33 protein-coding genes are annotated in these 48,214 nt (G+C 32.5%); 8 read left to right on the forward strand and 25 right to left on the reverse strand.

Annotated features, from left to right (window positions below):
• From ABW636_RS19495 to ABW636_RS19505, 3 genes are all read left to right on the forward strand, one after another.
• Window positions 1-2,204 (forward strand): T9SS type B sorting domain-containing protein (locus ABW636_RS19495; protein ID WP_367591756.1); only part of this gene is annotated, 2,204 nt, incomplete at its 5' end.
• A 56-nt stretch (window positions 2,205-2,260) separates the two neighbouring features.
• Entirely contained in the window at window positions 2,261-3,223 is a 963-nt protein-coding gene (locus tag ABW636_RS19500; RefSeq protein ID WP_367591758.1) for a PorP/SprF family type IX secretion system membrane protein, read from the forward strand.
• Window positions 3,224-3,256: 33 nt separating this feature from the next.
• Window positions 3,257-5,215 (forward strand): OmpA family protein, encoded by a 1,959-nt coding sequence (locus ABW636_RS19505; protein ID WP_367591759.1) that lies wholly within the window; start codon window positions 3,257-3,259, stop codon window positions 5,213-5,215.
• A 227-nt stretch (window positions 5,216-5,442) separates the two neighbouring features.
• Here the strand turns inward: ABW636_RS19505 and ABW636_RS19510 are convergent, their stop codons facing one another.
• Together ABW636_RS19510 and htpG are read right to left on the reverse strand one after the other, a co-directional pair.
• On the reverse strand, window positions 5,443-5,904 hold the full coding sequence (locus ABW636_RS19510) for a hypothetical protein (RefSeq protein ID WP_367591760.1): 462 nt from the start codon (window positions 5,902-5,904) through the stop codon (window positions 5,443-5,445).
• A gap of 280 nt (window positions 5,905-6,184) precedes the next feature.
• Window positions 6,185-8,071, reverse strand: a complete 1,887-nt coding sequence (gene htpG, locus ABW636_RS19515) for a molecular chaperone HtpG (protein ID WP_367591761.1) — start codon at window positions 8,069-8,071, stop codon at window positions 6,185-6,187.
• A 326-nt stretch (window positions 8,072-8,397) separates the two neighbouring features.
• Here htpG and ABW636_RS19520 point away from each other — a divergent pair, with 326 nt between their 5' ends.
• Window positions 8,398-9,405 (forward strand): 3-oxoacyl-ACP synthase III family protein, encoded by a 1,008-nt coding sequence (locus ABW636_RS19520; RefSeq protein WP_367591762.1) that lies wholly within the window; start codon window positions 8,398-8,400, stop codon window positions 9,403-9,405.
• A gap of 267 nt (window positions 9,406-9,672) precedes the next feature.
• Here the strand turns inward: ABW636_RS19520 and ABW636_RS19525 are convergent, their stop codons facing one another.
• Window positions 9,673-12,036 (reverse strand): TonB-dependent receptor, encoded by a 2,364-nt coding sequence (locus tag ABW636_RS19525; RefSeq protein ID WP_367591763.1) that lies wholly within the window; start codon window positions 12,034-12,036, stop codon window positions 9,673-9,675.
• A 563-nt stretch (window positions 12,037-12,599) separates the two neighbouring features.
• Here ABW636_RS19525 and ABW636_RS19530 point away from each other — a divergent pair.
• Both ABW636_RS19530 and ABW636_RS19535 read left to right on the forward strand, forming a co-directional pair.
• Window positions 12,600-14,792 carry a tetratricopeptide repeat-containing hybrid sensor histidine kinase/response regulator gene (locus tag ABW636_RS19530; RefSeq protein WP_367591764.1) on the forward strand — a complete coding sequence of 731 codons (2,193 nt, stop codon included), beginning with the start codon at window positions 12,600-12,602 and terminating at the stop codon, window positions 14,790-14,792.
• A 314-nt stretch (window positions 14,793-15,106) separates the two neighbouring features.
• Window positions 15,107-15,469: a CoA-binding protein gene (locus tag ABW636_RS19535; RefSeq protein WP_367591765.1), complete on the forward strand. Its 363-nt coding sequence runs from the start codon at window positions 15,107-15,109 to the stop codon at window positions 15,467-15,469.
• Here the strand turns inward: ABW636_RS19535 and ABW636_RS19540 are convergent.
• The 11 genes from ABW636_RS19540 to ABW636_RS19590 form a co-directional block, all read right to left on the reverse strand.
• Complete coding sequence (locus ABW636_RS19540) at window positions 15,446-16,885, reverse strand: sodium:solute symporter (RefSeq protein ID WP_367591767.1); 1,440 nt, start codon at window positions 16,883-16,885, stop codon at window positions 15,446-15,448. The two genes, ABW636_RS19535 and ABW636_RS19540, sit on opposite strands and share 24 nt — an antisense overlap.
• An 85-nt stretch (window positions 16,886-16,970) precedes the next feature.
• Window positions 16,971-17,939, reverse strand: a complete 969-nt coding sequence (locus ABW636_RS19545; protein ID WP_367591790.1) for an ISAs1 family transposase — start codon at window positions 17,937-17,939, stop codon at window positions 16,971-16,973.
• A gap of 237 nt (window positions 17,940-18,176) precedes the next feature.
• A complete protein-coding gene (locus ABW636_RS19550; RefSeq protein ID WP_367591768.1) occupies window positions 18,177-18,482 on the reverse strand; it encodes a methyltransferase domain-containing protein in 306 nt (101 codons plus the stop codon).
• Window positions 18,373-18,636, reverse strand: coding sequence for a hypothetical protein (locus ABW636_RS19555; RefSeq protein WP_367591792.1), 264 nt, complete (start codon window positions 18,634-18,636; stop codon window positions 18,373-18,375). Before ABW636_RS19555 ends, ABW636_RS19550 begins: the two co-directional genes overlap by 110 nt.
• Before the next feature lie 144 nt (window positions 18,637-18,780).
• Entirely contained in the window at window positions 18,781-21,012 is a 2,232-nt protein-coding gene (locus tag ABW636_RS19560; protein WP_367591769.1) for a DUF349 domain-containing protein, read from the reverse strand.
• Between the two features lie 292 nt (window positions 21,013-21,304).
• Window positions 21,305-22,036: a shikimate dehydrogenase family protein gene (locus ABW636_RS19565; protein WP_367591770.1), complete on the reverse strand. Its 732-nt coding sequence runs from the start codon at window positions 22,034-22,036 to the stop codon at window positions 21,305-21,307.
• Window positions 22,033-23,058 carry a DUF368 domain-containing protein gene (locus ABW636_RS19570; protein ID WP_367591771.1) on the reverse strand — a complete coding sequence of 342 codons (1,026 nt, stop codon included), beginning with the start codon at window positions 23,056-23,058 and terminating at the stop codon, window positions 22,033-22,035. The genes ABW636_RS19565 and ABW636_RS19570 overlap by 4 nt, the downstream gene beginning before the upstream one ends.
• 3 nt (window positions 23,059-23,061) lie before the next feature.
• Window positions 23,062-24,027, reverse strand: coding sequence for a DUF368 domain-containing protein (locus ABW636_RS19575; RefSeq protein WP_367591772.1), 966 nt, complete (start codon window positions 24,025-24,027; stop codon window positions 23,062-23,064).
• Window positions 24,028-24,108: 81 nt separating this feature from the next.
• Entirely contained in the window at window positions 24,109-25,509 is a 1,401-nt protein-coding gene (locus tag ABW636_RS19580; protein ID WP_367591773.1) for a tetratricopeptide repeat protein, read from the reverse strand.
• A 330-nt stretch (window positions 25,510-25,839) separates the two neighbouring features.
• Window positions 25,840-27,030 (reverse strand): aspartate aminotransferase family protein, encoded by a 1,191-nt coding sequence (locus tag ABW636_RS19585; RefSeq protein ID WP_367591774.1) that lies wholly within the window; start codon window positions 27,028-27,030, stop codon window positions 25,840-25,842.
• Window positions 27,031-27,098: 68 nt separating this feature from the next.
• Complete coding sequence (locus ABW636_RS19590; protein WP_367591776.1) at window positions 27,099-28,961, reverse strand: OstA-like protein; 1,863 nt, start codon at window positions 28,959-28,961, stop codon at window positions 27,099-27,101.
• Between the two features lie 1,292 nt (window positions 28,962-30,253).
• On the opposite strand from ABW636_RS19590, the gene ABW636_RS19595 reads away from it, so the two are divergent.
• Together ABW636_RS19595 and ABW636_RS19600 are read left to right on the forward strand one after the other, a co-directional pair.
• The gene (locus ABW636_RS19595) at window positions 30,254-32,866 is read left to right on the forward strand and encodes an Ig-like domain-containing protein (RefSeq protein WP_367591777.1); all 2,613 of its coding nucleotides are present in this window, start codon (window positions 30,254-30,256) and stop codon (window positions 32,864-32,866) included.
• 670 nt (window positions 32,867-33,536) lie between these two features.
• On the forward strand, window positions 33,537-33,932 hold the full coding sequence (locus ABW636_RS19600) for a DUF6326 family protein (protein WP_367591778.1): 396 nt from the start codon (window positions 33,537-33,539) through the stop codon (window positions 33,930-33,932).
• 133 nt (window positions 33,933-34,065) lie between these two features.
• On the opposite strand, the gene ABW636_RS19605 is transcribed toward ABW636_RS19600, so the two are convergent.
• The 11 genes from ABW636_RS19605 to thrS form a co-directional block, all read right to left on the reverse strand.
• Entirely contained in the window at window positions 34,066-35,340 is a 1,275-nt protein-coding gene (locus ABW636_RS19605; RefSeq protein WP_367591779.1) for an adenylosuccinate synthase, read from the reverse strand.
• Window positions 35,340-35,807: a Fur family transcriptional regulator gene (locus ABW636_RS19610; RefSeq protein ID WP_367591780.1), complete on the reverse strand. Its 468-nt coding sequence runs from the start codon at window positions 35,805-35,807 to the stop codon at window positions 35,340-35,342. The genes ABW636_RS19605 and ABW636_RS19610 overlap by 1 nt, the downstream gene beginning before the upstream one ends.
• A gap of 130 nt (window positions 35,808-35,937) precedes the next feature.
• Entirely contained in the window at window positions 35,938-38,142 is a 2,205-nt protein-coding gene (locus tag ABW636_RS19615; protein WP_367591781.1) for a RelA/SpoT family protein, read from the reverse strand.
• Between the two features lie 174 nt (window positions 38,143-38,316).
• Window positions 38,317-39,549 carry a M48 family metallopeptidase gene (locus ABW636_RS19620; RefSeq protein ID WP_367591782.1) on the reverse strand — a complete coding sequence of 411 codons (1,233 nt, stop codon included), beginning with the start codon at window positions 39,547-39,549 and terminating at the stop codon, window positions 38,317-38,319.
• A gap of 86 nt (window positions 39,550-39,635) precedes the next feature.
• Complete coding sequence (locus ABW636_RS19625; protein WP_367591783.1) at window positions 39,636-40,445, reverse strand: TrmH family RNA methyltransferase; 810 nt, start codon at window positions 40,443-40,445, stop codon at window positions 39,636-39,638.
• A gap of 52 nt (window positions 40,446-40,497) precedes the next feature.
• Window positions 40,498-43,263: a PAS domain-containing hybrid sensor histidine kinase/response regulator gene (locus tag ABW636_RS19630; RefSeq protein ID WP_367591784.1), complete on the reverse strand. Its 2,766-nt coding sequence runs from the start codon at window positions 43,261-43,263 to the stop codon at window positions 40,498-40,500.
• Window positions 43,264-43,268: 5 nt separating this feature from the next.
• Window positions 43,269-43,676, reverse strand: coding sequence for a hypothetical protein (locus ABW636_RS19635; RefSeq protein WP_367591786.1), 408 nt, complete (start codon window positions 43,674-43,676; stop codon window positions 43,269-43,271).
• A 284-nt stretch (window positions 43,677-43,960) separates the two neighbouring features.
• On the reverse strand, window positions 43,961-44,305 hold the full coding sequence (gene rplT / locus ABW636_RS19640; protein WP_367591787.1) for a 50S ribosomal protein L20: 345 nt from the start codon (window positions 44,303-44,305) through the stop codon (window positions 43,961-43,963).
• 120 nt (window positions 44,306-44,425) lie between these two features.
• Window positions 44,426-44,623 carry a 50S ribosomal protein L35 gene (rpmI, locus tag ABW636_RS19645; RefSeq protein ID WP_367591788.1) on the reverse strand — a complete coding sequence of 66 codons (198 nt, stop codon included), beginning with the start codon at window positions 44,621-44,623 and terminating at the stop codon, window positions 44,426-44,428.
• A 72-nt stretch (window positions 44,624-44,695) separates the two neighbouring features.
• Window positions 44,696-45,205: a translation initiation factor IF-3 gene (infC, locus tag ABW636_RS19650; protein WP_367591791.1), complete on the reverse strand. Its 510-nt coding sequence runs from the start codon at window positions 45,203-45,205 to the stop codon at window positions 44,696-44,698.
• Window positions 45,206-45,285: 80 nt separating this feature from the next.
• Window positions 45,286-47,232 carry a threonine--tRNA ligase gene (gene thrS, locus ABW636_RS19655; RefSeq protein WP_367591789.1) on the reverse strand — a complete coding sequence of 649 codons (1,947 nt, stop codon included), beginning with the start codon at window positions 47,230-47,232 and terminating at the stop codon, window positions 45,286-45,288.
• Between the last annotated feature and the right edge of the window lie 982 nt (window positions 47,233-48,214).

Raw genomic sequence — 48,214 nt, forward strand, 5'->3', positions numbered from 1 at the left:
GACATTTATGTCGTATAGGAACAATCGATGATGATGATCCAGTGCCTACTGTTAGTATCAATGATGTTACGGTTGATGAGGGAGACAATGCTGTATTTACAGTAAGTTTATCAAATCCAAGTAGTGAAGCAATCACGGTTACTTTTACGGTTGATGATGCTACTGCCGTTGAGACTGATGATTATACAGAACCAACTTTAACAGTTATCATCCCGGCAGGAGATAGTAGTGCAAGTATTACTGTTGCCACAGTTGAAGATACAACCAATGAGCCACAAGAGACTTTTGAAGTGAATATCACTGATGCCGAAACCAATACAACAAACACTACCTTAACAGTAACCGATGCTCAGGGTATAGGAACAATCAATGATGATGATCCAGTGCCTACTGTTAGTATCAATGATGTTACGGTTGATGAAGGAGACAATGCTGTATTTACAGTAAGTTTATCAAATCCAAGTAGTGAAGCGATCACGGTTACTTTTACTGTTGATGATGCTACTGCCGTTGAGACTGATGATTATACAGAACCAACTTTAACAGTTATCATCCCGGCAGGAGATAGTAGCGCAAGTATTACTGTTGCCACAGTTGAAGATACAACCAATGAGCCACAAGAGACTTTTGAAGTAAATATCACTGATGCCGAAACCAATACAACAAACACTACCTTAACAGTTACCAATGCTCAGGGTATAGGAACAATCGATGATGATGATCCAGTGCCTACTGTTAGTATCAATGATGTTACGGTTGATGAGGGAGACAATGCTGTATTTACAGTAAGTTTATCAAATCCAAGTAGTGAAGCGATCACGGTTACTTTTACTGTTGATGATGCTACTGCCGTTGAGACTGATGATTATACAGAACCAACTTTAACAGTTATCATCCCGGCAGGAGATAGTAGCGCAAGTATTACTGTTGCCACAGTTGAAGACTTATTTCATGAATCAACAGAAACTTTTGAGGTGAATATCACTGATGCCGAAACCAATACAACGAACACCACGTTAACAGTAACTGATGCTCAGGGTATAGGAACAATCGATGATAATGATCCAGCTAACCCATCCATGCAACTTGTAAAGACAGTTAGTGCAGAAGGAAACTTTTTGAATGAAATTATCGAGTATGAAATGGTTATAACAAATACGGGGAATACTGTTTTAGAAAATATTGAAGTAATAGATGACAATGCAGATGTAGGAAGTATTACGTACCCTGGCGGACTTAGTAATATCCCTATCTTATTACAAGGAAATAGTGTTGTTGTTACGGCAGAACATACTATTACCCAAGATGATATTGATCTTGGTTATGTAGAGAATAGTGCTAATACTATAGCTGATAGCCCTAGTGGTATAAAAGGAGATGTTAATGATGTTTCTGATGCAGGAGATGAAAACGTAGAGACACCAAATGGTGATGGTACAACCGATGGTGACCCATCTAATGACCCAACAATTACGTTTTTAGAAACAAGTCGAAACTTAGAATTGACCAAAACAGGAGTTTATATTGATGTGAATAAAGATGGATTGCCAAATGTAGGTGATGAGATTCATTATACGTTTACAGTAGAGAATACAGGTAATGTAAATGTTACAGATATTATTATTGAAGACCCACTGCCAGGAATTCAAATTACTGGAGATCCAATAGATCTTGAAATCGGAGAGATAAATGCTACTAATTTTACAGCAACCTATGTGCTAACAAGAGAAGATGTACTTTTAGGTAGTGTGTCGAATCAAGCAACGGCAATAGGCTTAGATCCAATAGGAGATGATGTTGTCGATATTTCTGATGATCCTTTAAATACAGACGATGTGGATCTGGATGATGATGGGGATGCAGAGGATGTTACCATTACGGTGATTGATATGGATGATGAGATTGCAGTATATACTGGGATAAGCCCTAATGGAGACAACGTCAATGACGAGTTTTTAATAGTTGGGCTAGATAAGTTTCCTAAAAATACATTAAGTATCTTTAACAGATGGGGTGTGAAAATCTTTGAACAAGCTGGATACATGCAAGATGAAGCAAAGTTGTTTAGAGGAATTAGTGATGGGCGTTCAACAATAAAAGAAAGTGATAAATTGCCAGTAGGAACCTATTACTATGTACTAGAATATGAAAATGAAATAGGGTTACAGAAATCTAAAGCTGGGTATATATATATTAATAGATAGCGTTTTATTTGGAATACTATATATTTGTTATTCCCTAAATCAAATAAAGAAGACTTATGAATAGACTACTAATACTACTTTTGTTAACGGTTTTTGGTTTGATTACCACTCAGAATTATGCACAACAAGATGCACAATATACTCAATATATGTACAACACGGTTAGTGTAAATCCTGCCTATGCAGGAAGTAGAGGAGTATTAAGTATCATGGGATTACATCGTAGCCAATGGGTAGGACTCGAAGGCGCGCCACGTACTCAAACCTTAACACTAAACACTCCAATCGGTGAAAGTGAAAGACTAGGTTTGGGATTGTCGATTGTCAATGATCAAATTGGACCAACCGATGAAACGTATTTTGATATTGACTTTTCTTATACAATTCCTACATCTGATACCGGAAAATTAAGTTTGGGACTTAAAGCTGGAGGTCATTTATTGAATGTCAATTTTGACGAATTAACAAGGTTTGTTTCTAATGATGTAGTTTTTAGTAATGGAGGGATAGATAACAAGTTTAGCCCAAATGTAGGTATAGGTATCTATTATCATACAGATCGTTTTTATATGGGGTTAAGTGCTCCTAATTTGTTAGAAACAGATCATTTTGATGAAAGCTCTACGACAAATACCGATGGTAACACTATAAGTTTTTTGGCAGAAGAACGAATCAATTATTATTTAATAGGAGGATACGTATTTAATTTGAGTGAAGAAGTAAAATTTAAACCAGCAGTACTAAGTAAATTGGTTTTTGGAGCTCCTTTACAAGTTGATTTATCTGCTAATTTTTTACTATATGATCGTTTAACACTTGGTGCGGCTTATCGTTGGAGTGCAGCTGTAAGTGGAATGGTAGGGTTTCAGGTGTCTGATGCCTTGATGATTGGCTTCGCTTACGATAGAGAGACTACAGAATTAGGACAAACTCAGTTTAATGATGGAAGTTATGAGGTAATGCTTCGGTTCGAGTTATTCAAGAAATATAATAGAATGCTAACACCGCGTTTCTTCTAAATTATACTCATTTTTTAAAAACAATAAAAACACATGAAGGGGTATTTGCTAAAAACAGTATGGGCTATAGTTATAGTATTAATTACTAGTTCTACACTTTTTTCTCAGGAAAAGAAATTGCAAAGAGGTAAAAGTCAGTTTGATAGATATCAATATATTGATGCACAAAAAACGTATCTTAAAGTTGTTAAAAAAGGATATAAGAGTGCAGATTTATTTATGAATTTAGGTGACAGCTATTATTTTAATAGTCAGTATAAAGAAGCTTTAAAATGGTATAAAGAATTAGTAGATTCTTATCCAAGCGAGGTTTTGCCAGAGTACTATTTCAGATATGCACAGACTTTAAAAGCTATAGAAAAGTACGATGAGGCCAATAGTTACATGCAAAAATTTGCAGAAGTTAATGGAGATGATCAAAGAGCAAAACTATTTCAAAATACTTCTGATTACTTAAAGCGTATAGATTTTCAATCAGGAAGATTCGAAATAAAAAATGCTAGTGTTAATACATTGTTTGCAGATTTTGGAGCGGCTTTTTATGGAGAGAATATTGTTTTTACTTCATCAAGAGATACATTAATCACCAGAAAAAATGTACACCAGTGGAATGATGCAGCGTTTCTAAATCTTTTTGAAGCGAAGTATAACGATTCAGATAAAAGTTTATCAACAGTTACGAGGTTTGATAAAAAGATTAATTCTAAATTTCACGAATCAACTCCAGTTTTTACTAAGGATCAAAGAACTGTTTACTTTACAAGAAACAACTATGAAAATAGAAAGTTAAAACGAGATCAAAAAGGGACTAATAAACTGAAAATATATCGCTCCTATAAGAATGCACAAGGAGGGTGGACCACACCACAAAATTTGGCATTTAATAGTGATGAATATTCAATAGCGCACCCTGCGTTAAGTAAAGATGAAAAAACATTGTATTTCTCTTCTGATATGCCTGGAGGAAAAGGTGCCTCAGATATATATTCGGTTGCAATTAATGATGATGGTAGTTTTGGAGAACCAAAAAACCTTGGAGAACGAATAAACACAGAAGGAAAAGAAACATTTCCTTTTATAGGAGAAAATAACGAATTGTATTTTTCATCAGAAGGACATCTAGGTTTAGGTGGATTAGATGTGTTTGTTACTAGCTTAAGCCCACAAACGAAGGATGAAAAACTAGTGATAAATGTTGGAAAACCAATTAATGGCCCTAAAGATGATTTTGCATTTGTGATTAATGATTCTAAAAGAGGGTATTTTTCTTCGAATCGAGATGGAGGAAAAGGAAGCGATGATATCTATGGTTTTGTTCAAATAGAGGATTTAAAAAGCTTCTGTGAAGCTACAATTGCTGGATTAGTAACAGATAAAGATACTAATGAGTTATTGCCTGGAGCCAAAGTCTCTATTTTCGATAGTAATAATGAACTTATACAAAGCTATGTTGTAGGAGATGACGCTACCTATACACAATTAGTTAAATGCGAATCAAGTTATTTTGTGAGAGCAGAAAAAGATGAGTACGTAACTTTAGAAAAATTAGTGAATACTTCTGATGAAACGCAAACGTTGGATACCCTTTTGGCAATGGAAAAGAAAATAAAGACAGCCAATATTGGAGACGATTTAGCCAAAATTCTATCACTTAAACCTATTTATTTTGATTTTGGAGGTGCTTACATTCGTTCAGATGCAAAGGTTGAGTTAGCGAGAGTTATTGAAGTGCTAAATGAATATACCGACATGAAAATTGAAGTAAAATCGCATACAGATAGCCATGGTGATGATGCATATAATATGTGGTTGTCAGAAAAGAGAGCAAAAGCTACTGTAAAATATATGGTGGATAAAGGAATATCTAAAGACCGATTAACAGGAAAAGGTTATGGAGAAACAGAACACGTTAATGATTGTGGTAATGAATCTCACTGTACTAAAGAACAACATCAGCTAAACAGACGAAGTGAATTTATTATTGTTAAATAAACTTTAGTCATATTTTTGGACAAATAAATAGGTTGTTTGAAAGTGATCATAATAAAAAAGCCGTACAATCAAGATCGTACGGCTTTTTTATTATAGCTTTAATTTTGTATTAGATATTAATTAAAAAAAGTAATTTGTCTTTTGTATTGTAAAGCATACACACAATTGAACGCAGATACATCTAATTTATACCAATATTATAGCGTGAAAATTGTTGTAAAAAGATGTTATATACCGGTAGTTTTTTCTTTCCCTTCCTTGCTTAAAGCAAAACTTTTACTTCGGGTCATTTTCCTTATAAAACTAACTTTTCTAAATCGCAGTGCGGTCCAATCTTCATCAATAGATACTTGAGTGACGGGCTCTAAATTATAATCTCCCAGAACACCCCAGCCATGATCTCGGGTAATTACCGTAGTGTATTTTTTAGAGCTCTTTTTAGGAAATGCAAACCATAATACTGCATCACCAACAAGTTTGGGATATACCGTTTCAATTCGATTTTCTATTTGTTTCTTTTCCGTAACAAAAACAAGGGCAAAATCAACTTCAGATACCTGAATTAATGATTCTTTAATCTGCACATCTTTTAAACAATCTAATTCTTTGCAAAAACCTTCGGGTTCATTAAGAATCAGAATTTCATCTAATGAAGGGGGAAGTTGTAATTTTTTAAAAAGAGGAGTCATAAGAATATGTTTTGCGGTCTCTTAAAGATACAAAAAAATCTGATTAAATTCAATTTTTAAGGATGGTAACTTAATCAGATTGTATTCATATTTAATATGTTTTTACAATGTCAGTTAGGAGTATGATTGGTTTATACTAGGTATTCTATTGTTTTTTCCAGGTTTTAACTTTAAAAAATAACTTATTGTTATTCGGGTGGTAGTCAGCAAAAATCATAAAACAAAAGCCGCTTCATATACTAATGAAGCGGCTTTTAAATAGTTGTTTTATTGATCTGATTTACTTGATCATTTCGTAGCTACGTTTAATAAAGGATGTTAACTCTTCTCCTTTCAATAAGTTTTGAGAAAGTCTGGCTAAATCCAAAGATTGCTTAATCAAACGTTCTTTTTTCTTATCTGTTTTAGAATTAAAGATTTCTCCAATCAGTTCATGATTGGTGTTAACAATAAGATTGTACATCTCTGGCATATTACCAAACATATTCATTCCGCCTCCACCGGTTTGTTGCATTTCTTTCATTCTTCGCATAAACTCGGGTTGTGTAATAATAAAAGGAGATGCCCCACTATCCATAGCTTCTAATTGAACCGTATACTTATCAGTTGGGATCACTTTCTCTAGATCGGTTTTTAGAGTTTCTTTTTCCTCATCAGAAAGTTTAGAGATTGTTTCTTCGTCCTTTTTGATTAGATTGTCAATATGATCGCCATCTACACGTACAAAAGATATATTTTCTTTAGTAGTTTCTAGTTTTTGGATTAAATGCGAAACAATAGGAGAATCTAATAGTAATACTTCGTATCCTTTATCTTTTGCAGTGGTAATATATGAATGTTGCTCATCTTTATTAGAAGCATAAAGAACGATTAATTTACCATCCTTATCAGTTTGAGAATCTTTAATTTTTTCTTGTAATTCTTCAAACGTAAAATAAGTGTCATCTACAGTTGGGTACAATGTGAATTTGTCAGCTTTTTCGTAGAATTTATCTTCAGATAACATTCCATACTCAATAACTACTTTAATATCGTTCCATTTCTTTTCAAAATCCTCTCGGTCATTTTTGAATATAGAATTTAGTTTGTCAGCTACCTTTCTAGTAATATAACTAGAGATTTTTTTAACAGCGCCATCGGCTTGTAAATAAGAACGAGAAACATTTAGTGGGATATCAGGAGAATCTATAACACCACGTAACATGGTTAAAAATTCGGGTACGATACCTTCGACATTATCAGTTACAAATACTTGATTTTGATATAATTGTATTTTGTCTTTTTGGATATTCATATCCTGACCTAATTTAGGAAAATACAATATCCCGGTAAGATTAAAAGGATAATCTACATTAAGATGAATGTTGAAAAGAGGTTCTTCAAATTGCATTGGATATAACTCCCTGTAGAAACCTTTATAATCTTCATCTTTTAGATCGGTTGGTTGTTTTGTCCAGGCAGGAGTAGGGTTATTGATAATATTATCTACTTCTTGCGTTGGTGCAGGATCTTCTTCCTTAGCTCCTTCTGGTTTTGGTAAAGTTTCTGTCTTTGTTCCGAATTTAATCGAAACAGGCATAAACTTATTATATTTTACTAAAAGCTCACTAATCCTGTTTTCTTCCAAAAATTCTGCATCATCATCGCCAATATGTAAAATGATTTCTGTTCCTCTCTCTGTTTTGTCATGCGCTTCGAGCGTATAGGTAGGAGACCCATCGCAAACCCAATGTGCAGCAGGTTCATCTTTATATGATTTTGTAATTATTTCTACTTTATCTGCTACCATAAATGCAGAGTAAAAACCTAATCCAAAATGCCCGATAATACCAGAATCTTTAGCGCTATCCTTATATTTTTCAAGAAATTCTTCTGCACCAGAAAAAGCAACTTGATTAATATATTTCTCAACCTCTTCGGCGGTCATTCCTAAACCTTGGTCGATAATATGTAATTGCTTTTTCTCTTTATCTATTTTTACTTCAATAGTTGGGTTACCATATGTAACATTGGTTTCGCCAATACTTGTTAAATGTTTTAGTTTTAAGGTTGCATCTGTTGCGTTAGAGATTAATTCTCTTAGAAAGATCTCATGATCAGAATACAAGAATTTTTTAATTAACGGAAAAATGTTTTCTACAGATACATTGATATTTCCTGTTGCCATTTGGATACTATTTTATTAAATTATTTTATTGTCATGTTTATGATAGCATCTTTATTCAAAAAAAATACCAATAACTATAATCTGCCAAACTGGCATTATTGATTAGTAAAAAAGTCAATTTTATAGTTAATCAGTAAAGTAATGAGATATTCTTACACAATATTTTGGAGTTTATAGGCAGTATCTTTTTGATTTTTTTATAATTATCAGACTAACTGGTTGTTATGTGTGCATAGAATATAATACAACTTTCTTTTTTCAAACAGTGTAGAATATATATATTGTAGGAAATTTTTATTACAAAAAAATACACAATAATTAACCATATGTATACTTCAAAAATATCAGGATTAGGATATTATGTTCCTGAAAATATTGTAACGAATGATGACCTTTCTAAAGTAATGGATACTAATGATGAATGGATTCAAGAACGAACAGGAATAAAACAGCGACGTCATATTAAAAAGGGAGATGGAAACAGTACTTCTGTTATGGGAGCGAAAGCGGCCAAAATAGCAATAGAAAGAGCTTCCTTAGCCACCGATGATATAGAACTTATAATTTTTGCAACACTTAGCCCAGACATGTATTTTCCTGGTGGGGGAGTTCAAGTGCAAGAAATATTACAGATGAAAACAGTACCAGCTTTAGATGTTCGTAATCAATGTAGTGGGTTTGTATATGCTATATCTGTTGCAGATCAGTTTATCAAAACAGGTATGTATAAAAATATTCTGGTAATTGGAAGCGAAAACCATAGTGGTGGACTTGATATGACAACTCGCGGAAGAGGGGTTTCTGTTATTTTTGGTGATGGAGCGGGCGCAGCAGTATTAACAAGAAGTGAAAAAGAAGGATCTGGAATTTTATCAACACATTTACATAGCGAAGGAGCCCACGCAAGAGAACTGTCACTAGAAGGACCTAGTACAGGGCATTGGGTCCCAGAAATTATAGAAGAAAATCCACAAGAAAATATTCCTTATTATCCATACATGAATGGGCAGTTTGTTTTTAAAAATGCAGTAGTGAGATTCTCTGAGGTTATCAATGAAGGATTACAGGCTAATAATTTGACAGCTCAGGATATTGACATGTTGATACCTCATCAGGCAAACTTAAGAATATCACAGTTTATTCAGAAAAAGTTTAAGCTATCAGATGATCAGGTGTTTAATAATATCCAGAAATATGGAAATACTACAGCAGCTTCGATCCCAATAGCACTTACAGAAGCATGGGAACAAGGAAATATCAAGGAAGGTGATCTTGTCGTTTTGGCGGCTTTTGGGAGTGGATTTACTTGGGGGAGTGCAATTATTAAGTGGTAGTATAAAAAAGCAAATACATTTATCGTTGGTATATAAAAAGTAAAACGCGAAGCAGAAGCTTCGCGTTTTGTATTGCATAATTCGGTCATCAATTTTTTTAAAGGCTAATTCAAATAAATCACAACCATAACTATAACAATAAACGATTCAAATTGTGAAGTGTTACAGAATTTTATTGTTTTTCACAATTTTTTAACTTTAACGGGATTCCAAATTAATTTTTCATACTTTTTTGTCATAAAAATACTTTTGTTGTTAGTACTGTTTTTATAATAATCCTCCTCCAGACTTTTCATTTTTATCTCTACGTTTTCTAGATATCTTTCTATTTTTTCCACTTCCAAATCGATACGACAAACCTAAGAACATAGTTTGTGTTTCTCCTTGAAACTGACCATGTTGTACAAAAGGTGTATCCCCCGAAAATCTAAATCGCATGGTGTTAAAAATATCATTAAAATTAATACTAGCAGTTCCTTTTCCTTTCATGAAGTTGTAACGTGCCCCAGTATTAACAAAATAAAAAGGCTTAATATTAAACTGTATCCCATCTTGCTGCCCTCTATAAAATCCGAATACCTGAAAAGTTAGGTTTTTAGTAGCTTTTAGACTGTTGTTAATTCTAAAATTATAGACAACAGCATCTACTTCTTTATTAATATTTTCTACAACACCTTTTTGAGTTTGACCATAAAGATCAAAACTTGCATTTATACTCCACCATTTAGCAACTTTATAATTGCTGGATAATTCGATTCCGTAAGCGGAGTTATTTTTAAAATTATCAAAAGTTAATATTTGCCCTTCTTCTACATCTGGATTTTCGAGAAGTACTCGACTTATCTCATCAGTAATAATTCTATAGAAAACACCACCTGTTATAGACCCTTTTTTTAATTTACGAGTATAATTTGCTTCAATAGAACTGGTAAATTGAGGATCTAAACTTGGGTTACCAATAGAAATAATTCTAGGGGTACTCCATTCTCTAATAGGGTTTACCTGTCCTAATCCAGGCCGATCTATTCTTCTACTATAACTAAGCTGATAACTATTCTTTTCACTAGGGTTATAGGTTAAATAACCAGAGGGGTATATTGTAAAAATATCATCTTCGAATACTTTTTTTCCATTAAAAATGGCTTCCACTTCATAGTTTTCGAAACGTGCGCCCAATTGATACGACCACTTTTCAAAATTTTGACCATAGGTACCATAGAATGAATGAATATTCCTGTCATAACTATAAACAGAGTTAGAGAATAAAGTAGATTGGTAATCATTATCTGTTCTTCTTAAACGTGTTTCATATCCAAGTTCTAATTTGGTTTTTTCTGATAATGGGTTGACATAATCTAGGTTGATAGTAGTATTTTTACGTTCATTGTTGATAAGGTCAGTATAGTTTGATAAAGTTCCGTTTATAAATGAAAAATCGTCATTACTATCACTTTCAAAAATGTTATAATCTACTTCTAATTCTATATTATGTCCCTCTTTTTTGAAATCGTGTTTAAAATCAAAATTGTATGTATTACCTATATTGTCACCATCACTTATTAGGTTTTGGGTTAGATTATCCTGAGAGTTGTTAAGGAAAATGATATCTGTAGTTCCATTGGTAATACCGTCAAATAAGTTTTGATTAGTATATACAGAAATAGTGTTTTTATCATCTATATAATAATCAAGACCTACTTTAAAAAGATGTGACTTGTTATTGTCTAAAAAACTAAAATTCTGTCTGGAATTTTCATCATCTCTTTGTACATAACCTCCATTTAATCTTTTATTAATATTAGTACCATAATTACCATAAAAATTGATTTTTCCGGCTCGGTAATTAAGATCTATAGAACTATTAAATCTTGCGTTTTTATCAAAATTAAGTCCTAAGTTAATATTTCCATTAAAACCAATATTACTATTCTTGTGAAGAATAATATTAATGATACCGCTCATCCCTTCTGGATTATACTTGGCCGAAGGATTCGTGATTAATTCAATTTTTTTTATGGAAGTTGAAGGAATTTGCTTGAGCAATTGAGTAGCATCGATATTGGTTGGTTTGCCATCAATAAGAATGCGTACATTTTGATTACCTCTTAAGGCAATATTACCATCCTGATCCACATTTACAGATGGGATATTGTTCATTATTTCTGAAGCACTACCTCCTGTGGTTGTTAAATCTTTACCAACATTAATAACTTTACGATCGATTTTTTGCTCTATCGTTGTACGTTCGGCAATAACAGTTACATCATCAAGGGCTTCTGCCGTTTCTTCTAATGAAATAATACCGATATTGATATCTTTTGTCTTTCTTGAAATTTCTATAGGTTGCGAATAAGTTTTGTATCCTATAAATTGTATTTGTAAAGTATAGCTTCCTTTAGGAACATCAGAGATAATAAAATCTCCTTTTTCGGTACTAATGCCCCCACTCACAATTTTATCAGCACCATCATGAATTGAAATGGTTGCATAGGGGATGGGTTCTTCTAAGTTTTTGTCGATAATTTTTCCTTGTATGCTACCGACGACAATATTACTACTAGGTTGTGCAAAAATAAAAGAGCACCTAAATAATAATAAGGATAACATAACTCTACATAAGATAGTCCTCATTTGATCGTTTATTTGATTGATGTTTGATGTGTACTACAAAGGCAGTACATTAAAAATGTTAAACATGTTGATTAGGCATGTTAGGAAATATGACGAGTAGTCGTTTATAATGTTACAAACTATAGCACTTTTAACATTTAATTAAGAAAAATCAATAATGAAATCAAATAATGTATGTAAATTTATGTTAATAGTTGTACATTAAACTACACAAAGGAACTATCCAAATATATTTCGGCTTAAATATATACTAAACTTTGTTTAGTAGTTCTTAAAAAGATCAAAAAAAAGTATTTTTTTTGGATGATTTTAAAAAGAAGCTGATAATTGAGGATATTTTTTGTTGAGATACTTTTTAAATTTACTTTTCCTTAGAGAATCGTGTTGAAAATAGAAGTTAATTCACTATTTTTAAAAATAACATAGACCATCTTAATACAAAAAGGGAGAAGATTAAAACATTTTATCGTGTTTAAAGCCAGCTTTATAAAATAGTAATTAGTACTTGTTTGAACAATGGTATTGTATCAAGTATTATACTAAAAGTTGGTTAAAAATTGGCTATGAGAAGAAAAAGAATAGTAGTTGTTTTAATATACTTTATTGGATATATATCAAGTGTTGCTCAATCCTATGAAATAAGTAAGGATAGTGTAAATAATATAATTGTAGAATCCTTTAAAATTATTAGTGATGGTGAATATAGTAAGGCTCATGAGCAACTTAGTTTTGCTTTAGAATACGGAAAAAGACATCGCAATGATTCTATAGTAGGAGATGTTTATAATTGTCTAGGAAGTTTGTTTAGAAGTATGGGAGATTTTGACAATGCGAGTAAGTATTATGCATTGTCTAAGAAAGCATTGATAAAGGCAAACTATAAATCTTATCTAATTTACCACTATAATAATGTTGGTAATTTATACAATGATAAAAAAGATTATGTAAATGCAGAGAAGAATTTGAAACAAGCTCGAAACCTTGCATTAGAGCTTAATGATTCTTTTAAAGCAATATGGCCAACTTCTAATATTGCAGAAATTAAGTATAATTTAGGAGATTATGAGAATGCATATTTCTATTTATTAGAGACGATAAAACTGTATGAACCAGATACCATACAGCAACCAGATATTATTATAAGTACTTATAGATATTTAGGTAATATTTATTCAAAGTTTGGAGAGCCAGAAAAAGCCATCCAGAATTTTGCGAAAGCAAAAGAAATTGCTTTAGCGCATGATTCATACTCAAAACTGATTTTGATAGAAAAAGATAAAGCTATTTTGTTTGATGAACTTAATCAACCAGAGAATGCGAAAAAAGCGATGACCGATCAGATAAAGTTTCTAGAAAAGAACTTTGAAAATCAACAAAGCTTAATTAAAGAGCAAAATCAATTAGAACGAGATTTGTTTGAAAAAGAAAGTAGTTTGGTGCTAACCAGAGCATTAAATAAAAGTCAGGAAGAATCTTTACAAAAAATAAAATATTTTGCATTAGCGTTACTAGCCTTGTTTTTTATAACCATTAGTGTGGTAGTATTATTATATAAGTCTAATAAAAACCGTTTAAATTTAAACAATAGCCTAAAAGTAAAAAATAAGGAGCTACTAGATGCCAAAGAAAAGACAGAATATGCCGCTCAATTAAAAACTAATTTCTTTTCTACAATCAGTCATGAGTTGCGTACCCCTCTTTATGCTGTTACCGGCATAACCGATATATTGATTGATGAAAACCCTAAAAAGAACCAAGTCCATTACCTAAATGCATTAAAGTCATCTGGTGAACATTTACTCTCTTTGATTAATAATATTCTTCAAATTAACAGGTATGATGCCAATAAAATAGAGCTAAATGTTATAGAATTTAATATTGAAGAAATCATTAATAATTTAAAAAATGCGTTGAGTTATTTGAAAAAAGAAAATAACAATCGCATTCATATAAGTGTTGACAATGATATTCCCAAAAAGTTAAAAGGCGATTCTATAAAGTTATCTCAGGTCATAATAAACCTTTTAGGAAATGCTTTAAAATTTACTGAAAACGGAAATATATGGCTAACTGTAAACCGTGTTGGTGTTGAACAAAATCGAGAAAATGAAGTTACTCTTAAGATTAATATTAAAGACGACGGTATTGGTATTTCTAAGCAAATGCAAAGTAGAATTTTTGAAGATTTTTACCAGGAATCAATTCAGCTTAACCGCAATTATGAAGGTGCCGGACTGGGATTAGCAATTGTAAAACGTTTGCTAAACGCTATGGGAAGCGAAATTATGGTTGATAGTAATCCAAATGAAGGTGCAAGTTTTTCTTTTGTTATTAAGTTCGAGTGTGAGCCAGAAATTACACAAGCTCAAATAATTGATGAGGACCTCATTAACCTTAAAGATAAAACGGTATTGGTAGTAGATGATAATGCAATTAATCAAATGATAACAAGGCGCATCTTAGAAACTAAAAATGCAGATGTGGTTGTTATTGATAATGGATTTGATGCAATTGAGTTGGTTGAAAATCAGAATTTTGATATTATACTTATGGATATTCATATGCCCAAAATGAATGGGTATGAGACGACAAAAAAAATACGAGATTTTAATACCGAGACACCTATCATTGCTCTAACTGCTGTTGACCTTAGTGAAAACAGAGAAAAAATTAGTGCCTCTGGAATGAATGGGGTTATATCGAAGCCTTTTCAACTGGATCACTTTTATATAGAACTTAATAGATTTATTAGTTAAGTACCGCTATTTTTTTAAAGCCTTTTGAAATAAGGACATAAAAGTAAAATCAAAAACCGCCTTTGTGTACAAAGGCGGTTTTTTGTAATAATCAAATAATAACACTAACCATCAATTTTGAAAAATTTGATTATTACTCAAGTAACTAACTAAATCTATGAAAAATTATATCTTTTTCTATTTATAAGACGTCATCTTTAAAACTGTGTTACATTAGTATTTTCTTTTTAACACTTTTAAAGCTATTTTTAACGTTTTAGAAATGATGATATCATTATAACTTTATAATTTGTCATTCATAATTTGTAAATGATATGAGTAAAAAAACCGTAGTTGTTGGTGCCTCTACCAAAACAGATAGATATTCGAACAGAGCTATTCACAGATTAGTAAGTTATAATCATCCAGTCGTGGCGATAGGAGTAATGAAAGGAGAAGTTGCAGGGGTTCCGATTCAAAAAGGATATGAGGTCGATGATCAAATAGATACTGTTACCATGTATATACATCCTTTAAGACAACCACCCGTTTATAATGATATTATCAATTTAAAGCCTAAAAGAGTTATTTTTAATCCAGGCACAGAAAACCCAGAGTTTTTTCAAAAGCTTAAAGATGTTGGTATCGAAGTAGAAATAGCATGTACACTAGTTTTACTTTCTACTGATCAATATTAGTCCTAAAAAGGTCAAAAAACCGTTAAGAATAAGAATAAAAAATCCAAAATCGAAATTAAACCATTTTATACTGCATATGCTTATGATATAAGATATTATAGGTGATAAAATGGCAATTAAGGGAACCAGTTTGTCTTTAACCATTAGTTTGGTAAATAAGCCAAAAGCGTATAGCCCAAGTAAAGGGCCATAGGTATATCCGGCAAATACAAATAATTTTGCAATAACACTTTCATCCCTTATGATATACTTAAATGCTATTATAACTATTACCAAAATAATAGAGAAAAGAACATGAATTTTTTTTCTAACTTTTTCTTGATCTCCTGGAGTGTACTTTTTTTCAATATCAAGAATATCGATACTAAAAGATGTTGTCAAAGAGGTTAAGGCACTATCTGCACTACTGTATGCTGCTGCAATCAACCCTAAAATAAAAAAGATAGCAATTCCATATCCCAAACCACTTTGAGTAGCAATAGTTGAGAAAAGCTGATCTTTGTGAGCATCGATACCGTGTTGAGAAGCATATAGCGTTAATAGAAGGCCAAGACTTAAAAAAATAAAATTTACAATGGTAAGCACTATGGTAAATGAAAATATATTTTTTTGAGCATCCTTTAAGTTCCTGCAAGTAAGGTTTTTTTGCATCATATCCTGATCTAATCCTGTCATAACAATGGCAATAAACGCTCCCGAGAAAAATTGTTTCCAAAAGTAGTTAGCACTTTTAAAATCCTCAAAAAAGAACATTTTAGAAAGGTCGCTGTCCAAAACATAACCAAGTAAATTAGACCCTGTAACACCTAAATCATTAGAAACATAATACACGGCTACACCAACAGCAATAAGCATGAATAAGGTCTGTAACGTATCAGTCCAAACAATAGTTTTAATTCCCGATTTGAAAGTGTATAACCAGATTAACAAGATAGTAATAATAACAGTAACCCAAAAAGGTACACTAAGAGCATCAAATAGAATCGTCTGTAATACATTGGCAACAAGAAATAGCCTAAAACTAGCTCCAATGACCCTAGATAATATGAAAAAAGAAGCGCCTGTTTTATAAGAGTACGTACCAAAACGTTTTTCTAAATACGTATATATAGAGGTAAGGTTAAGCTTATAATATAAAGGCAATAATATGGTGCCTATTACTATATAACCTATAATATAACCCAAAACCACTTGCATATAACTAAATTGTGAGGCTTCTACCCATCCAGGTACCGATATAAAAGTTACGCCACTTAAAGAAGCTCCTATCATACCAAAGGCTACTACATACCAAGGAGATTGTCTGTTGGCCTTAAAAAATGCATCATTGTTAGCATTTTTACCTGTAAAATATGAGATTAAAAGAAGAACCCCGAAATATGCTGCAATAAGAAGCAGGATGTGTAATGGTTGCATGAATTTTGGTTAAAATGAATTACCAAAGTACAATTTTTTGATAAAAATTGAATCAAATTGTTTTATAACCTCAGAGCAAAAGCATTTAAAAACATAGTACCTTTTCTCTATATTCTTTATCAATCAATGCTTTAAACCTCTTATTATTCTTACTTTTTTTAAGAGTAGTTTCTTTGTTTATAAGGTTTAAAGCTGCTTTTAAGATGATATTGAAGTTTTCTGCAGAGTTCTGTACTCTCTTTCTAGCTGTATCCTGATTAAATACCACATCAAGTAACCTGTGTAATTGATTCTCTATTGACCAATGCTTTCTGATAGCATTATTTATAACAGTAGCATCTGTTGTCAAATTTGAGATATAGAAATGAGTTTCATTAGTTGTTTTGTGTGTTGATTTATGATAAACCTCTTTTTCAATCACTATAAATGACTTCAAATCTTTCCACTCTTGAGCGTTTTCAAGATGGCTTAAATTTGTATAAATTTTGCAGGTTCGCTTTTCTACCCTTCGATGACCACAATCATTTTGCTCAACAATTTCTGTAGGCTTTTCTAGTTGTAGGGTGTCTTTTATTGCTAAATGAAGAGTGCCTTGATTTGCTATAGCAGCAATAATATAATTGGTGTTTTTTGATTTTATTTGCCCTACAATTGCTTTTTGACAACCTATTGCGTCAATGGTAACAATACTTTTTTCAATAAATAAGATATCCAATAATTCTGTAATAGCACTAATCTCGTTACTCTTGTCTATGACTTTAGATTGACCCAAAGACAAACCTTGGTCTGTTGCCATAGCATTTACAATATGAGGTGTAATACTTTGTGGAACTGATAAATTCTTTGCACTATGAACTGTTTTTCCATCTAAAGCTATAATCTCTAAAGTATTGGTATCTCGCAGTGAATCAACCAGTTTTGAAAACAATGTTGAAAACTCGATGGGCCTAATGCCATAAAAAAATCTACGAAGAGTATCTTTTGATGGAAATCCATTACAAAAGGAACCGTGTTTTTTTAGCCAGTCTATTTCGTATTCACCAAAGATTAGTATACGATCTTATTCTTGACAACCACAACGTACAGCACTAAAAGTAAGTAACAGAATGTTTGACATGGAATGTCTAATATTTCCTTTGTTGGTACAACGTGGATCTTGCAAGTTTGAAAAGCAATAATTAATAAAATTCCTGTTAAATTTTGAATCTGAAGATAATGACATTTTTTTAATTCCCCTATTGGAGAATTACGTCCTAGTGATTGAGACAAAGTTATACCAATTAGAAATATTTTAAAAAGTTAAATGCTTTTGCCATGGGTTTTTTATCCACAGTAGCGTGCTGTTAGAATAAAAGAATACATGAGTAGGGTCATTTTTATACCACCAGGTAGTAAAATTGATCATAGAGTTGTATAATTTGGTTTTACAATATAATGTTCCGTTTGGTAAGAGTAGAGATTTTAATAAACCAAATTCTTTGGCGGGATTATAAAAATGTTCCATAACCTCGAAGCAAACAATATAAACATATCTTTTTTTCAAGAAGGTTTTTGTCTGAACGAAAATAGGGGGCATATGCAACAATATCATACCCATTATTAACTAGTAAATGAGTAATTACAAGGCCGCTTCCCGCACCAAAATCCAATCCTTTATGAGTAGAAGAATATGTTTCTAAAACACCATTAATCCTATGGGATACGAAATTTTGATATGCATGATCATTAATGTCGTTTTTGATGCAAGTCATAGTGTTCTTTCTCTTTTCCTTGAGAAAGAAAATGTGAAGGATCTAGCATGATACCTTCACATTTTGTGTATTTATAATATGTTTTCTCCTGTATTTCAGAACACAATATAGTTTCTGAATTACACAGAAGACGACATAACGTTACTAAAGTTGTTTGATCTTTTTAAGTTTTTCTTTCCAGACTTCTAAATTTTCTCGATGCTTTGCTATATTTTTTTGAACATCAAGAACCATCGGGTTATCATCTTTTGCATGTTTAAAGAATTGAAGGTTATTTTCTAATTGACGAATTTCACCATTCACTTCTTCAATTTTTTTCCTAATGAAATTTTGTTCATTTCTTAAAGCGCGATCATCGGTTTGATTGGATAATGAACTTAGCTTATTTTCATACTTAATAAGTTCAGTTTCTTTACGGCTTAAGTTAAGCTGTTGGAATAGAACGTCTAGAGCTTTATTGTAATCATTGTCAATGCCCTTACTTTTATAAGGTACTCGTCCAAGAGTTTTCCATAAAGCAATATTCTCTTTTATTGTTTTAAGATCTATTTCAGGGTTTCCTGAAAGTTTAACTTCTTTAAGTTCTTCTAGATGTGCCTGTTTCTTTTCTAAAGAAACTAATTCTTCTTTATTAGTCTCATTTCTTTCTGCATGTAATCTGTCAAAATAAAAATTACAGGCTTCCTTAAATCTTTTCCAGATCTTATCGCTGTCTTTTCTAGGAACGTGCCCAATCTTTTTCCAATCAGATTGGATTTTTTTCATAAGAGGTGTTACCACATTAAAATCATCACTGTCCTTATTGTTTTCTGCAATTTGTATCAGCTCCATCTTTTTGTTTAGATTCTCAAACTGATCTTTTTTAAGGCTTTTGTAGAAATCGTTTTTATTGTGATTAAAACTTCTAACGGCAGTTTTAAACTCACCCCATATGTGTTCATTAATATTTGATGGTACTTTTCCTGCTTTAAAAAAGTCTTCTCGCAATGCTTCAATCTCTTTTATTTTCTGTTGCCATCCACTGTGATTCTTTGGCCGATCCTCACTGACAGTAATTATTTTAGAAATAATTACTCTTTTTACTTCCAGATTTTTCTCATAAACCTTATCCAAATCTTTAAAATAATTCTGACGATTTTCGTGAATTTGCTTGGTAAGAACACTAAACTTTTGCCAAATAGGTTCTCGATATTCTTTCTCTACAGGACCTAAATCTTCTTTCCACATTTTATGAAGCTGCTGTAACTCTCTAAATGCTCTGTTTACATCAGTTTCTTGTGCTAATTCTGTAGCACGCTCAATAATTTTAAGTTTTTGCTCAAGATTATGTTTAAAATCAAGATCTCTAAACTCTCTATTTAAATGTAAAAAATCATAAAAGTTTTCAGAATGATGATGATAGGTGTTCCAGACTGTATTGTATTTGTCTCTTGGGATTGCGCCAGCATTGCGCCATCTCTCTTGTATGCTTTTAAAGTGATTGTATGTAGTGTTAATATTCTCGTCTACATTTAGTAAACCTTTTAACTCTTCTATCAATTCAAGTCTTCTGTTCAAATTTGCCTGAAGATCTTTTTTTAGATTTTGATGATAAGCATTTCTCTTTTCTTTATAATCAAAATATGCCGAATTAAATTCTTTTTTCAAGGGAGTAGAATAATAGAAATCAATCAAGTCTCCTCCATCTGCCAAAAATTCTTCCTTTTTTTGCTCTTCTTCTTCGTTAAATTTTTGGTTAAATTCTGTTTTGATCTCTTCTATATGTTCTCGAATTGCCTGAACCTTTTCATTTTTTACCAAAGTTTGCAATTCTTTAACTAACTCTTCTTTGCTCATTGCATGATAGTCTTTTTTCTCGATGCTATGGCTTTCGATGGTAGTTTCGTCTTCACTATGCTCTGCAACGGCTTCATCCATCTGATCTTGTATTTGATCATTCTTTTCTGGAGTTCCGGTTTCTGTCGTAGGTACTTGAGATTCTTTTTCGCTTTCTTTTTGATGAGACACGGCATCTGTTACCTGAGGATTAACAGTAGTTGTTTCTTCATCAGCCTGATCTCTGGTGTCATCCTTTTTTTCTGAAACACTTTCAGAATTTGAGATTTCTTCGGTTGAAGGTTCTTCTGATTTCTTTGTTACTTCCTGCTGTTCTCCAACTGCATCGGTAATTTGCGGATTGACAATATCTACAGCTTCTTCTTTGAGATCCTCGGGAGTTGATGTAGAATTGGTTTCCGAAGAGGTTTGATCAATTGTATCTGGAATAATGTTTGATACACTTGCGTTTATGTTTTCTACCTCCGAATTTACATCCAAAGTTTCTGTCTTATTCTCTTTATTTCCATCTGCCTTTGGCAGGTTATCATGTGTTGACATTGTGTGAGCTTTTTGTTAGTGTCTTACATTTACCAGTCGAATCTCAAAATAGAGGCATATAAGCCTAATATCTTACTTTAAAAAAATAATTATAATACCTGTTTTAGTTATATTTTATTATGAATTAGAACAAAAAATAACTCAAGTCATTATAGCCTTATTTAAAAATACAATTAGTATTATTCTTTGACTAAGATACTAACATATTAGAAAAACTCAAAGTTATTAGAAAGTTTTAGCCTCTTCTTTAAAGAATTAGGTGTTATTTTGTAGAATGTTTAATAGTTGTTAATTAACTATTCCATATTTCCCAAGCCTTTTCTGCTTGTAGTGTTAGCATTTGTAATCCGTTAGAAACGATAGCTCCATTTTCTTTCCCTTTTTTCATAAAAGTGGTTTCAGAAGGGTTGTATATTAAATCATACAAAACATGATTTTTTGAAATATATTCATATGGTATGTTTGGATAATTATGAATATTAGGGTGAGTTCCCAGAGGAGTGCAATTGATCAATAGTGGGTATGAACGCATAATATCCTCATCAAGATCATTATAACTAAGCTCGTTAAAATCGGGATTTCTGGATACAAAAACAGATTCGATTTGTAATTGTTGTAAAGCATATGCAATAGCTTTTGATGCTCCTCCCGTACCTAAAATTAATGCTTTTTTGATACTTTTATTTAAAAGTGGTTTAAGGGATTCGGTAAAACCAAAATAATCACTATTGTAGCCGGTTAACTTTTGAGTATGATCTATTTTGATAACATTAACAGCACCTATTTCTTTGGCAATAGGATCTAGCTCATCCAAATGTGCAATTATTTCTTCTTTATAAGGTATCGTAACATTAAGTCCAAGTACTTGTTGATCCTTAATAACCTCTTTTATATTGTCAATATGCTCTAGATCAAAGTTGTTGTACTCACAGTTTAATTTTTCTTTTTCGAATTTATCAGTAAAATAACCTTTAGAAAAAGAATAACCGATATTTCTGCCTAATAGACCATATGCTTTTTTCATTTTGAAGTTTTTATAGTTCGTTTACCATACCATTCTAACCATAAGACCAAAGCAATCCCTAAAAGGATGTAAAAAAGTGCGATGTATGTCTGTAGTATAGTTGGATCTGGAAAATAACGATCATAATTATCAAGAATAGGGCTTTTGAGAGCATCTAATTGTATGTTTCCTGATGTGTCGGTTTTGTATATCTTATGTTTCCATGGCCATACAACACCTAAGGAACCTGTGATAAAACCAATGATGACCGCAAAAGTTGTACTCTTATAGCGTTTTAATACGTATCCTAAAAAATGAGATAAGGTGATTAATCCGATCAAAGACCCAATGCTAAAAACAATGAGTACCTGTAGTAATCTAATTCTGCGTGGGTTGTCTATAAATGAAAAATCCCACTGTATGATATCTGCCATTGTATCGTATAGTGCATTTACAGAATCTACAAGTAACAATACATAATTGCCAAGTAGTATTAGAATGAAAGATCCTGACAGTCCAGGTAATGTCATGCCAGATACACCAATGATTCCGCAAATGAAAACAAACAATAGGTTGTCATTCTCTTTGGCTGGGCTTAAAAGGCTGATGCTTACTCCAACAATGATTCCGAGTAAAATAAATATAATATTTCTTCTGCTCCAATCGTCAAAATCTTTTACGATATAATAAATAGATCCTATGATCATTCCAAAAAATGCGGCCCAAACATACAATTCATAGTGAACAATAAAGTAGTCCAATATTTTTGAAACACTAAAATAGCTAATAAGCATTCCCGAAATTAACAACCCCAAAAAACGAGCATTGATATATCGCCAGAAACTTTTAAATCTAAAGTTTATAAATAATTTAAATGCTTTAAGATTTATTTTTTGAAGAGAATAAATAAACTCTTCATAAAAACCCGCAACAAATGCTACAACACCACCAGATACTCCAGGAACTTTATTAGCAGCTCCCATGGCAAGACCTTTGATAACAAGGAAAAATTTATCACTAAAGGTTCGGGTGCTTTGTTGCATGAATTAGTTTGCTTTTTTTGAAGAAATACGTTCTAAAATGAGAATTAATAAAAACCCTATTAATATAAAAAATAATACCCAAAGGATTCTAGGGTCTCCTTCAAATTGATTCGGAAGAATACTTTTTTCTATAAAAGGTACCTGAATGCTTTCTGAGTTGGTTCTCCAGGACAAGACTTTTTTCCAGGGCCAAAGTTTATTTAAGGAGCCGATCATAAATCCCGTAAGTATTGCCAAAGTCAGGTTTTTATGTTTTTTAAACATCCAGTTTAATACTTTAGAGAATAGTTTTAAACCTGCGATCGCTCCAATTGCAATAATTGAAATTTTTGAAATGGCCTGCCATAAAATGTTGAAATCCATTGTTATCAAACCTTCTCGTAGTTGGTTTAAGATGTCGATAAAAGTTTGATATGCACCTAGAATCAATAATATGAAAGCTCCTGATACCCCCGGTAGTATCATCGCAATGATTGCTACAAATCCACAAAACAAAAGATACCAATTGCTATCTGGTGATGCAAGTGGTTCTGCAATAGTTATACTATATGATAAAACGGTTGTTAGAATTACACCAAGAATAATTTTGGGACTCCATTTTGTGATTTGTTTTCCGATGTAAAATATACTGGCAAGTACAAGTCCAAAGAAAAATGACCATAATAATAATGGTTCATTATGAAGGAGCCATTTTATAAGTTTGGAAAGTGAGAGTATACTAATTACAATTCCAGAAAAAAGAGCAACAAGAAAAGAGAGGTTGTATTTCTTCCAGGAAACTTTAAGTCCTTCTTTTTTCCAGATTTTGAAAAAACCAACATCGAGAGTATTGATGGTGTCTATAAGCTCTTCGTAAATACCAGATATAAAGGCAATTGTTCCTCCTGAGACTCCAGGAACTACATCTGCAGCTCCCATGGCTAAACCTTTAATAGAGATAACAAGATAATCTCTAAGATTTCTTTGCATTCTTATTTGTTTTTGATATTTGTAATCAAAACAAATGTATGGATTTTGTACTGTATTTTGTTATAAAAAAAACAGTCTTTATTAATTTTTTTTATACTGGGATATAATGTTTTTTATGAGTGATAGATTGTAGACGTTTTCAAAAAGTTCTTCTAATATAATGATAAACTCATAATCCAATTCTAAAGCTTTTCTAAGCTGTATCTCTCCGTTTTCATAATCTTGTTTCTCATAATACATTCCCGCCAATCTAAAGTGGATTTCAGGATTTTCTGGATAAAACTCGATTGCTTGATATAGGTTTTGCATTGCAGCATCAGCTTCTCCCAGATAACGTAAGATATCTGTACGCGATAGCCAGGTCTCTAACTCATAATTACCTAGTTCGATTGCTTTTTGATATCCTCGTTCTGCTTCTTCAAAAAACTCTAATTTATTATTTATTCTTGCATAGCGTTTCCAGTATAAGACATTTTCACTATCTATATTGATTGCTTTGTTGGTATAATACAATGCTTTTTGAAAGTCACGCTTACGTATATAATAATCAGTAATTGCTATCCAACCTTTGTCGAGTAAAGGATCTTCATGTACTGTTTTAGAATAATGTTGAATTGCTAAATCACTATTGCCTAGTTTTTCATGACATTTACCAATTCTCAATAATGCAAAAGAAGTAGGGTCATCTAATTCTAATGTAATTCTGTAGTTTTCTATGGCTTCATTATATCTTTTTAACTTTTCAAGAACTTTTCCTTTTTCGAGATAAGCACCGATAAAGTATTCATCACTAATAATAGCAAAATCAAAGGCGGCAAGAGCTTTATTATAATCATTTAGGTCATAGTATTGTTTGCCAATCTGATGCCATGCTACTTCACAGTATGGATTTTTATCTAAAAACATGTTTAGATATTCTATGGCTTCTTCATGCTGCTCTAAAAAATCAAAGCAATAAATGATATTGTACAAAGCCGAGTAATCTTGATCATCGGCTTCAAGACATCTCATAAAATTAATTTTGGCATTATCGAAGTCATCCATAAAGAGATATTCCATACCAATAAGAGAATAGATATCTGCAATATCACTGGTATACTCAAGAGCCATAGATAATAGTTCTATCGCTTTGGTGTGATTGTTTTGTTTAGATAAAATATTTGCTTTTTGAATATAAATCTCTTCATTTTCAGGCTCTATAGCATGTAACTGAGCCAATAGTTGATCTGCTTTATCAAATCGATTTTCAAAAACAAGTACTTCGACTTGCAAGAGTTTAAGGTTAACAGAGGATGGGTGTTGAGAAAGCCCTAATGATATTGCTTTCTTTGCTTTTGCAATTTTTCCGTTTTCCAAATAATGATGAATAATAGATTCAAATTCGTCTGAATCAAAAAATTTAACATCATTAGATCTCAGCATAGACTCGTATCGAGTGATTGAGAAATTACTATTTTCTTCTTCTTCGTGGTTAAATTTCATACACGTTGATTAAAGATGTTCAATAAATCAAGAATAGTTAAATAGTAGCTCTTGTTGTTTTCCCCAACACTTGGTTACTATATTTAATTCTTAATCTATTTTTGCATTATATTGATTTTCTCAGTATTAAAATTACAAATGAAATTGAACGATTATACTTTAAAAATCAATTGTTTTTAACAAACTAATTAACAAAACACGTACCATTGTAACTTGCAATGGTTTATGGTATTAATTTTTAAAGCCTTAATTAAGAAATTTTGATAAGTGTAAAGAGGTGATTGTATCTTAAATTTACGGGTTTTCCTCACCATCTCCTAATTTTATTTCTTAAAATTTGGTGTTTTGTATTTCGTTTAGAGCCTCTAGAATAATTTTACACCCCTTTTTTATTTCTGATATTGAAATTGTAAGAGGTGGTGTAACCCTTACTGCAGTTGGCTCGAAGAGCAACCAGAATAAAACTAAACCTTTGTCTTTGCATTTTAGAATTACTTGATTGGTAATTTCTGGTGAGGGTGTAATAAAAGCTAACATTAATCCCAATCCTCGTATTTCTTTTATGAGAGGATGAACTAATAGTGATCTAAATAGTTTTTCTTTTAGAAGAGTTTCTGCCATAACGTCACTCTGAGTGATCTCTTGCAAAGTTGCCAAAGCGGCAGATGCGATTACAGGATGCCCTCCAAAAGTTGTAATATGACCTAATTTAGGTTCTTCCTGAAGCAAATCCATAATAGAAGATGAGGTAGTAAATGCTCCAATCGGCATACCACCTCCCATGCCTTTACCCATGACAACAATATCGGGTGTCATGTTGTAGTTCTCAAAACCAAACAATTTTCCTGTTCTTCCAAAACCGGGTTGTATTTCGTCAAGTATTACCAATGCACCAACTTCTTCACATCTCTTTTTGACTCTTTGTAGATACTCGTTTTTCGGAACAATAAACCCAGCCCCACCTTGTATAGTTTCTAATATAACCGCTGCTGTTTTATCGGTGATATGTATCAGCTCTTTTTCGTTATTAAACTCAATATAAAAAACATCTGGTATAAGAGGTCTGAAAGCTTGTTTACGCTCTTCATATCCCATTACACTCATGGCTCCCATGGTATTCCCATGATATGCATATTTTGCAGCAATAATTTGACTTCTTTTGGTAGCTCTTTTTGCTAATTTAATAGCTCCTTCTATAGCTTCGGTTCCAGAATTAGTTAAGTACGTTTTTTCAAGAGGTGCAGGTAAATGTGTTGCCAGCATTTTTGCGAGAGATACGGCGGGTTGTTGTATATATTCGCCATATACCATTACGTGTAGGTATTTGTCTAACTGATTTTTGATAGCGTCAACTACTCTAGGATGTTGATGACCTAAACTACATGCAGAAACACCTGCAACAAAATCAAGGTGTTCTTTACCATCTGTTGTGTATATATAAGACCCTTTGGCATGCGAAATCTCCATAGCCAATGGATGTGGAGACGTTTGTGCCTGATATTTAAAAAAATCTTCTTTCAACGCTAGTATGCTTTTAATTCATCGTGTTGTTGAGGGTGTTTTTATTGTCCAGCTTTATTGATGACCTGTTATTCTATACTATCCTTAGATTTTTTTTCGGGATATTGTAAAGTGGTTACAGTAACGCTATCTCTTTGTTTAGGAGTAAGACTTAGATAAGAGTCTATATCAGAGGTTTTTTTTTCTTTCTTCTTTATTTGCTTATCGAGATCTTCTTTGATTTCCTTATTTGCTGGAATAGAGTCTAATGATTGCTCAGTTTCTTTAAGTTCAGCATCTTTAAGTTCTTGTTCTAGTAATCGAGAGCCTTCGGATTTATTTTCTTCAAGACGTTTGATGGTTTCTTCGTCAAAGAAATCAGCTTCGTCCTTTGGTAAAGGAATCCCTTTTATTTTTATGAGTTTTGGTGGAGTTTCTCCTCTAAAAAGATCTGCCTTGGTATTAATACGTTCATCACCACGCCAATTAAGACCTGATAACTCCCTCGCATTTTCTGGTAGATCAATTTCACGATATAGCGTACCATCTATGTTTTGATAATAGTATACATCTTCAATTTCTCTATCATTTAGGAGCATTCGTATAGAACTGGAAAGTACTTTATTGATTCCTATTAATTTTAGTTCTCCTTCACTTTCTCTTTGAAAAAAAATAGTTTCTGTGTTTTTGTCGATATCGACCTGATGGATTTCATTATCTTTAAACAGCCCGTATAGAATTTGCCCTTTTACCTGGTTGTAACCAGCTTTTAATGTATCTTCCTGGACAAGAAAAGCATTTTGATATACAACAAGAGAGTCTAATTTTTCTGTCTTTGTATTAGAAATGATTTTTATGGTATCTCCTGTCATTTGATTTCTTTGAGCCCATAAAATGGGTCTGCCAATCATCTTAGTATATCCTGTGGTTTGATCAACGTTTATAGAATCACTTTTGCCACTCATATTACTCTTATAAATTCTTACATCATAAAAACCATTCATGATTCTGCGATTAGGTTTCCCAGTAACCATTAATGTATCGCTATGAATAAATATAGAATCTTTTTCTTGTAGAGTAGCAGCAAGAGCTCTTTTGGTTATAAATAAAGAATCTTTGGCCTTAAAAACCTCTGCATAGTGACCTGTTATTATAGAGTTGTTAGCAGTGTCTAATACTTTAATATTATTGGTCGCAGATGCAAATTGAATAGCGCTATTGTAAAAAATACTATCTCCAAAAACAGTACGTTTATCATAATCGATACGCGCATTTTTTATAGCATAACCAGTTTTGACTTTGGTGTCATAGAATCCACGTTCGCAATACAATGTACTTTCTTTTCCTTTTACTGTAGAAGGTCCGTATAAATAGGCATGACCATTTTCTGTATAATAATCGAGTCTATCAGAATCTACAGTGTTTTCGGGATTTACAATCTTAACATTGGTGTTAAAAGAATACTGTTTTCTATCCATAAAATAACGCCCGATCTTACTTGTAAGCGTATTAGATGAATCTTTTACAGTTCCACCACTACGATAATAGGCTTGTTGTCGCAACCGATCAAAGAATAAAGTGTCTGATCTTAAGGTGTTAGAAGGAGTTTCCATATATACATTATCACTGGCATATGCAAATTGAGTAACACCATTATACTCTGCGTATTTACTCGTCATAGTAAGTGTGTCTCCTTGTTTTATAATAACATTTCCCAGGGCTTTGACAAATCTGTCTTCACCATAATGAATGGCCTGATCACACCATATTTCGATACCTTCATGTTGCATGTAAACCTGTTTGTCTACTTTGGCAAGTATGGTTGCACCAGGAAATCTATTTTGATCTTTAATAGTACGATCTGATTGTACTTTAATTTGTTTTCCTTCCTGGGCCTGTAATGTCGCCGAAAATAAAAGCGAAACTAGTATGTAAAAGAATTTCTTTTTCAAGAGATTTGAATTTGAATGCAAAATAACGAAAATTGTTGCTAATGATTAGGTAAATAAAGATGAAATCAAAGATCATACAGATATATTAAATACGAGTGTATTTGTAAATTGTTGCGATTCTGTATGTATTGTAGTAATCTCTACTTCTTTTACATGTTGCTATATACAATGCAAACAGTTTTTGATTTGGGATATCTGGATGATAAGACAGGTAGTTGTAGTCTTTTGTTACATAACTTATCTAGAAGTTAAACGTTGTTTGAACTATAAGGGTAATCGTTTATTTAGTTGTTATACTATAGTGTTTTACTTTTTGAATAAATACAATATATAAACCCTTATATTATGTTAGGGTTTACCTTGATAGTAATCCTTAAACTGAAGCTCACCCTTAATGCCGCCGGTGTTCTTCAGTTATCGGATTGTCGTAATTATGAAATTAAAGAACTATTTTATGAAAAAGTATTGTCTATATGTTTCTTTTTAGAGGTAAGTACCACTTACTTACTTTATGTTTCATATTAAAAATACTGTGTTGTAAAAACTATGTTATAAAAGTATATCTATTAGACTAATTCTATCGAATTGATCAGTTCAAAGTTGTGTATCTGTAGACGAATCATATACATTCTGTCGACGAATGGAAGTGTTAATCTTGAATCATAGAAACTAAAAATAAAAGTAACCCTACTATTTATTTTATGAACAATATAATTTTGTGATTGAAAGCGTTATTCATACATTTTTAAAATGAATTTGAAGTGCATACTACTTACCTGTAAACTCACTTTGTTGAGGTTAACCTTCTGAAAAGCTTTAAATTATAGTCGTTTATCTAATTAATTTTTCAAGAGCGATACTTATTGATATCTTAAAAAAGAAAGCGTTTTGATACTCTTTCTCTTAAAATACATAAACTCATTTATAACGTATCACAGCTATGAAAAATCTAAAATTCACTTTAAAAACTCGTAAACATCCAAAGTGCTTTTTTTCGGTATAGCGCTTTTTTATTAGAAGTAACATTTGATGTAATAACTTCCCCCTTTTGCATAAATAGCATGAGATTCTGAATTGTCTGAAATTCATGCGTTGATTTATCTCTTATAGTCAGATGATTACAACTATTCTCTCTTCGTGATTGAATAAGTTAACGAAGCAACGTATTCTAAAATAGCATGTAAAAATCAAATACTACATTTTTAAATACCAACACTATGAAAATTTTTAACACACATTTCATCAAAAATCAAAAAATAGGGGTTCGGATACTCCTCACAGTACTCTGTTGTATGATGTACTCTTCACATCTTATTGCTTTAGATACAAAGAATTTATTCGTCGAGCAAGCTACGGCCTGTGTATCTCCGCCATGGGATGCAGCACAAATCTATACTCAAGGAGACAGAGTATCTTATCAAAATATCGAATACGAAGCTTATCATTGGACTCAGAATCAAAATCCAGAAAGCAATAATTCTCAGTGGGGGCCATGGTTGGTAATTGGGTCATGTAGTGGGCCTAATGAAGCGCCTACAGTAGCAGTTACTTCTCCTATTTCAGGAACTACCTTTTTGATTGGAGATACGGTAACTATTACTGCAGATGCATCTGATATTGACGGCGCGGTTACCAAAGTAGAGTTTCTTATAGATGGTACTGTAATAGGAGAAGATACTACGGCGCCATATGCAATAAATTGGATAGCAGAAATAGGAGATCGTACGATTACGGCTCGTGCTACCGATAATGGCAATGCAGAAACGCTTTCTTCTCAAATATCAATTCTTGTAGAGACAGATGGTCCACCACCACCTACTGTATCAATCACCAGCCCAACAAATGGGTCTACTCATATAGCTGGGCAAAGTATATCGATAACTGCAATTGCTAGTGATGCCAATGGTACTGTAACAAAAGTAGCTTTTTATGTAGATGCTAGTTTAATAGGTGAAGATACAAATGCACCCTATACTATTGATTGGATTGCCACCGAAGGTGTTCACAGTCTTACCGCTATAGCTACCGATAATGATGGGGCTACAACAACTTCATCTGCTATAAGTGTTACGGTAGAAAATGATGGTGGCGGAGGAAATTGTGATGCACCACAGTATACAGAAGGCGGAGGATATGTTGAAGGGAGTCAGGTGCAAAATGACGGGAATCTATATGAGTGTAAGCCATGGCCATTTACCGGATGGTGTAATGGTAGTGCTGCAGCCTATGCTCCTGGTACTGGTACCGATTGGGCAGATGCATGGGAGTTGGTCGGAGAATGTACCGGTGGGGGAGAGGATCCAAATGTAGCCATTACTTCACCTTCTAATTTACAATCATTTATAGAAGGTACTAGTATTACGATAAATGCCGATGCTACAGATGGCAATGGTACAATCGCCAAGGTAGAATTTTTTAGTAATGGAACCAAATTAGGAGAAGATACTTCAAGCCCATATAGCTTTATTTGGAGTAACCTTGCTTTGGGTAATTATGCACTTACCGCTGTGGCTACAGATAATGATAATATTTCAACTACATCTAGTGTAGTAAATATTCGTGTAACTACTCCGGGAGGAGGAGGAGGGCCTCTTCCGGCAAGAATCTTAAACGGGTATTGGCATAATTTTGATAACGGAACAGGGATTATCGCATTAAAAGACGTTTCGCCTAATTGGGATATTATCAATGTATCTTTTGCGGTAGCTAAGGTATCACCTACCGATGGAGAAATTGGGTTCGAATTGGCTCCAGAGTTTAGTACTATAAATTATGATGTAAATGATTTTAAGGCAGATATTCAACTATTGAAAAGTCAGAACAAAAAAGTGATTATTTCTATTGGAGGAGCAGAAGGACAAGTTCGATTAAATACAATATCAGCTCGGGATAAGTTTATTAATTCTATGATTGCAATCGTAGAAGAATATGATTTTGATGGTATAGATATTGATTTTGAAGGGCAGTCGTTATCTTTTGATTTTGGAGATACTGATTTTGCAAATCCGACCACTCCAGTTATTGTTAATACGATAAATGGTATTCAGAGTATTTGTGACCATTTTGGAAATGATTTTATACTTACCATGGCACCCGAAACCTTCTTTGTACAATTAGGATATTCGTTTTATGGAGGAATATCCCAAGGAGCCGATAGAAGAGCAGGTGCTTATTTACCGATAATTCATGCCTTACGCGATAAACTTACGTTTTTACAAGTACAGTATTATAACTCTGGGCAAATTACGGCATTAGATGATAGAGCTTACAATATGGGAAATTCTGATTTTTATGTGTCTCTGGTAGATATGTTGTTAAAAGGTTTTCCTATCACCAAAGATCAAAGTAAATTCTTCCCGGCACTTCGTCCCGATCAGATATTGATTGGGGTTCCCGCTGCATTTAATGCAGGAGGAGGACATACAGGATCAGAAGGTGTAATAACTGCATTAGATTATCTTATAAAAGGGACCTCATTCGGAGGACAGTATTCATTAACACAAACCTACCCAGACCTTAGAGGTGTAATGAGCTGGTCTATTAATTGGGATGAGTTTGATGGATTGATTTTCTCTGATGCGGTAAGAGCCTATCTAGATGGATTGGATGGTGCTACCGCCAGTGCCAAAACAATAACTAAGAGTGATAACAAGATTAGAATTTTTCCTAACCCAATTATAGGAAATCAAATAAATGTTAGCATAGAAAATGAAATATCAGATACTGATTTTAGATTGCAAGTATTTAGTACCAGTGGAGCCAAAGTTTTGGACTTTAAAAATAATAACATACAAAAAGGAAGAAACCAAAAAAGCTTTGATATAAGTGCTTTAAAAGGAGGAATGTATTTTTATACCGTATCGTATGGTAAAGAGAAAATCAATGGTAAGTTAATTAAACAATAATTTGATTTTAATAATATATAATAAATTGTATTAAAAGACCATTAACCACTTTAAACTGTTTTAAGTAAATCAACTAACCAAATTTTAATCAAGCCTGGTAAATTCTAGAAGTTTATCAGGCTTTTTATTGTTAATCTTTAGCTGAAAACTACCCGTATAAATACCGCCAGCACCTTTTAGCTTTTAGATTCGTTATGATGTTATGAAAAAGTAATAGTAGTATGTTTCTTTTTAGAGGCAAGCCATTGCTTACTTACTTTATGTTTCATATTACAATACATTGTTATAGTAACTATGTTGTAAAAGTACATGCTATATGACATTTCTATAGTGAACCATAGATCAAAGTTAAATAGCTTTCGACGAAACAAATATATTCTGTCGATCAACTGAAATACTAATAGATGTCATAATATAAATAATTGATAATAGGATTTTTATGATCTTGGGCAACCATATACAAAATAAGAACGTCTATTTAGGTACCCCGTTGTTTTTAACCCACTTTATGTAGTAGAACTTTATAATGAAGTTTGAAAATGTATTAAATCAAGAAACGAAGCAAAGCAAAGCGTCTGTATTTGTAGTAGCTATATGGTGTAATAGGTTTTCTAATGCATAAAATAGGTTTAAGTAAAGAAGATTCTATAATTTATTAAAGAAGAATGTAATGATAGCTAAAAGTATAATTGGCCCAAATACAGATATTAGAGTGGTACTCTCTACACTATGGATATTTGTGTTGCTTAATATGTTGTATGCAGATATGATTTCTTTGCTAGATCATAATGCACCTATCCATATATTACTTATGGATAAAATAGAGGTGCCTCCTGCATTTTTGGTAGGGGCAGCGCTTCTTATGGAAACTGTGATTATTATGATTTTACTATCTAGAGTGTTAAAATATAAAACAAATCGTCTGGCAAATATTAGTATAGCAATTATTAATATTTTGGCTGTAATCCTAGGCGGATGGAGCTCTGCTTATTATTTGCTTTTTGCTAGTGTTGAGATCGCCGCTATGTTATTAATTATTTGGTTGGCCTGGAGTTGGAAAGAATAATTTGTTAGTCAAAATCGTAAAAATGATTATGACTTTAGGTCAAATTAGAAGTTGAGTTTTGTGAATAAAAAATCCCCAAGTAGTTTTTACTATTTGGGGATTTTTGGTGTTGTGTTATGTAGTAACGATATGTTTATCTGTGGATTGTTTGTTTTCTATCAGGTCCTACAGAAACAATTGTAATAGGTGTTTCTAGTTCTTTTTCCAAAAATGAAATGTACTCATTCAATTCTTTTGGTAACTCAGAAGCGTTAGTCATGCCAGTTAGATTTTCAGACCAACCTTGCATTTCTGTATAGATAGGAGTTACATTTTCTGGCTCTATATTATAAGGTAAGTGTGTTATCGTTTCTCCTTTATAAGAGTATGCAGTACACACTTTTAATGTTTGGAATCCACTTAAAACATCACCTTTCATCATCATTAGTTTTGTTACTCCATTTACTTGTACAGCATATTTAAGAGCAACAAGATCTAACCACCCACATCGTCTTGCTCGCCCTGTAGTAGCTCCAAATTCATTACCTACACTAGCCATGATTTCGCCATCTTTGTCAAACAATTCTGTAGGAAAAGGTCCGCTACCCACACGAGTGGTATACGCTTTAAAAATTCCGAAAACATCTTTGATTTTATTTGGGGCAATTCCCAAACCTGTACAGGCACCTGCTGCAGTAGTGTTAGATGAAGTTACAAAAGGGTAGGTTCCAAAATCAATATCTAACAAAGATCCTTGTGCACCTTCTGCCAAAATAGTTTTTCCTTCTTTTTGAGCTTGATGTAAGTACTCTTCACTATCTATAAAAGTAAGTGTTTTTAGCACTTCTATTGCTTCAAAAAATTTCTCTTCCATTTCATCTAGATCATATTCGATTTTTGCATCGTAGAAATCGATCATGGCTTCATGTTTATTAGCAAGAGAGCGATAACGTTTTTTCCAGTCGTCAAGTTCTAAGTCTCCGATTCGAATACCATTTCTACCCGTTTTATCCATATAGGTGGGGCCAATTCCTTTTAAGGTAGAGCCTATTTTAGCTTTTCCTTTAGAAACTTCAGAAGCTTGATCTAGAATTTTATGAGTAGGAAGTATTAAATGTGCTTTTCTTGAAATAAGCAGTTTTGGTTTGTAATCTAAATTAAATTTATTGTCTAACTTATCTAATTCTTCTTTAAAAATCACGGGGTCAATCACAACACCATTTCCGATAAGGTTGATGGCTTTGTCATGAAAAATACCACTAGGGATTGTATGTAATACATGTTTTATTCCGTCAAATTCTAGGGTGTGTCCTGCATTTGGACCTCCCTGAAAACGGGCAATAATATCATAATCTTTTGTAAGAACGTCTACTATTTTTCCTTTACCTTCGTCTCCCCATTGAAGACCTAGCAATAAGTTTACCGCCATTATTTATCTTGATTTGTTGATTTTTTTTTTGTTCCGTAGAAATATAAAGAGTGATTTGTAATATCTACATTAAAAATTTCTTCGATTGTTTTTTTAATAGATTGGATCCTTGGATCACAAAATTCGAGAACATCACCCGTATCTGTAAGAATTAGATGGTCGTGCTGTCTATCGAAATAAGATTTTTCATACTGAGCCTGATTTTGCCCAAATTGATGTTTCCTAACCAACTTACACTCTAACAATAGTTCTATAGTGTTATATAAAGTGGCTCTGCTAACCCGGTAGTTTTTATTTTTCATTTTGATGTATAGAGATTCTATATCAAAATGATCATCGCTTTCATATATCTCCTGAAGTATAGCGTATCTTTCGGGTGTTTTCCTATGACCTTTTTCTTCTAAGAAGCCGGTAAACACATTTTTAACGATAACCTGGTCGTTTTGTGTAGTTGCTTTAGTACTCATACGTATAAAAAAGCAAAGTTACATTATTTTTTATTAGCTCCCTAACCCAAAAGAAGGAATTAAAATAAGTTTGTTTTCAGTAACAGTGATAAGTGCATAAAGTATCGATTTTTACAGTGTTTATTAAAATTTATTCTCTTACCACTTTATCAATACCATTTATCTTAGATAAGTTTTTAATGACCGTTTTTAAAGTATTTTTGTTTTTAACACCCACAGTAATCTTTCCCGTAAAGACACCGTCATTAGTATCAAAGTTCATGTTATAGATGGCCAGATGCATGTTGTTAGAAATTATTTGTGTTACATCGTTTACAACACCAATGTTATCAATACCATTAAGCCTAATAACTGCCTTAAACTCTTCCTGGCTAGAATCGATCCATTTTGAAAGGATAATTCTATAGGCATAATTGCTTTGTAATTGTAATGCATTTGGGCAATCGTTTTTATGAACTTTAATTCCTTCATTAACCGTAATAAAACCAAATACATCATCCCCAGGAATTGGATTACAACAATTAGATAACTTATATTCTAATTTTTCAGAGTCTTTACCAAAAACAAGCAAGTCATACTTAGAGGTTATCTCATCTTTAGAAATGTCTTTTACATTACCTCGTCGAATCCTATTCTTTATAAAATTCATAAAGACATTGCTACGTGTCGTTGCAAACTCTTTAATTTTTTGATTATCAATGGTACCAATACCCACTCTGTAAAATAAATCAAGACTGGTTTTTAGTTTAAAGTAGAGTACAAGTTCATTGATCACTTTTTCACTCATTGTTATTTTCTGAGAGCGAAGCTTTCGTTTAAGGATTACCTTGCCATCTTCTGCAATTTGCTTTTTCTCATCTCTTAAGGCAGATTTTATTTTAGCTCTGGCTCTGGCGGTGGTAGCATAATCCAACCAGCTAGAAGAAGGTTTAGATTTATTTGAAGTGATGATTTCTACCTGATCTCCATTTTTAAGTTGATGACTTAGCGGAACCAGTTTACCATTAACTCTGGTTCCTCTTGTTTTCAACCCTACTTCAGTATGTACACTAAAACCAAAATCTAGTGCCGTTGCTCCCTTAGGTAACGATTTTAGGTCTCCCTCTGGGGTGAAAACAAAAATCTCTTTTGCGTATAAATTAAGTTTAAATTCTTCAACAAAATCTACTGCATTCGCTTCAGAATTTTCGAGAGCTTCTTGTAATCTGTTTAGCCACCCGTCTAGCCCTTGATCTTGTTTTTCTTCATTATTTTTGTATTTATAATGAGCGGCATACCCTTTTTCTGCTATTTCGTGCATACGCTCACTTCTAATTTGTACTTCTACCCACTTACTATCGGGACCAATAACAGTAATATGTAACGCCTCATAACCAGTAGATTTTGGTTGAGAAATCCAATCTCTAAGTCTTATCGGGTTGGGTCTGTAATAGTCGGTAACAACAGTGTAGATTTTCCAAGCAATAAATTTTTCGTTTTCTATATCAGATTTATAAATGATTCTAACGGCAAATTTATCATAGACCTCTTCAAAAGATATATTTTGTTTAACCATCTTTCGTCGAATAGAAAAAATGGATTTTGGTCTTCCTTTAATTTCATAATTTAAGCCTTCTCTATCCAGTCCTTCTTTGATCTGATCAGAAAACTTTTCGATATACTCGTCTTGTTCTTCTTTACTTTCCTTTATTTTTTCGAGGATATCCTTATAAACTTCAGGTTCGGTATATTTTAGTCCTAGATCCTCTAATTCGGTTTTGATGTTATATAATCCGATACGATGTGCTAGTGGTGCATAGATATACAATGTTTCAGAAGCTATTTTTACCTGTTTATCAGGTCGCATAGAATCCATCGTTTGCATATTGTGCAATCGATCGGCAATCTTTATAATAATTACTCTTACATCATCATTAAGAGTAAGTAACATTTTTCTGAAATTTTCTGCTTGCAGAGATATGTCTTTATCTTTCTTAAGAGAAGATATTTTGGTAAGGCCATCGACAATTCTGGCGACAGTTTCGCCAAACATTTGTTCGATATCTACAAGGGTATAATCGGTATCTTCTACAACATCATGTAGTAAGGCAGCTGCAATAGAGGTCGCGTCCAATCCAATTTCACTCGCGACAATTTTTGCAACCGCAATAGGATGAAAGATATATGCCTCTCCGCTTTTTCGTCTTTGATCTTTATGAGCATCTACGGCTATATCAAAAGCCTGTCTTATAAGTGATTTATCTTTTTTGCTTAGATCCCTATAACTAATACGAAGCAATTCTTTGTATTGCTTTGCAATCTGTTTGTTTTCTTCTTCTATAGCAGCTTCGGTCATAACATAACGTTTTTTTATAAAGCCCTATTTTATAATAATGTGTATCGTTTCCCTATATATTATTGATGGATCAAAATCATACTTTGTGTGAATTATGAGTGTATAATTTTGACAATAATAATTAAAAGTACAATTAAGAAACGTAACCACCAAGTACTTGTTAGGGTAATAAAACTATTTTTTTAAATTTTTTATTCGTTGTAACAAAGTAGGGTGGGAGTAATGTATAAATACCATTGCGGGATGTGGAGTCAAATTACTAAGGTTGTTTTTTGAAAGCTTCTTTAAGCTGCTTATCAAAGCTTCTGCATTATAGGTATTTTTAGCATAATCATCTGCTTGATATTCAAATACTCTGGAAACAATATTCATTAATAACCCCGTAACTTCTGAAATGGGACTGTACAAGATTCCAAAGGCGATAAGACCAATATGAAATGAAGCTTTTTCTACGCCAAGGGCTTCAGAAAGAATGGGATTTGCTATTAGTAATGATAAAAACCATAAAGTAAGACCCGTAAGTGCGATAGATAAAAATAAATTAACAATTACATGCTTTTTTTTATAATGCCCTACCTCATGTGCCAATACCGCTACTACTTCTTCCTTGGTAAGGTCTTTAATAAGTGTATCATAAAGTGTAATTCTTTTTTCACTACCAAAACCAGAGAAATAAGCATTAGCTTTGGTACTTCTTTTAGAACCATCAATGATAAAAATATCTTTTAATTGAAACCCAACTCTTTTTGCATAGGCTTCTATGGTATCTCTTAATTCTCCGGTTTCTAGCGGAATCTGTTTATTGAATATAGGTACAATAAGTTTTGCATAGAACATATTCATCGCAAGAGTAAAAATAGAAAACAATATCCAGGCATAAATCCAAAAATAGGGGCCTGTGAGTTGATAAAACCACATTACCAAGGCAAGCAATCCACCTCCTACAATAATCATCATCAAAATACCTTTTATTTTATCAGTAAAAAATGTAGCAATGGTCGTTTTATTAAACCCAAACTTTTCTTCGATTACAAAAATTTTATAGTAAACAGCAGGAGTAGAAAGTAGATCTCCACCAATCATAATGATTCCAAAAAAGACAAGCCCTATAATGACGGGATTGTTAGAAACACTTCTGGAGATACTATCTACCAAAGAAAAGCCGTCAAGAAAAAAAAACAAAAGCATTATGATAAGTGAAATAGTAGAAGAAACCAGTTTAAATTTAAAATTGGCTTTTTTATAATCAATAGATTTTTGATATTCTTCATCAGGATATACATCAACCAGTTCTTCTGGGATTTCTTTGGTATAATGTCTCGCATTTAGGATACTTAATAGAGAATCAACCAGAAAAACAATAATAATAATGAGTATCAGAAAATAAAATAGGGAATAAGGGGTCATTGGTTTATAGCATTAGTAGTCAAACATTTGGAGCGTAGTAGGGAATAGTAAGTTAATGAATTTAATTGTAATTATGTTATTATCTCTTAGTTTTTAAAGTCACGTTGTCGTTTTGCCTCAAAAATAAGTATTCCGGCTGCTACCGAAACATTCATAGAATCGATTACCCCGTTCATTGGTATTTTAATGTTTTGAGTAGTGTTTGTCAAAAAATGTTCGCTCAAACCGGTAGCTTCTGTACCAACGACTATAGCAGTGGGTTTAGTATAATCTTGTGTGTGATAATTTACAGATGCTTGTAATGCAGCTCCATAAATATGAATGTCGTTTGCTTTTAAAAAGTTTACAATATCTTGAGTGGATCCTGTTGCAATGGTATTTGTAAACAAACAACCAACACTAGATCTAATAATATTAGGATTATAGATGTCCGTTTTTGGGTTTGCAATAAAAACTGCATCTAGTTGGGCAGCATCAGCGGTACGTAGTAACGCACCTATATTACCGGGCTTTTCTGGTGCCTCTGCAACGAGAATTAAAGAGTTTTTTGAGGGTAAAACAAAGTTATGGATATCTGTTTCTTTGGCAACTGCGAGTGCTAACACACCTTCTGTAGTGGTTCTATATGCGAGCTTTTCATAAATATTTTGTGTAATTTCAAATAAATGTATTGTTTTTTGATATAAAGCGGTAATTGCAACAACCTCTTCATAGCTTATGATAGAGGTACAGTAATAAAGTTGCGTGATGTCATATCCTCCCTGTATCGCTAAAGAAATTTCACGTTTGCCCTCAACGATAAAACGTTTTTCTTTTTTTCGAACCCTAGACTTTTCTTTAAGTTGGTTTAGAAATTTTATTCGGTCGTTCTGGACACTGGTTATTTGATTTTGCATGGGGGTAAAGATAGTAATAGGGAAGATAAACTAATTTCTTTTTTTGATGATTTTATGATTCTAACGCTAAGATAGATTGCTTAATTTCTTTAATAATCTTTGGGTATAACTTTGATAAATCTGAAAAAAGTACTTCTAACACATTAAATTTTGAAGACTCTAGAGATAGTTTCTCTATTTTTTCTAAAATAGCAGCTTCATTTTGCAATCCAATTGTTTTAAAACTTGATTTAAGTTTATGCGCCATTTGTTTTATTTCACCTTCTTTTTTTTCTTTAATAGCCAAAGTTAGATTTTTATAGTCTTTTGGAGTTTCTTCTATAAATATCTGAAGAATCCCTTTGATGATCTCTGTATCGTTGTCAAAAGTTTTTTTTAAGAATGATAAATCACAAAGTTCTTCTGAAATTTTAGTGTTTGATGAGGTATTATTTTTTGAAGAATTGTTCGTTGAACTACTTTTGTTAGCGGTAACCGATACAATGTTTAAAAGAACTTCTTCTAGTGTTTGTTCGTTTAACGGTTTAGTAAGATAGTAATTCATGCCAGACTCAAGCGCTCTTTTTTTTGACTCTGGAAAAACATCTGCCGAACAAGCGATGATCGGAATTTTATTAATTCGATTGTTTTTAGAATTACGTATATTTTTGGCTGCTTCTGGACCATCCATTACTGGCATATGCATATCCATTAATATAAGATCGTACAATTGACCCTCAAGTTTTTCTAAAGCTATTTTTCCGTTATCAGCAATGTCTGAAGTAATACCCCAATTCGAGAAAACTTGTTTTATAAAAAACTGATTCATTTTGTTATCTTCAACAATCAATGCTTTTAGATTCGATAAACTATGAATATTGTCATTTATAAAGGTGGATTTTTTACCTGATTTTGAAGATTTAAAATTACTTTTTTCATAAGCTATAGAAAAGCAAAAGGTAGACCCTATTCCAGGTTGGCTTTCGGCATTTAATTTACCTCCCTGAATTTCAATTAATTGTTTAGAAATAGAAAGCCCTAGTCCTGTTCCTTCAATTTTATTTTTACCAGGTTTATGAACTTGATAAAAGCTTTCAAAAATGTTTTTTAGTTTGTCTTCGGCTATACCTACACCAGTATCCTGAACAGAAAAAGAGATGGTTGTATCCTTGTCGTTAGATTTTTGAACTTCAACACGAATTGATATTTTACCAGATTGAGTGAATTTTATCGCATTACCAAGTAAATTGACCAGAATTTGATTAAGTCTTAATTGATCACCGATAATAAATTTAGGAACAGATGCACCGATATGCATTGTATATTGTAGCCCTTTTTCATCGGCTTTTATTTTAAAACCTCGAGATATATTTGTGATTAATCCATGTAAATCAAAATCGGTATTATGAAGTGTTAATTTTCCAGCTTCAATTTTTGAAAAATCCAAAATGTCGTTAATTAGAATTAAGAGATTTTCAGCAGAGAACCTAATCCCGTCCAGATTTTTTCTGTCGATTTGGGGTTTACTAAAATTGCTTTTTTGCAATATTCCTGTAAGACCAAGAATCACGTTTAACGGTGTTCTTATCTCATGACTCATGTTAGACAAGAATACAGATTTTGCTTTTGCAGATTTTTCGGCAATTACTTTGGCTTCTCGTATTTCGTTGTCGATATTTTTTCGATTCGTGATATCTCTAAAAAACGCATTAAATAGGTAATCGTCTTTTGTTTCGATTGCTATAATAGTTAATTCTATATGAGCAATAGAGTGATTTCTACGGGTAACAGAAGTTTCAACTCGTTTGTTAATAAGCTCTCCATGTCCTTTTGTGATATAATCGTCAAAACTACTTTTTAATTGCTGCCTCAGCTTGTATGGGACCAATTTATAAATGCTAGTACCTAGAGTTTCTTCTTTTTTTAGACCAAGTATGTGCTCTGATTGTTTGTTCCAATTTAATACAGTTCCTCTGCTATTAACCAGAATAATTCCGTCCATTGCAGTTTCAAGAATAGTTGTCTTTAGGTGTTCGCTATACTTTAATTCTTCTTCTACTTTTTTTCGTTCTATAATTTCGCGTGTAAGTTTTTCATTTATCTCCTCCAGACTAAGCAATTGCTTTTGTAGCATTTTATGCATTTGTTGCTTACTGGGTAAATCAATAAAGTCTTTGGCTAAGATTTCTTCAGGAATTACGTTTAGAGTAGCAGTAAAGGAATCTAATAAATGATACGATTGAAAATGGTTTTTGTAAATAAGAACATAAATGTTTGTAATGGCATTAATACCTAAACTGTTTTTAATTCTCAGATAAATCTGATTAGAAAATTCTAATAAATTTTTTCGTTCTATAATAAGGTCAATTTTACCAAAATCGTAATTAGTATTTAAATACTTTTTTATTTCAGTAATTTTCTGATCATTATAACTACCTAATAATTCTGTTGATTTTTCTAATACCCTCAAAAGGAAAACCTTGCACAATATCAATTCTTGCTCATCGTGTGGGTCAAAAATTAATTTGAAATTTTTATACTGTAATAACGAAGCGTGCTCTTGAGCAATTTTACTTCTAAACTTTTGTTTGGTTGATTTCGTGTTCTCCAGTATGTTATTCTCTAGTAATAGATATAATTCTGGTAATAATTCAATTTTTTTTTCTGTAGAAGATTCTTTAAAAATTGTCAGTTTTGCCTTTAAATTATAGGCGTTCGTATTTTTTTCGATTTTATTCCATAAAAAATCGATTAAATCAATAAACTCCTGATTTTCATGGTTTTTTGGAGCAATGATTTTTTTAGAAGATAGTATTTTGTTAAACCAACTTTTAAACATTCATATTATATTTTACTGGCCTTGTATATCTTGTAGAAACCTAAAGCAGACAGACCCCACGTAAGTATTAATGCGATATACCATATATAATTTCCAAGTTGATTGCCAAATAGATCTTGAAAAAGATTGTAATGAAAAATATGATTAATTTGCATATGAAGATGACCTAATGCCATAACAACAAATCCCCATGCCAATAAAGTCATACCCGAGCCAAATTTTCCTCCTTTTAGTCTTGTAGCCGTAAGAAAACTAAAAACAAGTGCAATTGCTAAAAAAGGCATTTCTAACAATCCAAAAACTTGCTCGGTATTTAAACTCTCTGAAGAGGTATGTGTATTGTGATCTTGATTGGGTAGTTCTTGAGCTACAAAAAGAGGTATTTTTGTAAGAAAAAAAGTAATTATTTTCATATCTGTCTGATTTTGTTAAAAGTAATGAAAAAAAAGTATTTTGACTTCTTTTTTTAGATAGATAAAATACTGATTTTATTGATGAAGTGCAATATTACTAGGCTAAACGTTACAGAAAATATGGAGTGAAGTTTTTTGGTTGCGAGTTATGATTACCTTAAAGCAACAAGAGATTGAGAAAAGATTATATTGAAAAAAGAAGTTGAAATTGGTGGTAACAAAAAATCCCGCTGTTAGGCGGGATTTTTTTATAAGTGAGATTGATATTTATAATACTAAGAGAATTATTTTACTTTTTCTACAATCGCTTTAAAAGCTTCTGGGTTGTTCATTGCTAAGTCGGCAAGAACCTTACGGTTTAGCTCAATATTATTAGCTTTTACTTTTCCCATAAATTGTGAATAAGACATACCATACAAACGGGCACCTGCATTGATACGGGTGATCCATAAAGCACGGAAAGTTCTCTTTTTATTTCTACGGTCTCTATACGAGTATTGCATCGCTTTGTCAACCGCGTTTTTTGCTACTGTCCAAACGTTTTTACGACGTCCGAAATAACCTTTTGCTTGTTTAAGAACTTTTTTTCTTCTAGCTCTTTTTGCAACAGAATTTACTGATCTAGGCATAATTTAAATTTTTTAGTAGTAGGCGATTCAATAATTATGAATTTTAGATTCTAAATTTTGAACTCTTTTATTGGGCCTAACTCCTGGGTTTATAATAATTCTAACCGGATTAAAAAAAAATTACTTTAAACGTAATTGTTCTTTAATACTTTGTTCATCGCTTTTGTGCACTAATGTAGAGTGCGTTAAAGCAAGCTTACGCTTTTTAGATTTTTTAGTCAATATGTGACTCTTAAAAGCGTGCTTTCTTTTGATTTTACCAGTACCGGTAAGCTTAAAACGCTTTTTAGCACTGGATTTTGTTTTCATTTTAGGCATTGTATCCTTGTTTTAATAATCTCACTTATTATCTTTCAGTTCTCTAATATTACTAGATAAAAGAACTATTTATTATTTCTTAGGAGCGATAAACATGATCATACGTTTACCCTCTAGTTTTGGCATTTGTTCTACCTTACCATATTCTTCAAGTTCCTGAGCCAATCTAAGTAATAAAATCTGACCCTGATCTTTATAAATGATAGAACGACCTTTAAAGAAAACGTATGCTTTTAGCTTAGCACCTTCACTCAAGAACTTGATTGCGTGCTTTTTCTTAAATTCATAATCGTGTTCATCTGTATTAGGTCCAAATCTAATTTCTTTTATAACAACCTTGGTTGCCTTAGATTTTAAGGCCTTGTCTCTCTTTTTCTGTTCATAAAGGAATTTTTTATAATCCATTATTTTACAAACAGGTGGTACGGCTTTAGGTGAAATTTCTACAAGGTCAAGTTCTTGCTCTTCAGCAAGTTGTATCGCTTTTTTAATGGGATAAACGCCAACTTCTATATTGTCACCTACAAGGCGTACTTCATCAACACGAATTTTGTGATTGATTCTGTGCGCATCTTCTTTGATTACTCTTAGTGGCTTTTGAGACCTTCTTCTTCTTATTGCTATGACTTAAAAATTTTAAATTAAACTTAGTTTTTTTAGTATTAACCGTTAAACGGTTTTAAAGTGCTTTTTATTTCTTCTGTTATTATTTTAGAAAACTCTTCTATCGATATAGCTCCTAAATCCTCTCCTCCATGTTTACGAACAGATACCGTATTATCTTTTTCTTCTTGCTCACCAACAATGATAATATAAGGAAATTTATTCATTTCTGCTTCACGAATCTTTTTTCCTATAGTTTCATTTCTATGATCTGCAAGGGCGCGAATTTCGTCATTTTCTAACAAATTTAAAACTTTTTCCGCGTATTTTTCGTATTTCTCACTGATAGAGAGTATAATAGCCTGCTCTGGCATCAACCAAAGCGGGAAATTACCCCCTGTATGCTCTAGCAATATAGCAATAAATCTTTCCATACTTCCAAAAGGAGCTCGGTGAATCATTATAGGCCTGTGTAATTCATTGTCACTTCCTTTATAAGTAAGGTCAAAACGCTCTGGTAAGTTGTAATCTACTTGTATGGTACCTAATTGCCAACTTCTTCCTAGTGCATCTTTTACCATGAAATCTAGTTTTGGGCCATAAAATGCAGCTTCGCCACTTTCTATAACATAATTTAGCCCTTTGTCTTTTGCAGCGTTGATAATTGCGTTTTCTGCTTTTTCCCAATTTTCTACATCTCCTATATACTTATCAGGGTTGCTAAGATCTCTTACCGATACCTGTGCTGTGAAATTATCAAATCCTAATGACCCAAATACGTATAAAACAAGATCGATTACTTTTTTAAATTCTTCATCAAGCTGATCCGGAGTACAGAAAATATGAGCATCATCTTGTGTAAACCCTCTTACACGAGTCAATCCATGAAGTTCACCACTTTGTTCGTATCTATATACAGTGCCAAATTCGGCATATCGTATAGGTAGATCTCTATATGACCAAGGGCTGCTATTGTATATTTCACAGTGATGAGGGCAATTCATTGGTTTTAAAAGAAACTCCTCTCCTTCATTGGGAGTGTGGATAGGTTGGAAGCTATCTTCTCCATACTTAGCATAATGCCCAGAGGTTACATAGAGTTCTTTTTGACCTATATGTGGAGTAGCTACCATTTGGTATCCAGCTTTCTTTTGTGCTTTTTTCAAAAATTGCTCCAAACGATCTCTCAATGCAGTACCTTTAGGAAGCCATAATGGTAGTCCTTGGCCAACTTTTTGAGAAAAAGTGAAAAGCTCTAATTCTTTACCTAATTTTCTGTGATCACGTTTTTTCGCTTCCTCTAATAATTCTAGATACTCTTTTAATTCTTTTTGTTTAGGAAATGAGGTTCCATAAACTCGAGTTAATTGTTTGTTGTTTTCGTCACCTCTCCAATAAGCACCAGCAACACTCATTATTTTTACAGCTTTAATAAGACCAGTGTTAGGAATGTGTCCTCCACGGCATAAATCTGTAAAGTCAGAATGATCACAAAATGTGATGGTACCATCTTCAAGATTTTCTATTAGTTCTGTTTTATATTCGTTATTTTCTGATTTGTATTTAGATAAAGCCTCTGTTTTAGAAACAGATCTCATTTTAAAATCGTGCTTTCCTCTTGCGATTTCAAGCATTTTATCTTCAATTTTCTTAAAATCTTTCTCAGAAATAGTTTGATCATCTAGGTCTACATCATAATAAAATCCATTATCGATAGCAGGACCAATAGAAAGTTTAACTCCTGGGTAAAGTTCTTCTAATGCCTGTGCTAATACATGTGATGAAGAATGTCTAAAAGCTTCTTTACCTTCTTTATCTTTCCAAGTAAATAAAACCAGATTCCCATCGGTGGTTAATTCGGTACTTGTTTCGATAGTAGTATCGTTAAACTTGGCAGAAATAACGTTTCTGGCAAAACCTTCGCTAATATCTTTTGCAACATCCATAGCTGTAATGCTGTTGCTGTACTCTCTCACCGAATTGTCGGGTAATGTAATCTTGATCATTTTCTTGAAATTAAAGCAGCAAAGATAGTACGATAATAAAACTCACACAATACTATAATGTATATTTAATTTATTTAATAGATATTTCTGTGTTTTTAACGTATTGTTTTGATAGTGTCGATACAATATATAGAAGGAAAAGAGGGGAGGGGGTATATGAGGCAAACTAGTTATGGTTGTATACTATAATAATTATAGAGATATTGATGATAGCGTTTCCCTTCGGGTCGGGCTCTACGTTGCAACTCCTCACACGCTTTTGGCGTATTGCGGGGTTTTCCCTTCGATCCCTAACGCGTTTTTCTAGAATAATGTGAGTTTTAAAATGATGTGTTGATTTTTTTAAAAAAAGTTTAGTTTGTAACGTGTGAGTATTCAGTTAGTTGTTAATTTAATGTAAAAAAAATGCAAATTTATAGTTGTGAAAGCAGAAAACAGTTGTATGTTTGCACCCGCAAAACGGCTATAAGTTTTGTTGTTCATTGAGGCATTAATTTTGAGATTTATTTTTTAATTATTTTTTTTAAAAAAAATCTTGTCAGAATAAAAAAAGGTTGTAGGTTTGCAGCCGCAAAACGGGAGATTGTTTTGTAAGTTCATAGATAAGGTTTGGTTTTAAGAAAGGGTTAAAAAACTTTTAAAAAAAAGATCAAAAAAATTGTGATTAGAAATAAAAAAGGTTGTAGGTTTGCAGCCGCAAAACGAAGGATTGTTTTGCAGGAGTTCTGATTGTTTTTTGAGATTATTATGAGATTAATAAATTTCAAAAAAAAAGTTTAAAAAAAGCTTTGTAGAATAAAAAAGGGTTGTATATTTGCACCCGCTTTAAGAAACAGAGCGAAGTTCATAAAAAGATTGTGCTGGAGTAAGATGTTTTAAAAGGCATTTATAGGGTTCGATTCCTTATTGATTAACAAGTATTTACTGGCGAAGAAGATTGCTTCAGTAATTATAAAAAGTTCATAGACATATTGATTGACAG

The organism is Aquimarina discodermiae, from assembly GCF_040786235.1.
Lineage (GTDB): Bacteria > Bacteroidota > Bacteroidia > Flavobacteriales > Flavobacteriaceae > Aquimarina.

Coding starts and splice junctions, on each gene's coding strand:
- ABW636_RS19500 (WP_367591758.1), top strand. CDS start 2,261: ATGAATAGACTACTAATACTACTTTTGTTAACGGTTTTTGGTTTGATT.
- ABW636_RS19505 (WP_367591759.1), top strand. CDS start 3,257: ATGAAGGGGTATTTGCTAAAAACAGTATGGGCTATAGTTATAGTATTA.
- ABW636_RS19510 (WP_367591760.1), bottom strand. CDS start 5,904: ATGACTCCTCTTTTTAAAAAATTACAACTTCCCCCTTCATTAGATGAA.
- htpG (WP_367591761.1), bottom strand. CDS start 8,071: ATGGCAACAGGAAATATCAATGTATCTGTAGAAAACATTTTTCCGTTA.
- ABW636_RS19520 (WP_367591762.1), top strand. CDS start 8,398: ATGTATACTTCAAAAATATCAGGATTAGGATATTATGTTCCTGAAAAT.
- ABW636_RS19525 (WP_367591763.1), bottom strand. CDS start 12,036: ATGAGGACTATCTTATGTAGAGTTATGTTATCCTTATTATTATTTAGG.
- ABW636_RS19530 (WP_367591764.1), top strand. CDS start 12,600: ATGAGAAGAAAAAGAATAGTAGTTGTTTTAATATACTTTATTGGATAT.
- ABW636_RS19535 (WP_367591765.1), top strand. CDS start 15,107: ATGAGTAAAAAAACCGTAGTTGTTGGTGCCTCTACCAAAACAGATAGA.
- ABW636_RS19540 (WP_367591767.1), bottom strand. CDS start 16,885: ATGCAACCATTACACATCCTGCTTCTTATTGCAGCATATTTCGGGGTT.
- ABW636_RS19550 (WP_367591768.1), bottom strand. CDS start 18,482: ATGGGTATGATATTGTTGCATATGCCCCCTATTTTCGTTCAGACAAAA.
- ABW636_RS19555 (WP_367591792.1), bottom strand. CDS start 18,636: ATGACTTGCATCAAAAACGACATTAATGATCATGCATATCAAAATTTC.
- ABW636_RS19560 (WP_367591769.1), bottom strand. CDS start 21,012: ATGTCAACACATGATAACCTGCCAAAGGCAGATGGAAATAAAGAGAAT.
- ABW636_RS19565 (WP_367591770.1), bottom strand. CDS start 22,036: ATGAAAAAAGCATATGGTCTATTAGGCAGAAATATCGGTTATTCTTTT.
- ABW636_RS19570 (WP_367591771.1), bottom strand. CDS start 23,058: ATGCAACAAAGCACCCGAACCTTTAGTGATAAATTTTTCCTTGTTATC.
- ABW636_RS19575 (WP_367591772.1), bottom strand. CDS start 24,027: ATGCAAAGAAATCTTAGAGATTATCTTGTTATCTCTATTAAAGGTTTA.
- ABW636_RS19580 (WP_367591773.1), bottom strand. CDS start 25,509: ATGAAATTTAACCACGAAGAAGAAGAAAATAGTAATTTCTCAATCACT.
- ABW636_RS19595 (WP_367591777.1), top strand. CDS start 30,254: ATGATGTACTCTTCACATCTTATTGCTTTAGATACAAAGAATTTATTC.
- ABW636_RS19600 (WP_367591778.1), top strand. CDS start 33,537: ATGATAGCTAAAAGTATAATTGGCCCAAATACAGATATTAGAGTGGTA.
- ABW636_RS19605 (WP_367591779.1), bottom strand. CDS start 35,340: ATGGCGGTAAACTTATTGCTAGGTCTTCAATGGGGAGACGAAGGTAAA.
- ABW636_RS19610 (WP_367591780.1), bottom strand. CDS start 35,807: ATGAGTACTAAAGCAACTACACAAAACGACCAGGTTATCGTTAAAAAT.
- ABW636_RS19615 (WP_367591781.1), bottom strand. CDS start 38,142: ATGACCGAAGCTGCTATAGAAGAAGAAAACAAACAGATTGCAAAGCAA.
- ABW636_RS19620 (WP_367591782.1), bottom strand. CDS start 39,549: ATGACCCCTTATTCCCTATTTTATTTTCTGATACTCATTATTATTATT.
- ABW636_RS19625 (WP_367591783.1), bottom strand. CDS start 40,445: ATGCAAAATCAAATAACCAGTGTCCAGAACGACCGAATAAAATTTCTA.
- ABW636_RS19630 (WP_367591784.1), bottom strand. CDS start 43,263: ATGTTTAAAAGTTGGTTTAACAAAATACTATCTTCTAAAAAAATCATT.
- ABW636_RS19635 (WP_367591786.1), bottom strand. CDS start 43,676: ATGAAAATAATTACTTTTTTTCTTACAAAAATACCTCTTTTTGTAGCT.
- rplT (WP_367591787.1), bottom strand. CDS start 44,305: ATGCCTAGATCAGTAAATTCTGTTGCAAAAAGAGCTAGAAGAAAAAAA.
- rpmI (WP_367591788.1), bottom strand. CDS start 44,623: ATGCCTAAAATGAAAACAAAATCCAGTGCTAAAAAGCGTTTTAAGCTT.
- thrS (WP_367591789.1), bottom strand. CDS start 47,232: ATGATCAAGATTACATTACCCGACAATTCGGTGAGAGAGTACAGCAAC.